The following is a 57,292-nucleotide window of genomic DNA, read 5'->3' as shown; positions in this document are numbered from 1 at the left end:
CAGCTGCGCTGCGCGAACTGCTGCAATCCTTCCGCGGGCGGCCCGTAGTAAGCCAGCCGGCCACCGGGCACCAGGACCAGCAGACGGTCGCAGGAATCGAGGTTCGCCACGCTGTGGGTGACGACGATGACCGTCCGCCCGTCATGGGCGAGTTCGGACAGCATCTCCATGACCGTCTTGTCCAGGCCGGGGTCGAGGCCGGAGGTCGGTTCGTCGAGGAACAGCAGCGACGGTTTGGTCAGCAGTTCCAGTGCGACGCTCACGCGTTTGCGTTGCCCACCGGAGAGTTGGTCGATGCGGGTGTCGGCGTGCCGCGTCAAACCGAGTTCCTCGAGGACCTCGTCGACCCGCTGTTCGCGCTCCTCGGGGCGCGTGTCACCGGGGAAGCGCAGTTCGGCGGCGTAGAGCAGCGCGCGCCGGGTCGGAAGCTGGTTGTGCAGGATGTCTTCCTGCGGCACCAGCCCGATGCGGTGCCGGAGTTCTTCGTAGTCGGTGTAGAGGTCGCGGCCGTCGTAGCGGACGGTGCCCTCCGTGGCGGGCCGCAACCCGGTGACCGCGCCCAGAAGCGTCGACTTACCAGCTCCGCTGGGGCCGATGACCCCGACGAGCGAGCGCTGCGGAATGGGGAATGTCACGTCGTCGAGGAGCACTTTGCCTTCGGGTGTCCGCACGATGAGATCCTGCACGCAGACCGAGATGTCGCCCGTGTCGACGGACTCGCGCAGTTCGTTGCCGACGAGCCGGTAGGTGGTGTGCCCCATGCCGATCAAGTCGTTCTCGGACAGATCGGCGGCGTCGACGCGGGAGCCGTTGAAGTAGGTGCCGTTGTGGCTGCCGAGGTCCACGACCCGATACCTGTCCTCGGCGATCATCCGCAGTTCGGCGTGATGACGCGAGACCATGAGGTCGGGCACGACGATGTCGTTGTCGGCGGCGCGCCCCATCCGCAGCGTGCCCGAGACGATCCGGACCACCGCGCTGGGGCGGGCGGCCGGAGGCGACGATCGCGACACTCGCCGAGGAAGGCCCGATTCGAACTGGGTGATCGTGGCTTCGTCATCGAGGTCGTAGCCGGGATCGGGGACGACCATCGTGTCCCCGCCACGATCGCCATCCGTCTCCGGCTCGGGGCCGGGTGGCGTTTCCAGCGAGCAGGCCAACTGCTCGCCGTCCATGGCATGTCCGAGCTGGAAGGTCTCGTCGTGGTCGATGAGCATTCGATCGACGCGGTGACCGTCGAAGAAGGTGCCATTGAGGCTGTGCGCGTCCTCGATTTCCCAACCGGCCGATCCCCGCTCCAAAACGGCATGCACAGAAGACACCCTCGGATCGGTGACGACGATGTCGGCGTCCGGATCACGGCCTACATGGTAGGAATTTCCGGCACGCAGCCGATAGACGCGTTCGCGCGTCTGCACTACGAGAACCGGCGACTCGGGGAATCCCGTGGAGGACCGCTTATCCGCCATAACGGGAGTATACGACCGCGCCGAACTGTCGCGGCGATAATCGGCCGCAACCATTCTGTTCCGGCGTCCGCTCCGGCCAGTCCGTACCGGTGCGTCATGCGCTTCTGACCAGCAAAAATGTAATCTCTAACTACAGAGTGTGACCGCGTTCGATCGCACCGAATCCGCAGCGAAGTCACTCGGAGACCGGACCCGAGAAAAGAACGGTGGAATTCGTATCACACAACCGGAGCAAGCCTGATACAAGATCGAAGCCGAATATATCCTAATTTGTTTCGTGCACCGAATTTTGTTACATCGATCTGCCCGGAGCCCGGCACGGCTGGTATCGAACGGACCGATCTGGAATGGTTCAGTCGGCCGAGAGTTTCACCACCGGATCGGGGCCCAGATCGGTGATGTAGACGTTGCCCGCCGAGTCGACCGCTACACCTTGGGGGTTCTTCAGGCCGGAAAACGGCAAGGGAGTCGGTGTCGACGCGCCTGCCGCCAACCTCACGACCCATTTGTTACCCCAGTCGACGACGTAAACATCTCCCGCCGTGTCGACCGCCAAGCCCTGGGGATCTTTGAGCCCGGTGAACGGCAACATGGACGGTGCGGACGCGCCTGCCGCCAACACCCTCACCTGCTCCGTACCCAATTCGGTGATGTAGACGTTGCCCGCCGAGTCGACCGCTACGCCATCGGGACCCTGGAGCCCGGTCAACGGCAGAGTCGTCGGCGCCGCCGCGCCCGCCGACAACTTCAGCACCCGGTCATTACCCCGGTCGGCAACGTAGACGTCTCCCGCGCTGTCGACCGCCACACCATGGGGATCCTTCAGGCCGGTGATCGGCAGGGGCGTCGGCGTCGACGCGCCTGCCGCCAATTTCAGCACCCGATCGTTACTCGTGTCGCTGACGTATACGTTGCCTGCAGTGTCGACCGCCATATCCTGGGGATTCTTCAGGCCGGTGATCGGTAGCGGGGTGGGCGTCGACGCGCCTGCCGCCAATTTCAGCACCCGATCGCTACCCATGTCGGTGATGTATACGTTGCCCGCTGGGTCGACCGCCACACCGGTGGGCAGGCTGACGCCGGTGAACGGCAGCGCAGTCTGTGCGGAGTAGCCCGGGGCGAGGGGTGTGGGCGAGGTGCCGCCGCCTGATTCCCGTTGGACACCGAGGACGACGGCTACGGCGGCGACCACCGCGACCGCGACCGCGGCGGCCAGCACCCCGGCGGTCTTGCGCGACAATCCGATTCGCCGCCCATGGCGCGTGGCAACGCCCACGGTGGGGGCGACCGGGGAATCGCCCACCGCGGCGCGGGCCGCCGCGGCCAGTTCGCGCACAGTCTGGTAGCGATCGCGGGGGTTTTTGGCCATTCCCTTGGCGATGACCGCATCGAACGCGGGCGGTACATCGGGTGTGGTGGTGCTGGGGCGCGGCGGCGGGGTGTGCAAATGATGGGCGAGCACACCCTGCATCCCGAATTCGCTCGCGAACGGCGGCCGCCCGGTCAGGCACTCGTACAGCACGCACGTCAACGCGTACACGTCCACCCGGGCGTCGGCCTTGACCTCCGCGCCGATCTCCTCCGGCGCCATGTAGGCGACGGTGCCGATGGTCTCGCCGGTCGCGGTCAGCGTACGGTCGTCGGCGGCGTGCGCGATCCCGAAGTCGATCAGGGAGGCGAACTCGTCCGCCCCCAGCAGGATATTGGTGGGTTTGACATCGCGGTGGACCAGTCCGGCGTCGTGGGCCGCCTGCAGCGCACCGGCCACCTGGGCGATGATCGCCACTGCCCGCCGCGGCGACAAGGCCCCTTCTCGCGTGATCAGCGTGCGCAGGTCGGTGCCCTCGATCAGCCGCATATTCAGATAGAGCCGACCGTCGATGTCGCCGAAGTCGTGGATGGGAATCACATGCGGCTCGGTCAACTGCGCCACCGCCCGGCACTCCCGGCGGAACCGCTCGCGTAACTGCTCGTCATCGGCGAAGCGCTCCGGCAGAACCTTCAGTGCCACCACCCGGTTGGTCAGCGAGTCATGCGCCCGCCACACCTGGCCCATGCCGCCCTGACCCAGCAGTGATAACAGCCGATAGCGTCCGAACACCTCGGCTGACCCCGGCCCCCGGGCGGTGTCCCCGCCACCCACTGTCGCGTCATTCATAGTGCCGTCCCGTGACCACTTGTCTGGCTAACGGCTTACTCGCTGCATCCCAACCCGCGCCCGCGAGCAGGTAGCTCCACCCTAGTCGATTCGGCCAGGCCAGACGCTCGTACTCGGGCGCTACATCGGTGTGCGCGCTTTCGAGATCAACGGCACACGATAGCGAGGGCTGCTCGAGAAATGCCGGGTCATGTGCCGTTGATCTGACCGCCGGCTCCGGAAACATCCCGGCACTGAGATCATCTGCCGTGACCGGGCCTGCGCCTACGCCGCAGCGAAAGGAGCACCACAGGCGATCCAGGTCGCCGACCGCTGGCATCTGTGGAATAACCTCGGCAGCGCCGTCGAACGCACCGTCGCCCGGCACCGTCGCTCGGACGCTTAGGCCGCGGAGCCGATCCGGACCGGGTCAACCTCATCGATTCTCGGGTTTTCTGTTCACCGGCCGGGTACGTGGATCTGGACGGGCAGTAGTTGCGGGCGTTTGGCAGTGCGGCCGTCGCCGGAGGATCGTCCGGTCGGGCGTCTTCCGAGCCAGGGGCCGAGGAAGGTTGCGGCCCAGCGGAGTTCGTTCAGCGCGGCGGCCGTGGTGTCGGGTTGCGGCGGTGGAGGTGAGAGTGGATGGGTCCAACTGTCGTCGGCGCCGGGCAGGCGGAGGGCGTGGGCGACGGCGTCGGCGATGCGTTGATGTCCTATCGGTCCGGCGTGCAGCCGGTCGGGGCTCCACAGTCGGGGGTCGGTGACGACGGCGTGGTCGGCGGTCTCGGCGACGATGACGCCGTAGTGGGCGGCGGATTGCCGGATGCGCTGATTGAGGGCAGTGACGCGGGCGCTGATCGGGCGGGCCAGGGGGGTGATGCGGGTGATGTCGGGCAGCGCGAGGGTGGCTACGGTGGCGCCCGCCGCGGTGAGGGCGGCGAACATCGCGTGCAGACGCGCGCCGATTTCGTCGGCGTCGAATCCGGGTCTCAGCAGGTCGTTGACCCCGACCAGGACGGTCGCGAGGTCGGGTTCCAGCGCGAGGGCCGCGGCGAGTTGTTCGGCGTGGACCTGGTGTGCGAGTTTGCCGCGTACGGCGAGGTTGGCGTAGCGCAGGTCGGGGTTGATCGCCGCGAGCCGCTCGGCGAGGCGGTCTGCCCAGCCCCGCAGCCCGGTCGCGTCGTCGCCGTCGCCTACTCCTTCGGTTTGGCTGTCACCCAGTGCGACATAGCGTGTGTAGGAGGCGGGGGTGGGTGGTTGTTCGCGTCCGGCCCCCACCGCGTTCTCGCTCTCAGAGGGCGGCTTCGCTGAGTGCCATGAGGTCGTTGTCGAGTCGGGACAGCACGACTCGGGTGGCGTCGAGTGTCGGCAGGACGGTGCGGGCGAAGAAGGCGGCGGTGGTGATCTTGCCCTGATAGAACGCTGCTTGCGGGCCGGTGATGCCCGCGGCCAGTGCTGCGGTGGCGACTTCTGCTTGCCGTAGCAGTTGCCAGCCGATGAGCAGGTCCCCAACGGCGAGCAGGAAGCGGACCGAACCGAGACCGATCTTGTAGAGCTCGGTGGGATTCTGCTGTGCCGCCATGAGATATCCGGTCATCGTGGTGGTCATGGTTTGGACGTTGGCCAGCGCGGTGCGCAACAGTTCGTGTTCCGGCGTTTCGGCTGCGTTCTCGATGAACTTTTCGATCTGGTTTGCGAGGTGGGCGAGTGCGGTGCCCTGGTCGCGGATTATTTTGCGGAAGAAGAAGTCCTGGGCCTGGATGGCGGTGGTGCCCTCATATAGGGAGTCGATCTTGGCGTCACGGATGTACTGCTCGATCGGGTAGTCCTGCAGGTAGCCCGATCCGCCCATCACTTGCAGTGATTCGGTCAGGTACTGGTAGGCGCGTTCGGAGCCGACGCCCTTGACGATCGGCAGCAGCAGGTCGTTGACTCGTGCGGCCAGGTCGGGATCGGCACCGGAGACCCGCTCGGCGACCATCGGATCCTGGTGCGCGGCGGTGTAGAGGTAGACCGCGCGCAGCCCTTCGGCGTAGGCCTTCTGCAGCAGCAGCGACCGCCGGATGTCGGGGTGGGCGATGATCGGCACCCGTGGGGCGTCTTTGTCGTCCTTGCGGGTCAGGTCCGGTCCTTGCACCCGTGTTCGTGCGTGGTCGAGCGCGTGCAGGTAGCCGGTGGACAGGGTGGCGATCGCTTTGGTGCCTACCATCATTCGCGCGTTTTCGATGATGCGGAACATCTGGGCGATGCCGGCGTTCTGGTCGCCGACCAGCCAGCCTTTGGCGGGGGTGCCGTGGGCGCCGAAGCTCAGTTCGCAGGTCGCGGAGACTTTCAGCCCCATCTTGTGCTCGACGTTGGTGACGAACACGCCGTTGCGCTCACCCAATTCGCCGGTGTCGGGGTCGAAGTGGATCTTGGGTACGAGGAACAGTGCCAGCCCTCTGGTGCCCGGGCCCGCGCCGTCCGGGCGTGCGAGGACCAGGTGGATGACGTTGTCGAACAGGTCGTCGGAGTCGGCGGAGCTGATGAATCGTTTGACGCCTTCCAGATGCCAGGAGCCGTCGGGCTGTGGGATCGCGCGGGTGCGGGCGGCCCCGACGTCGGAGCCGGCGTCGGGTTCGGTGAGCACCATAGTTCCGCCCCAGCCGTTCTCGACGGCGATCCGAGTGCGGCGGCGCTGGTCGTCGCTGCCCTTGTGGAACAGCGCGGCCGCGCTGGGCCCGAGGGCGTAGATGAACGCGGCCGGTTGCGCGCCGAGGATCATCTCGCCCAGTGCCCAGTACACCGCGCGCGGGACCGGTGTGCCGCCCAATTCGGGAGGTACGCCGATCTTCTCCCAGCCCAGTCCGCGCAGCGCCTTATAGGAACGCTTGAACGACTCCGGCAGGGTGACGGTGTGGGTGTCGGGGTCGAAGATCGGAGGGTGACGGTCGGCGTCGGCGAACGACGCGCCGAGCGGCCCTTCGGCCACCCGTCGCATGTTGTGGAGCATGGTCCGCACGGACTCGGTGTCGTGGTCGCCGAACGCGCCGCTGTCGAGCAGCGCATCGAGACCGAGCATTTCGAACAGGTTGAATTCGAGGTCGCGGACGTTGGCCCGGTAGTGGCCCGAGTTCACAGGTCGAGCTCCACATCGCTGATCGGGTAGGCCACACACGAGTGCGTGTAGCCGAAGCGTGCGTCCGACAGCCGCGGTTTGGCTTCCTCGGCGGTGTGCACCTCGCCCTTGAGAACGCGGATCCGGCACAGGCTGCATTCGCCGGAGCGGCAGGCGGCCTCGGGACGAATGCCGTTGTCCTCCAGCGCGTCCAGCAGTGGCCGGTTGCGGGGAGTGCGGAAGGAGGTGCTGCCGACGGTGACGGTGACTTCGGTTGCAGGGTCGGTTCCGGTCGGCCAGTGCGGTTGCGTGGTCGGGTCGCTGGGTGCGCCGTTGGCTTCGAAGCGGATGCGTTTGCGCGGGTGGCCCAGGGTGGTGAGCTGGTCGAGTGCGTAGGGGTAGAGCGCTTGCGGGCCACACACGTAGACCATGCGGCCGTCGAGCTTGCCGAGCAGTGTCGTGAGGGTGTCGGCGGTGAGGTAGCCGGCGGCCCCGGTCCAGTCGGGGGCGGGTTCGGCGATGACGTGGTCGACGTCGATGCCCGGGTGTGTGCGGGCGATGTCGTCGAGTTCGTCGCGGAAGATGATGTCACCGGCGTCGCGGGAGCCGTAGACGAGGTGGAAGGTGCGGTCCGAGCCCAGGTCGGCGATCTCGCGGATCATGCTCATCGCGGGCGCCACACCGGAGCCGCCGGCCAGGAACACCAAGTCGTCGCCGTGGAAGAGGGGGTTGTGGTGGAAGGTGCCCATCGGGCCGGTGGTGGTGAGCACCTGCCCGATCTCGACGCTGTCGATGAGCAGGTTGCTGAGGCGGCCGCCGGGGACGCGGCGCACGGTGAGGTCGTAGTGGTCGCGGCGGGTGGGAGGCGACGAGATCGCATAGGGGCGGCTGGTGCCGTCGAGGAAGACGTTGACGTACTGACCGGCCAGGAACGGCGGTAGCTCGACCCGGTCGAGCCCCTTCATCCGGAAGGTCTTGGTGGTCGCGGTCTCCTCGATGATCTCGGTGACGACCAGTTTCAGCCGTGTGGGGTGGTAGGTGTCGACGGTGGCGCGTGTCTCGGCGAGGTGGTCGCGAGTGTCGGGGATGCGGGTGTCGATCTCGGCGAGGATCTCAGCCGCGCCATCGAATCGTTCTGCGAGAGGGTGTTTCATCATCATGCTCCGAATTCAGGCGGCTTTGGCGCGCAGTAGGCGGCGGGCGACACGCGCGCCCGCTTCGAGGGTGGGCTGGAAGCCGCCGATCCCGGCCCAGGATCCGGCCAGATGCAGTCCGGGAACGTGGGTTTCGCGTTCGCTGTTGCGGAACAGCCAGCCCTCGGTGGAGTCCTGGTCGTAGCCATAGATCGCGCCGCCGGGGTGCCCGAGATACCGCATCATCGTCAACGGCGTTGCCACATCGACTTCCTCGATGGCGTCACGGATGCCGGGGGTGACGGTCTCGCACAGGTCCAACAGGGTTTGCGCGTAGGCGAACTTGGTGCGCGCGTACTCCGACGGGGAGACCTCGCGCCAGATGTCGGCGTACTGCAGCGTCATCAGGCTGACGTGGGTGGCACCGGCGGGGGCGAAGCCGATGGGCGCGACATCGTAGGAGGTGACGCAGATTCCGCGCGCGGGCGCGAACGATTTCCACGCCCGATAGGTGTGGTCGTCGTCGGTGTCGCGGTTGACGAAGGTGGTGCTGGTCGTGAATCCGAGCTCGGCCGGGGTGGCGTCCAGGCCCATGTGCAGCACGAACCCGGACACGCCGATGCGCCTGGTGGACAGATCGTCTCGCACCGCCGCGGGCACATCGATGCCTTCGAGCATGCCGTAGGTGGTCGGCAGCGACGCATTGGAGATCACGTCGAGCGCGGTGACCTCGGTGCCGTCGTCGAGGCGCACCCCGAACGCGCGCCCGCCCGCGGTGAGGATGGCCTCGACGCCGGTGTTGAACCGCACCTCGCCGCCGGCTTCGAGGAAGGCGTCGAGGATCGCGGTGGACATGGCCTGCGAGCCGCCGCGCACATGCCAGGGCTTGAACTCGAAGTAGGCGAACAGCGTCAACGCCAGATCCTGGAACCGCAGCTTCGACGGCGGCTGTCCGAGATAGGACCAGTAGGTGCCGAGTGCGAGCTTGATGCGAGCATCGTCGAAGTACTCATCGAGCACGTCCTTCAACGGCCGCAGCCCGTAGCGGAACAGCACCGGGTCGATCTGCTCGACCGGCATGCCGCGCATGGCCGCGATCTGCCAGAACGTCACCTGCTTGATCAGCTCGAAGAACCGCAGCACCCGGTCCTTGTTGCCCGGCGCCTGCTCGTCGAGCGCGTCGGCGGCGGCCTCCCAGTCCGCGGGCAGCGTGACGTCGAGCCGGCCGGGGATAACCGCCCGGTAGATGTCGTGCTCCTGCACGAACTCCAGTTTGTCGGCGATCCCGAGCTGGGCGAAAAGCCCTTCCCGCAGAGAGATCGGCTGACCCTGCACCCCGACCCCGGACAGCTGGTGCAAGGCGACCTCGAACTCGAAGCGCCCACGGCGGAACGAAGTTCCGCAGCCGCCGGGAATGTTGTGCCGCTCCAGCAGCAGCGTACGCACACCCGCGCGCTGGAGGGTAGCCGCGGCAGTGAGCCCGGCGTTGCCCGCGCCGATGACGATCGCGTCGTAGTCGCTCACGCCTGTGCCGCCTCTCCCGCGATCGCGGCGGTGGCTTCGGCCTTGATCTGCTCGAACTGCTCACCCATACGCGCGGCCAGTGCCTGGGCGGCCGAGAGCGGGCGCACCATGACCATGAAGTCGTCGATCTTGCCGTCGGCGTCGAAGTGCAGGAAGTCGCAGCCGGTCAGGGCCTTGCCGTCGACGGTCGCCTCGAACACGAAGGCGTGATCGCGCCCGCCTGCGTCGGCGATCTCGCGCACGTAGCGGAAGTCCTCGAAGACCCGGATCACTGCGCGCAGGATGGCCGCGGTGATCGCTTTGCCCGGGTACGGCTTGAACGCCACCGGGCTGGTGAACACCACATTCTCGGCCAGCAGCGCCTCGATCGCGGCCTCGTCACGGGCCTCCACCGCCACGCGGAAGGGATGCATATCCACTCCTCTCATAGACAATTAATTGCTTAGGTTACATTAACGGTATCGAGGTTGAGGCGTCGTGTCCAGTCTCCTTTGGGGTAGAAAGTTGAATAGTCTCTTCGCGTGCTAGATTGTCGGGATGGCGCTACGTAACGCGGTGTTGGCCGCACTGCTCGACGGCGAGGCATCCGGCTACGAGCTGGCCAAAAGCTTCGATGCCTCGGTGGCCAACTTCTGGATGGCGACCCCGCAGCAGCTGTACAAGGAGCTCGAACGCATGGCCGCCGAGGGGCTCATCGAGACCCGGGTGGTCCAGCAGGAGCGCCGCCCCAACAAGCGCCTGCACACCATCACTCCCGCCGGACGCGCCGCCCTGCACGAATTCATTCGCGCATCAGCCAGACCCACCGCCATCCGCGACGAGATGATGGTGAAGGTTCAGGGCATGGACAGCGAGGACGCGCCGGCGGTCCGCGCGTCGGTGGCCGAGAGACTGGAGTGGTCGCGGGCGAAACTGGCCCGGTACGAACGCCTGCGCACCCGGTTGCTCGACGGCCGCAGCGAACAGGCGTACCTTGCCGAGGCCGACCGAATCGGCCCCTATCTGACACTGCTGCGCGGAATCTCCTTCGAACAGGAGAACGTTCGCTGGGCCGAATTCACCCTGGCGGCGATCGACAAGCGCAGCGCCGCCCACACGTAGCGCTCGGCGTATCGCGGACTACGCTGCCGCCGAGACATATCTGGGTCCGGCGGCAGCGCCAGCGGTCAGCGCGTGGTCTCCAGCGATCGCAAGTCCTTGCGCAGGATCTTGCCGGTGATCGACTTCGGGATAGCGTCGACGAACGCGACGCGGCGGATCTTCTTGTGCGCAGCGACCCGTTCGGCGACAAAGTCGATGACCTGCGTGGCGGCGAGTCCGGTGCCGGCGCGCGGGACGACGAACGCCTTCGGAATCTCCTCGCCATCGGTGTCCTTGACGCCGATCACACCCGCGTCGGCGATATCGGGATGGGTCAACAACACCGCCTCGAGTTCGGCGGGAGCCACCTGGTACCCCTTGTATTTGATCAACTCCTTGGCTCGGTCCACCAGGTACACGACACCGTCGGCGTCTACGACCGCGATGTCGCCGGTGCGCAGGAACCCTTCGGCGTCGAACGCGTCGGCGCTCGCACTGTCGTTGCCGAAGTAGCCGCGCATCACATTGGGGCCCTTGCAGCACAGCTCGCCGGGAGCGCTGATACCGGTTGCGGGGATAGCGATCTCGGCGCCGGTGAGCGGGTCGACGAGTTTGCATTCGATGTTGGGCAGGGTGACTCCGATCGATCCCAGCGGCAGATCGAGGCGGTCCTCGGGGATGCCGTGGCTGGCCGGGCTCATCTCGGTCATCCCGTACCCCTGGTGGACCCGGCAGTCCAGCCGCTCCGCGAGCGCGTGGCCGAGATCAGCGTCCAGGGCGGCCGCGGCGGACATGACCACCCGCACACTCGACAGGTCGTAATCGGCCACGCGGGGATCCTTGGCCAGCGCCACGGCGATCGGCGGCGCGATCAACAGGTAGCTGCACCGATGTGTCGCGGTGATCCGCAGAAACTCCGTCAGCTCGAACCGGGGCATCGTGACCAGCGTGGCCCGCCGCCGCAGCGCGGTATTGAGAATCAGAGTCAGACCGTAGATGTGAAAGAACGGCAGCACGGCCGAGACCCGATCTGCGGCACCCAAGCGGGTCAGCGGTTCGACCTGGCAGATGTTGGCCACCAGATTCCGGTGCGTCAGCATCACCCCCTTCGGGTTGCCGGTTGTGCCCGACGAATACGGCAGCACCGCCAGGTGGGTGGCAGGATCGAAACTCACCGCGGGCGGCGCGGCTTTCGTCGCGAGCAGATCCGCCAGCGACGCATGACCTGGTGCGCCGTCGAGCACCACGATCCGTTCGGGCGCGATACCGGCCACCGTGGCCGCCGCCGCAGCCTGGGGCAGGAACAACGAGATCGTGAACAGGAACCGGGCCCCGGCATCGACGAGCTGCTTGGCGATCTCCTCGCTGGTGTAGAGCGCGTGCACCGTGGTCGCGGTACCGCCCGCCCGCAGCACGCCATGCAGCACAGCGGCGAAAGCGGGCACATTCGGCACATGCACCGCGACCACATCACCGATCCGCAACCCGCGCTCGGCCAACGCACCGGCCACCGCGTCGATCTGATCACGCAACACCCGGTAGGTGGTCTCGGCACCAGTCATTCCGTCCAGCAGCGCCGGCCGAGCCAGTTCGGCCTCGCTCAGGCCGTCGAACAGGAACTCATACAGGCTCACGACCGGGATGTCGACATCGGGATACGGGCTGGTAAAGCTCATGAAGCTGTCCTCGCGACTCGTCCGAACCCACGCGCCGGTGGCGCGGGTCACAACCCGACCGACTGTAGGGGCCACACAACCGATATTCAACTATTTGATTAGAAATAATTTTGACCGAATGATAGGCACATGCTTCCTCATGCGAACCCCTTCCACGCCGACGGCGACGACCACGGCGTACTCGTGCTCCACGGCTTCACCGGCTCACCGCTCGGAAAGTGACAGGAGTACGTGCGTGCGAGGTAGCAGGTTCAAGGCATTCGTGCTGACGCTGGTGGCGGTCCCGGCCGTGCTGCTGGCGAGTCCCGGCGGCACGAGTGCTGCCCATGCGGCGCCCAGCGGGTTTCCGAAGGGGGAGTTCCAGATCGTCAACGAGGCCACCGGGCGGTGCCTGGTCTACGTGCCGGGGGAGTACGAGGACTTCGGCGGCGATCGGGCTTACAACGAGCGGCACAACCAGAGCGGTCGCACGAAACCGCCCACCCTCGCCGTCCTCGACGGCTGCACCGGCGAAGAACGGCAACGTTGGTACGGCAAGGACAATCTGCTGATCAACGTCGACAACACCCACCCGGCCGGCCGCTTCGCCCTGACGGCGACAGAGGTCGAGGCCGGGCGCAACCAATACGGCGGCTACTACGACGAGTCTTCGGTGGGACTGACTGGAGCGGGCTCCACGCATGCAACCGAATGGAAGTTCGAGAACGGATACCTCTCTGTCCCCGATAACCCCGATATTCGAAGGCGTGATGACCTACACCACCGATGAGCGGCTGAAGCTGGAAGACCGCACCAACAACCCGCGACAGCGGTGGCGTCTCGAGCCCGTGAACAAGTAGAACCGCGCGGTGGGTGGCAACCCTACGGTCTGTCGCCCACCCGTCGCAGCCGGCCCGCCACCAGGTCGACAGAGACGGTTCGGCGCCATCAGCGGTCAAGGTGTTGGAGAACTGATCGATTCTCGACATCCCTCGGGTTTCACCCGTTGGAGGTGATGCATGTGCCCGGCAGGCGCTCATAGCCTGTTTGTGCATGGAGGAGATATGGGAGCCACCGTGCGGGACTGCCGCAAGCGGTGCCCGTTCGTCCGGCTCAGCCTGACACGGCTCGGGGGGCTCGCGTGATCTGGCCGGGTTCGTGTCGTCGATGGCAAGGCCCAGTACACGATCTTGTTGGAGGGGCAATGACCAGGACCGATCCACAGAACTTCACCACCCTGCTCGACACCATCGCCCAGCGCCGCATCGCCGGCGACGGCACAGCTTCGGCGAAGTCCTCCACTCACATCCCCGAGGTCCGAACGGCGGATGTTCCGCAAGAGGTCAAAGACGCCCTTCAACCCGCCGAAACCGGCATGCTGGACCAGCTCCGCCACACCGGCGCCACCGCGGCCTCAGAGGCTCAGCGCGTCCTCGCCGGTGACATCTCCGTCGATGAGTTCGAGAACCTGATCAGTCAACTGATGGACAGCGCCAGAACCCAGTTCCAACAGCTGCGGGACTCGACCGTGGCAAAGCTCAAAAGCCTCGGCAACCAGCACCCTGACTGGCAACAGAGGATCCTCTCCGTATTCCAAGCGGTCGAGGACCTTCTTATCGAGGTGCTGGGCAAGGAACTCGGCTTCCTCGACTCGCTGACGCCCCAGCAGGCAGGTCAGGTAAACGGATTCTTCAGCGGCCTCATGCGCCACCTCGACGACGCGTGGAGTCAGATCGTGGGGTGATACCAGCAGATCGCTGTTCGAGTTACCGCGCATAGCCTGCGGCTATATGCGGCAACTCCTTCTCGTCAATCTTCCCGGCCCCCTAGAGGTCCGTCACGACGCTGGGGTGTTGAGAAACGTTCGGTCTCGAACACCCCAGCGCCATCTGGCGGTGTGGTCCGGAAGTGTCGATTGTCGGAGTCCTGTTCAGCGCTGACCGGCAGAATCCTCTGCGGCTGAACCGTGGTGGTGCGCGGGTCGGCTCGGCGGGCGAGACCTTCGAGGTAGGTGCGCTGCAGCGGGGTCAGTGCCGGTGTGTTCGCCAGCGCGTCGAGGACCGGTGTCGAGGGTGCCAGGCGGCCCTGTTCGATGCGGTTGTAGTAATCCCGGCTGATCGCGGCATGGGTGGCGACTTCCACTCGCCGCAGCCCAGGCACGCGCCTGGTGCCGTGCTCGGGCGCGGGCAGACCGAGCACGGTCGGGTCGAGCTCCCCGCGCCGCGCCCTCGAGAACTGGCCCAGCTCCTCGAGGTGCGGGTCTTGGTGCTCACCTCAGCCATTGTCGCCCACCGTGGCGCGGTGAACCAATCCCGGAAGGGCCCGGGCGAGTTTCGGGAAAGTGGACACGATGAGCCTGGCCTAGGCCATGTCTCCCAATGATTTTCGCCATTCGACGGTGAGGGCGATGGCTTCCTTGTGCTGTCGGCGTGGGCTCGGCGATCAGGCGAACAACTTCGGCCGCACCTGGCGCGCGGCGCGCGGGGACAACTTCGCGTGGGTGACCCCGCGTACGTTCCGCAAAGGCGCGGCCACCGCGGTCGACCACGCCTACGGCGACCCCGAGCGCGCCGCGCGTCAGCCGGGTAACACCCGCGCGGTGGCCAAGGCGCACTACATCGACGTCCCGGAGACCGTTCCGGACAATCGGGACGTGCTCGAGCGGTGGGCTAGAGGCTCCACAAGCCCGAAAATGTGAGATTTCTGTGAGAACCGCTCGAATCCGGCCCTGCCGCATGAACGAGAAAACCCCTTCCGACACTGGTCGGAGGGGGTTTCCGTTGTCGGGCTGACAGGATTTGAACCTGCGACCACTTGACCCCCAGGAATGGCGATCCATCGTCCGGGCACGTCGCGCACGTTGTGCGTGGGGCTCGAAACCCCTGGGGCTCCGTGGATTCGGCTGGCACGCAGGACGTGTGGTCCCCAATTGGTCCCCACATCGTCAGGCACGAGCGCGGGCAGGGGCAGCGTGGACCGAGCGGTGATCCAGCGGTTGTCTTGCGCCGCAGATGAAAGTGTCAGTGCCGTGGCATAACCTGCTGGCATCGTCGCGATGACTACAGGAGGCGGGGGTGGATACGGCGAGTATCTGCAGGGCTGACGGGTGCGGTTTGAGAGTATCGGTCAAGAAGTGGCAGCTGTGCAGCAAGCATTACCAGGCATTCTGGAGGTATGGAGACGTCAACGGAAGTCCGGATAACGTTCGTGGTCAACGTTGCTGGGCTCCAGGTTGCGATAGAACGCGATCCAGTCGTGAGGGACTGTGCTTCATGCATCGCCAGCGCCTCAAGCGGACCGGTTCGCTTGAGAAACGACCGCCTAGGCCGTGTGACATGTCGTCGTGTGACCAGAACGCAATGGCGAAAGGTCTTTGTCAGCGGCATTATGATCTCGCTCGAGGATCAGCACGACGAAGCTCCGCTGAGTGCTCGGAAGAAGGATGTGGAAGCCCGGTCAAGGCGCGAGCGCTGTGTCGGCTGCACTACTCCAAACGCCAGCGCATGGGCCAACTGTCTACAGCACCACTCTCGACTCGCAATGTGCCTGATGACCTCCCCACGACCATAGAGCGTCGCTGCCGGGGATGTGGTGCTGACCTGGCAGGATTTCCGCCGGGAAGGCGATATTGCACCGATGGCTGCAAACCCCGGTGTAGCGGGCCGCAATGTAACCGCAAGGTATCTGGCCGCGGCTTATGTTCGACACACCTCAAACAGCGCAACAACGGTGAAGAGTTGCGCGAGATTCGATCAACGCGAGTGGAGACGAATAGCGATTGCGGGTGGTGCGGTGAGCCTGTGGGTGTGGGTAGCCGCAGTAGATATTGCTCTTGGAAATGCAGAAATCTCGCGGCACGGCATGTCGAAGTAGATGTAACTGGAACTTGTAGCCAATGCGGGACGGTGATCGACTACCTGGCCCCGGCGAATGGTGGCGGTCGACGGCTGACGCCGATCTCTAAGAAGCTGTGCGATCAGTGCAGACATAGGAGTTCGTCGCTCTATATGTCCGCCGATGATCTAAGGATCAGAGACGGGGACATGTGCAATATCTGCGGTTTAGTAGTTCCCGACGGCGTGCTGGATCCACATCCATTGTCAGGGCAGGTCGACCACGTCACTCCGATTGCTCTCGGCGGCAGTCATGAGCCCGAGAATTTGGCACTTGCCCACAAAACCTGCAACATTGCCAAGCGTGACAAACCCGCAGGTTGGCAACGCGACCCCGCTGAGGTAGAACCGCTCGTAGCGGAGTGGCTGGCAACAGGGAGCCCCGTCGTCAAGCCGCTGTGTTCGGCCCCTGACTGTGGCAGAAAACCTGAAGCGATGGGAATGTGTCAGAAGCATCGACGGCGCTTCCGGGTCCATGGTTCATACGATTTACCAGAAAAGCCGGCATCGTGCTCCGCTGAAGATTGCGCCAAACCTATTCGCGCTCGCGGTTTATGTCGGACCCATTACAGACAATGGCTGCAGAGTAGGACGAAATGCTCCGAGCCCGATTGCAGTAGTAATGCGAATACAAGAGGGCTGTGCAAGAGTCACTACAACCATTGGCTCAAGAATCGTATCGATCAGCCCGTGTGCTCAAAATCTAGCTGCATTGAACGAGCCGAGGTGCGTGGATTATGTGGCAAGCACTACGGCAGGCAGCTTCGTGACCAGCGACGGCAGAAAGACGGCGGTTGACGAACGTTGGACGTATTGAGTGAATTCTGATGTGTGCGGAGCGGTGACCACAGCCAGTGGACCGGTATCGGGTGGTGCGCCTACGTGTTCGGCTGCGGGAGGTAGGTCGGGTACGGCTCTCGTCGTGCCCAGCACTGTTCGGCAATCCGAAAGGTGACCTGCGCCGGCGGGGTGACCCGCGGCAGGCCCTGGGATGGGTGGGCTTGCGCAGGAGGGGGCAGGCTTCCCCTGCCTGCCCCGTAGGGCCTGCCCTTCGCGCGTAGAGGCTCCAGGGTCAAGGGTGGCGTAGCCATCAGCGAAGCTGACGCCGATAGGCGCCCTTGACGCTGGAGGGGCGCGCGGACACACTGCAGGCCCATCCATTCCAGGGCCGCGCGGCCGAAGGACGCGGAAGTACTTGCTACAGACAGGCTCTGGCTGACGGGCTCTTTAATCTAAGTAATAGGCGAATTCGGCAGTCGGTCGTGGTGGCCGGGTTCGGTGACCGGACCTGGTTGTAGCTGGCCCGGTCACCGTGTGCGGATCAGAACGGCGGCTCGGTGGCGTCGACGCTGCTGGTGCCGTTGCGGGTCCAGCGGGTGATCTGTGCGGTCTGGCCTTTCAGGTCGACGGCGACGGTGTCGGCGGTGAGTTCGAGGGCGGCGCGGGGCTTGGCGTCCTTGCCGAGGTAGGGGTCGGCGGTCAGGCGGTGGCCGGTGACGGTGACGCGGCATCCCTTGGTCAGGCTGTCTCCGGCGAGTTGGGCCAGGTCGCCCCAGCAGTTGATCCGGATGACGGTCTTGGCGGCGTCGACCCATTCGTTGCGGTCGCGGTCGTAGCGGCGGTCGTTGGAGATGACGGTGAAGTTGGTGACGAGTTTGCCGGTGGTCGTGACGCGGGGTTCGGGGTTGTCGGCGAGGTGGCCGGTGATGGTGACGGTGACGTTGCTGGCCATGACGGCTTCCTCCTGGCGGGGGTTCGGGGGCTCGGTCGGCTCCCGGTGGTTGGTGGGACGGAGGACGCGGTGGCGGGGCATGCACGGTCACGTCAAGGCTCGCCATGGAGCCGTCTCACTGGAAACATATTGTGCGGCAGCTCAATCGGTGAGGCGGGTTCGTGGTGACTCGTCTTGGCCTTGTCGGGATCGGGTAGGGCCTGCCATGGTGGCATCCGCCCCGCCGGACACCGGGTGTCGTCCGAGCCGCTCCCCGGCGGGAGGGAGTCGTCGTGGTCGGTGACGGTGCTGGCGCCAGCGCCGGACGGCTGGTCGGCATCACCGGATCACGTGACACGGGCGTCGGCGGGCTCGTCGTCGGCTGCACCGACAGCTGCGGCGAATGCTGGTGCGGGCGTGGTCGCGGCGGAGGGGGCGGTGTCGACACGACCGTCAGTAGGAGCGGCTGCCGGGTGGCGTGGTCCGGCTCGCTGGTGGCAGTCGGACCACGGGGTGCCGGGGCGTTGGTGCCGGGCGGCGTCTGACCGTTGGGTCCTGGCGCGGGAAGGGCGTCGGGTGCCGGGACGGTCGCGGGCTCATCGTCGGCGTCGTGGTCGTCGGCGTGGAAGGTCGGAGTGTGCGGGTCGCCGGCTGGGGTCGTGGCGGTGGCAGCGGTGGCGAGGTCGGCGGGTCGGTGTGCTGGTCCGGGCGCGGTGAGCGGGTCTGATGCGGGCGGGTCAGGGTGGCGAGGACGGCTACCGCGGTCGGCTGCCGGATTCGACTAGTACTTCGATCAACTGCGGCCCGCTGGTGGGTGCCGCGCGACGCCGAGCCTCCGGCCGCGCGGAGCTTGCGGAGCGCGGCCGTTGTGGGTCGCTGCGTGGCGCGGCGCGCGCCAGCGCGCCGCCTTGATCCTGTATGGCCAAATTCGGCAACAATCGGCGGATGGCCCGCACCTCCGACGTTGTCGTACCAACTACGTAGGCTGGGCCGGGCATGTGGGATCCGTACTCGGCTGGTGGCCGAGCACGATGAAGAGACAGACGGGGATCGATCCTTGAGAGTTGCTTTGCTCCCGGCGAATCCGAAGAACCTGGCGGTGCGGAAGCGGTTCGAAGCTACCGTCGAATCGAAGGTTCGGTTCGATGAACACGCCGATCTGCTTGACCCTGACACCATGGCCCGTCTTCTGCGCATCTTCCCAGATGGTGCCGCTCGGATGTGGGCTGTAGTGCCTGGCGTCGGCAATGTGAACGTTGGTAAGTGGTCGAAGCTGCGACCGGGTGATCCTGTCACCTTCTACGGGGACAAGAGGTTGTATTCGGCCAGCCACATTGCTCTGTTGTTCCGAAATGCGAATCTTGCTGAACGATTGTGGAAGCGAGAGGAAAAGACTGGTCAGACCTGGGAGTACATGTTCGCACTGGCGGAGCGCCGCACGATCTCGGTGCCGATTGAGGAAGTTCGCGCTGCGCTCCGGTGGGGTCGGAAGGCGACAGTCATGGGCATCACCGTTGTCGATGATGACCGTGCTAATGACCTTGCCGACCTGATCAATCTGGCGCCAGCGCCGACCTTGGTTACCGATTCACCACCAATCGATGCCGCCGGTCGGCGATCATCAGTTGCACCGGAGGGACCCACTGATGGAACACGTGTATCGAGCTGGCGCCGTGAACACCCCGCACTGAAGCGGCGTCTCGTCGAACTGGCGGGCAACGTTTGCGCACTCTGCGGGCGAATACTTCCGCCTGAGTTCCTAGTAGGGGCTCACATCAAGAAGCGCTGGCGCTGCACAGAAGATGAGCGTAAGGATTTCGACAACATCGGCATGCTGGCTTGTGTTCTTGGTTGCGACAGCCTGTTCGAGCGAGGTTATGTCGGCGTTGCGGATGGTGGTGCTTTGGTTGTCAGTAACGCCGTGAATACCTCGGCCGATGTCCGGCAGCACGTTGACACGTATCTGCGGGACCGTCAAAGCCACTGGTGGACTACCTCCAGGGAGCCATATTTCGCGTGGCACCTGGATCATGTCTTCCTGGATCTAGCTGACGATAGCCTTGCGTGATTGCCCTCGAATGGGAGAGGGTACGCGGCTCATTACCGCCGATCCTGCGGTCGAATGACGGCAATTGTCTTGTCGTCGTGGCGTTTCGACCGTGGCAGGGCACGACCGTCAGGATCGGCATCGGATTCCCATGTCGCGCATTGGTTGAGTAACTCGGAAAGTTCGTCCTGACTGTTCCGGGCGATGTGCTCCCACGGAACCTTCAACGCGCATAGTGTGTCGAACGCGCCGTCGGTGGTTGCGATCGCCCACGCCACTGTTTTGAGTGAGCAGGTGTAAGTGATTGCGTGCTGAGCGGCCTCGGGATCGGCCTCCGCAATCCAGAATCCGCCTGGCCGGTTGCGGTAGCGATGCTCCTTGCACTGAAGTCGTCGGAGTAGGTCGCGGTGTTGCTGATCGAATCCGGATCCGGTCGCGAGTCGTCGCTTGTACGTGGCGGACTCTGGTAATCCCAGTCGAGTCAAGCGGTCATCGGTCATCACGGTATGAGAACCGTCGGTGAAGCCAACGACTACGGCGGAGTCTCCGAGCACCAGAACTTCGAGAATGTCATCCCAGATCCGGACGAGCGCGACCGTGCTGGATGGGGATTGACCCGGTCGCAAGTCCAAGGCGGAAGCGGTGCACCGGATCGAGTCGGCGAGGATGGCAGATAGGTGGCGATCAGTGTCGAGCCGGTTTTGGAGTTCCCGACCTAGCGTGTCGACATAGCGTTGGGCGGGGGGAGTGCTGGGGTCATGTGATGTCGCGCCGTCAAGAACGATGATACCGGCTCTGGTGGTGAACACGCGGTCCTCTGCGGACTGCGCCTTGAGCTGGGCGGCAACGGTTTCCATGCTCACCGCCGTACCGAGTAAGGCCCAGCAATCAGTCGGCTGTCGGTGACTGCAAATTCGGTGTCGAAGTCGCAAGCGATGATGCAGCTGGTAAAGCGATCCGCTGGATTGTAGACAGTGGCTAGATTGGATGCCAGCCAATGCGTGACGCCCAGCGACCCCACACTCGTAATGCCCGCGATGTGAACAATAACCCTATCGTCGACTACCCGGCGCGAGAGGTAGCCGACATCTGAACGGTCGGTGCTATTGCGGCGGTACGGAGAGCAGTGTCGTTGGCCTGTATGAGAATCCACGATCCACCACGTTTCATCGGTGCGCTCAAATGCGAGATTTGTATCGTCTCGGAGTAAATGTCGGGCGATCGGGGCTGACTTCGGCCCGCAGACTATCACTGCATCGCCGTCAGGTACCGATTCGGTATCAGGGTTAATCGCAAAACGATTGGAGGACAAGGAAAGTCGTGACAAATTGGCCTCCAATTCGTCACGGACGGCCTGGTCGCTCTGGTCGATGAATGGCCGCTCTCGGCCCTCTTCAAGTCCAAAACGGTGAGGAATACCTATGGCAACTGGACCGACGCCGAAGAACGCGCGTTCCGCTGGCGGTGCCGATGTCCTGATCTGGCTGATTCGGCTCTTGGTGATCCCGATCATCTCGGCGATCTCGGTGTAGCTCAAGCCCGACTTGTGGGCCTCCTCGATGGCCTCCTTGCGGAGTCTCGCCAGCTCGACAGCGCGCTGTTGGTAGACGGTGATCAGGTCGGTTGCTCGTCGACCACGGCGAATCGGGTCCGGATCGACCCGGACCTGCTCGAACTCCTCAGCGTTACCCACAGGACGAGTTTAGAACCCCTTGACGGCCCAAGTCGCCTGGACGTATCGTCGAAGTTGATACCCCCTCAACTGCCCAGATCAGAAGCTCGCTCGCCGAGTTGAGGGGTATCAACTGAATCGACTGAGGAGATGAAGCGATGGCTTTGAAGGATGTGTGGTTTAACCCGGCGTTCCGTGAGGCGTTCCCGATGGGCGTGTTCTTGCTGGGAGAGATCCAGGCCGTGACGGAGTACAGCACCGATCGCAACGCGCCGAAGCGGCAGAAGGTCGATCTGGACAACGACGGCAACGGCACCGGTAAGCGGTTGTGGAAGGGGACGATCACCGATCCGGCGGGTTCGGGGGCGAAGAATTCCAGCTACGACGTGATCTTCGTATCCGATGTCCAGCCGGTTCCGGCGGCGCCGGAGATCGTCCCGGGTATGACTCCGATCGAGTTGGAGGGCTTGCAGATCAAGCCGAAGATCGCCGGGTCGGGTGAGTTCAAGTCGATCGGCTGGTCGATCCGCGCGACCGGGATCAAGGGGGACAACTCGGGTGCGAAGCAGCCTCCGGCTGATCCGGGCGCGGCTCGTCCGGCCGGTAAGGCGGCGTGATCATGTCGTTCTTCCACACCACCGTTTCCGGTCATGACGGGATCACCGCCGAGTATCGCCCCGAGCGTGAATCGACATACGACGGCGGTGTGATCCCGGCGGCGGTGTTCATCGAACTGTCGGGCGCGAAAGCGTATCTGTGCTTGAGCATCGAGGACGCCCGCACGCTGGCCGAAGCCTTGCCCGGCATCCTGGCTGAGCACGATGCCGCGGTGTCCGTGTCGGTGGATAAGGCGGCCTGAGATGGGTGCGGCGGATCGGTCGGCGGGGATGCGTCTTGCGCGCTGGTCCGCCGTGGTCATCATCATCGCGGTCGGCGCAGCGGCGTTCCGGCTGTCGTTCGCCACGCTGAAGGACCTCGCGGTCCTGGCGCACATCCCGGCATCGGATGCGTGGCTGTTCCCACTGATCGTGGACGGCACGATCCTTCTCGCGACGTTCGGGGTGCTGGTCCTCGCGCACGCTCCGGAACGCCGGTTCTTCGTCACCGTCCTGGTCGTCGGCTCGGTGGTGTCGGTGGCGGGCAACTCGCTGCACGCGGTCGCCGCGGGGCGTGAACTGCCGTGGTGGGCCTCGGCGCTGGTGGCTGCGATCGCCCCGATTTCCCTGCTGGCCGATACGCACGGGTTGGCGCTGCTGATCCGTGCGGCACAACGAGATTCGGCACCCGAACCGGCTCCCGCTCCGGTGGTCGAGCCTGCCGTCGAGCAGGCAACACCTAAGCCTGAGCGTGAGCCGGAACCGGCGTCGGTCCCCGAGCCCGAGCCGGTGCCGGTGCCGGTGCCGGTGCCTGAGCCGGTGCGGGTGGCTGAGCTTCGCCCGGCGCCTGTCGCGTCGGTTCGTCCTGTTCGTTCTTCGCGACCGCAGCAAACCATGCTGCCGATCGCTGTTCCTGTTGGGGGTTTGTGATGACTGCTGTTGTTCCTGCTGTGGCGACGGGTGTTTCCGCGCTAGTGACCCTGCTGGCCGGGGTCGGGGTGCTGGTGGACCGGCCTTCGGATGCTCCGGCCGCGATTGTCCCAGCCGCTGCGTCCTCTGCGGTGGCCACCACGACCGCGAGCCCGGCCCCGGATCGGTGCGTGATGTTCTGCGAGGACGCCGGGCCGGGTCGGTCGCAGGTCGAGATGGTTCCGGCCTCCCCGGCGCCGGAGGGGTGCCGCTTGTTCTGCGAGTTGGAGCGCGGCCGGGAAGGTGGCGGGTTCTGATGAGCATCGCGGGAACGGTCATGCTCGCGGGCGGGATGTGCACCAGCGCGTCGGCGCTGTGGTGGCTGCGGTCACTGGCTGCGCGCGGCGGGGATATGCAATCGGCTGGTGCTGCTCGTGAGGTCGCTGCGGCTGCTCCGGAACTTCAGACGGCGGTGTTCGTGGTGACCGACTCGGCGCAACTGGCCCTGATGTGGCCCGCGCTCAAGCTGGCTTCGCCAGAGACCGGCTACCCGAATGTCCTGTCGGCGGCCTACACCGAGTTCGGCATGTCGGTAGAGGTGCAGATGCTCGGCGGTCAGTCGGTCAAGGACTGGAACAACGACAACACCCGTGCCGCGCTGGCTGCCTACTTCGGCGTCCCGTCCGTCACGGTTACGGCCACCGATCCGGGGTTCGTCCGCTTGGACCTGCGGGTCTACGACACCTTGGCCGACACCGCCGCCCTGCCGGGCACGGCGTCAACGGTGGGTGTGGACCTGGAAGCGGTTCCGGTCGGCGTGACCGAGGACTTCGACACGTGGCGGGTGCGGGTGCTCTACGGGCACATCCTGCTCGCCGGTGCGACCGGGTCGGGTAAGGGCTCGGTGCTGTGGTCGATCATCGTCGCACTCGGCCCCGCGATCAAAGCCGGGCTGGTGGACCTGTATCTGGCTGACCCGAAGGGCGGCGCGGAGTTCGGCAAGGGCGAGAACCGGTTGTTCGTGCGCTTCGCCACCGACAACACCACCATCCTCGCCATGCTGGACGAAGCCGTCGAGTTGATGCGTGAGCGGCTGGCGCGGATGCGGGCGGCGGGTCTGCGCAAGCTCGTCCCGAGCAGCGATGAGCCGCTGATTCTGATCATCATCGATGAGGCGGCGTCGCTGTCGTCGTACGCGACTCGGGAGGAGCAGCAGGAGTTCCGGCGCCTGACCGGGTTGTTGTTGTCGCAGGGGCGGGCGGCGGCGGTGTCGGTGATCGCCGCGTTGCAGGACCCGTCGAAGGAGACGATGCCCAACCGGCAACTGTTCCCCGTCCGCATCGGCCTGCGCTTGGACGAACCGACCCAGAGCGCGATGGTCCACGGGCAAGGCGCACGCGACCGCGGCGCACGCTGCGACGAGATCTCCGATCAGACACCGGGTGTCGGCTACGTCGGCGAAGACGGCACCAGCGAGTTCGTGCGGGTGCGCGCGTACTTCGTCTCCGATGACGACATCGACGCCCTCGTGGACGCCTACTCGCCCGCTCGCGAAATTACTGCTCCTGTCGAGGATTACAGCGGCTTCGATCCTGATGACCTCGGTGATGAGCCTGAAGACGGGCCGGTGGCGGCATGAAACGGGGACTCGTGACCGAGACACATGTGGTCGTCTACTGCGATACCTGCGGCGACCACTACACCGAGGGCGAGAACGAAGCGATTTGCTTTGACTCCATCACCCAAGCCATCGCCTATCTGACCGTCCACTCCGCAGGCGGGGTCGGCTGGGTCTACGACGGCGACAAGGTCGTCTGCGACGGCTGCCGGGCCACCAACTGGTGTGTCGAGCACGGCCATTCCTTTCCTGAGTCCTGGCGTACCACGGTGTGGCCGCTGGGCAGTTCCACCCGTTCCCGCACCTGCGAGGTGTGCGGCGTCCCCGAAATCGAGGCCCAGTAATGAAGAAGCCCATCGTCCGCGACAGTCACGGTCGTTTCGACCGGGAGGACATCGACGCGGTCGTGCACATCCGGTCCCGGCGCCGCTGCCAGCTCGAACGCCGCGGCGCGGACCCGGTCGCGGTGGCGCTGCACCTGCTGGCCGAAACCGGGGACGTGCCGGGGTGGGACGCCGGCATGGACAGCTACGGACCGGAGGCGGCGTGATGCTGACGGTGACCGACTTGTTCTGCGGCGCGGGCGGTTCCAGCTCCGGCGCCGCCGAAGTGCCCGGTGTGGTGGTGCGGATGGCCGCCAACCACTGGCGGCTGGCGGTGGAAACCCACAACACCAACCACCCGACCACCGACCACGCCTGCGCGGACCTGTCCCAGGTCGACCCGCGGTTGTTCCCCCGCACGGATGTGTTGTGGGCCTCGCCCAGCTGCACCAACCACAGCGTGGCCCGTGGGCGTCGCCGCAACATCGACTCCACCCCGGACCTGTTCGGGGAGATCCTGCCTGACGAAGCCGCCGAACGCTCCCGGGCGACGATGTGGGATGTGGTGCGTTTCGCCGAGCATCACCAGTACCGGGCGATCATCGTGGAGAACGTCGTCGACGCCGCGAAGTGGGTGATGTGGCCCGCGTGGCTGCAAGCCCTCGACCTCCTCGGCTACCGGCACGAGGTCGTCTACCTCAACTCCATGCACGCCCAAGCCGCCGGTGCTCCGGCGCCGCAGTCACGCGACCGGTTGTATGTGGTGTGCTGGCGCGCCGGGGATCGCGCCCCGGACCTGAACCGGTGGACTCGCCCGAAAGCTTGGTGCGGCGCGTGTGATCGGGAAGTGTCGGCGGTGCAGGGCTGGAAGAACCCGCGGCGCCGGTGGGGTCGCTACCGCGCCCAGTACGTGTGGCGCTGCCCGTCGGTGTCGTGCCGCAACGCGATCGTCGAGCCCGCGTGGCTGCCTGCTGCGTCGGCGATCGATTGGAGCTTGCGGGGTGAGCGGATCGGGGATCGGCGCAAGCCGTTGGCGGACAAGACGATGCAGCGGATCTCTGCTGGGTTGGCGAAGTTCGCCGGTGACCCGTTCGTGGTCCGCCACTACACCCCGCGCGGCAGCTACGCGCAGATGAGCACCGCGGTCACCGCTCCGGCGCCGACGCTGACTGCCTCGCAGGTGCCTGCGTTCCTGGTGCCTGCCGGCGGGACCTGGCGCCAGGATGCGACGAGCGTCGTCGACCCGATGCCCACCCGCACCACTCGGGAGGCGGACGGGTTGCTGATCCCGGTGGAGGGACGTGTCGGGGTGCACGCCCGCTCCACCGCTGATCCGATGCGCACGATGACCACCCGCAGCGAGACCGCGCTGCTCGTGCCCTACTACGGCAACGGCACCGCCCGCCCGGCCTCCGAGCCGCACGGCACGGCCACCACCCGCGACCGATACGCGCTGATCGTGCCGCTGCGCAACCACAACACCGCCAAACCGGTCACCGAACCCCTCGACACCGTCGCCGCTGCCGGGACGCATCACGGGTTGACGATCCCGGCACCCGCGGTGGAGGACTGCGAATTCCGGATGCTCGAACCCACCGAGATCGCCCGAGCGATGGCGTTCGACCGCTCCTACGTCATCCTCGGCAACCGCCGCGAACAAGTCCGCCAAGCCGGAAACGCCGTCACTCCTCCTGCTGCCCGCGACCTGGTCTCCGCCGTCGCCGAAGCACTCGGACACGAGGTCGCGGCATGACCGAACCCACCAAACCCGCTGCGTCGCAGGTGAATCCGATCGTGCAAGCCGCTGCCGACCAGGTCGCCGACGACAAGCGACGCGCTCGCAAAAACCTGCACGCCCCGTGCTCGGGGCAGTTGTCCTTGTTCGATTCCTCCCCGGGGAAGGCTGACCAATGACCACCACCCGCAACGTCCACATCCGGAAGAACCAGCACCTGGACGTGTTCGACCGGCTCGCCCTCGTCCTGCTCAACATCCTGTGGGGAACCGGCATCAGCTTGTGGTGGCTGCTGCTGTTCCCCATGATCTCCGCGCCACTCGCACTGGCCGTCACGGTGGGGGTGTTGTGGGGTTGGCCGGTGGGGCTCGCGACCGCCGGGGTGTTCGTCACTGGGCTGGTGCTGTGGCGGCGCCTGCGTCCGGAGATGTTCGACCGGTGGGTGACCCGGCGGGCACGCACCCGCGCCCTGACGTGGTGGCGCTACCGCCGTTGCTGGGTCCGGCTGATGACCGCCTGCCACCTGAGCATCGACCGCGGTGACCGCACCCTCATCCCGCGCCTGCTCGGTGTCCAGATCGGCGCCGCCACGGATCGGGTGCGGGTGCGGATGCTCGACGGGCACTGCCCGGCCGACTTCGAAAACCGCGTCGACCATCTGGCGCACGCCTTCGGCGCCCTGGACTGCCGCGCCACCATCACCGGACCCGGCACCATCGAACTCGCCTTCCGGCACTCGGACGCGCTGGCCGCCACCGTGATCCTGCCGCGCGTGGACCACTGGACCAACCCGAAGAAGGCGGCCTGATGGACACCACAACGACCGGTGAGGTGGTCCCGGTCCGGCAGACCGCGGCCGAGCGTCGTGCGCTGCCGGATTTCCGGGATGTCGCCGAAGCCCTCGCTGACGAGGAGAAGGTGTGCCGCCGGCCGGTGCCGATGCGGGTGGAGAACCCGCGCACCTTCGAGGTGTCCTACGTCGGCGCGCCGTGTAAGTCCACCGTGGCGTCGGTGTGCCCGGCCTGCGCGGCCCAAGCCCGGTACCTGCGGATGACCCAATGCCGCGAAGGCTGGCATCTGGACCACGAACCGGTCCAGGACACCAACGACCCGACCGAACAGCAGAAAGCGCTGCTGGCCGCGCGGGCGGACCTGTTCAACGCCTACCAGCAGGCGAAGGACGACGGCGACCAGGACACCATGTCCGGCATCCGCGAAGTCGTCGGGGACCTGGATCGGGAGATGCGCGAGGGCGGGTTTCGTGGTCGGCTGCCGGACCTGGATGTCAAACCGCAGGATCGGCGTTCGCGTTCCACCCGGCGGCGGCAGGATGTGCCGGATCTGCCGCGTAAGAAGGTCGCCAAGCACACCATCGGGCAGGCGTACGCGGGCAAACACCGTCCGGGCATGTTCATCACCCTGACCATGCCCTCCTACGGCGGCATCAACCGCGACGGCGCCACCGACCAGGACGGTAAAACCTGTTCCGACGGCTCCCCACGCAACCCGGACTCCTACGACTACGTCCGTGCGGCGCGCGACATCGTGCACTTCTCGGCACTGTTCGACCGGTGGATCCAGAACCTGCGGCGGGCGGTCGGCTACGACGTGCAGTACTTCGCCACCGTCGAACCCCAACGGCGGGGTGCCCCGCACCTGCATGTGCTGCTGCGCACCGACATTCCACGCGAGCTGATCCGCCGGGTCACCGCCGCGACCTACCACCAGGTGTGGTGGCCGCACTTCGACCAACCTGTCTACGACGACGACCGGATGCCGGTCTGGGACCACACCGCGGTCACGTTCGTCGACCCACGGTCGCGTCGGCCGCTGCCGGACTGGGACGGCGCGCTGGATGTGCTCGACACCGTCGACGACCTGGAGCCCGCGCACACGCTGCGGTTCGGTGAGCAGGTCGACCCACGCCACATCCGGGGCGTGGTGCCCGGCACTGAGGCGGACAAGACCATCGGCTACGTCACGAAGTACCTGACCAAGTCCATCGCCGAAGTTCTGCACACCGACTCCGCGCGCACCGAGGCCCACTACGACCGGTTACATGCGGAGTTGCAGCGCATCCCGTGCTCGCCGCGCTGCCCGGTCTGGCTGCGCTACGGCATCGTCCCGAAGGGCGCCAGCGACAAGACAATTCCCGGCCGCTGCAAGGGCAAGGCACACCGCCGCGACACTCTCGGTCTGCCCGGACGGCGGATCTTGGTCTCGCGCCGCTGGTCGGGCAAGACGCTGCCCGATCACAAGGCCGACCGCGCGGAGTTCGTTCGGCAACTGCTCGCCGATGTCGGCATCGTCAAACCCGACACCTCGCACCTGGTGGTCACCCCGGTCGAGCCCGGCGACCAGTCGGTCCCGCCACGCGATCACCTGATCTTGGCCGCCATCGCCCAGCGCACCCGATGGCGCGCGGAATACACCAATGCCCTGCTGGCCGCGGGGCCGCCAGCGCAACAAGAACTTTCGGCAATTCGGCAAGCAGCATAGGAGGAGACTGCGATGGAGCTTAATGAGCTACTGGGGACCACGTGGTACACGACCGAGGAGGTCGCGCGGCTGCTGCAGGTGGATGCGTCGAGCCTTCGGCGGTGGCGGACTGCTCGCCCGCCGCAGGGTCCGCCGTTCGTGCAGGTCTCGGATCGGGTGGTCCGCTATAGCCGCACCGATGTGGAGGAGTACATGCGGGCCAAGCGTGTCGACCCGACGGCGGCGTGATGGCCAACCAGGTGCATGTGCTCCCGCTCGGTGTGGAGCTGCGGGCCGACGTGGAAGTTCGGCAACGTGCCAAGCCGTACCGCGCCCGGGTCCGCTGGGTCGATCCGGCCACCAAGAAACGCCCCTCGGTGTCTGAAGCGTTCGAGACCCGGGAGGAAGCCGACGAGTGGATCGAGCGTATTCGGCAGGCTGCGGCTCGCGGTGTCGACCCGAAGATGGCCACGGCGACGCTGGCCGAGTACGGGAAGGTCAGCTTGGAGTTGGCGTTGCGTGGCATCGAGCCGAAGACCCGCGACCCGTACCTGGCGGGCTGGCGCCGGCGGGTGCTGCCTACAGTCGGGCATCTGCCCGTCACGATGATCACGGCGGGTGTGGCCGACCGTGCGGTGGGCGCCTGGATCGCGGACGGGTGCAGCAAATCGACGGTGAAGAACACCCTGGCGGTGTGGGGCCGCGTGATGGATCAGGCGGTGCGTGACGAGTTGATCGACCGTAATCCGGTGCAGGTGACCGGTTGGCAACGGCAGTTCGCCCAGGTCGAGGACGAGTTGGAAGACCCGCGTGCGCTTGCCCTGCCTGATTGGCAGACGCTCACCGCGTTGGCGGATGCGCTGGTCGCCGCGTCGGCGGACAACTACCGCGGTTGGGGTGAAGTGGTGATCTTCGCGGCGTGCACTGCCACCCGGATCGGTGAGGTCTCCGGCTGTCGGGTCACCGATATCGACGTGGATGACTGGGTCTGGACGCTGCGACGGCAGACCACTCCCGGACCGGGCGGAATGCAGGACAAAGGCACGAAAGGTAAACGGGCACGAAAGATTCCGATCATCGCGGAGCTTCGCCCGCTCGTGTCTCGCCGGATCGCCGCGATAGGGGACAAGCCGGAGGCGCGGTTGTTCGTCGGTCCCCGCGGCGGACGCATCTCGACCGGTGTCCTGCGGCGGGCGACGCACTGGGATGACGTGGTCGCAGCACTGGGCTACGAGCATCTGCGTCGGCACGGCCTTCGGCACACCGGCCTGACGTGGTTTGCAGACGCCGGCGTGCCGGTTCATCGGCTCCAGAAGATCGCCGGGCACCGTGATCCCCGGATCACCGAGCGCTACCTCCATCCGGACCTCAAGTCCTTGCAGGATGACGGCAACCTGCTCTCGCAGCACCTACGGTCCCCACGTGGTCCCCAACTCCGCGTGGTCTGACCATGAGAAAAGCCCCTCCGACGCTGGTCAGAGGGGCTTTCTCGTCTGTCGGGCTGACAGGATTTGAACCTGCGACCACTTGACCCCCAGTCAAGTGCGCTACCAAACTGCGCCACAGCCCGTTGCGCCCGCTGTGCGGGCGCTCGAAGAGATTACCGCACGAGGCCGGAGCGTTGCTAATCGCCTGGTCAGAGGGGGTGTGGGGTAGAGGGGGATGGATGTGTTTCAGCGGTAGTCGTTCACGTGGTCGACTGCCCATTGGGCGAAGGTGCGGGCGGGTGTGCCGGTGATCGACTGCGAAGTGGGGCCGACCGGGCTCGGCTGCGTTCCGGCTTCTGCCCACATATCGAGGACCGGGCGGTAGTAGAGGTCGGCCGCTTCCTCGTAACTCAGCTCGATCAGTTCGATCGGCTCGCCCAGGGCGGCGGAGATGGCGGCGACCTGCTGGCGGTGCGACAGGGACTCGGGGCCGTTGAGCGGGTAGATCTTGCCCGCGTGGGAGGGGTCGTCGAGGGCGGTGACGGCTGCGGCGGCGATATCGTCTTCGTGGATCGGCGTCAGTTGCAGGCCCGGGAAGGGGACGCGGACGACGCGGTCGGCTCTGATGGTGGGAAACCAGGTGCGGGCGTTGGCGGCGAAGGCGCCCGGACGCAGGACGGTCAACGGCAGGCCGGATGCGCGCAGCGGGTTCTCCACCGCGAGATGGCGCGCGCCGATGGGATTGTGCCCGTCGGCCGCCGCGATGGAGGACAGCAGCACGATGTGGGCGACTGCGGCGGTCTTCGCGGCGTCGATGAAGTTGTCGATGCCCTCGGCGGCGGCGTAGCAGAAGACTTTCTCGATACCCGCGAGGGCGGTGGCTACCGATCCGGGGTCGGTCGGGTCGAGCCCGACGAGTTCGACACCGTCCGGCACGGTGGTGTCCGCGGGGCGAGAACTGGCTGCCCGCACCGGTTTTCCGGCCGCGCGCAGTTGATCGACGACAGCTCGGCCGACGATGCCGCGAACGCCGGTGACGAGGTAGGTCATGGGGTCTCTCCTTCGGAACGGGAGTCGGTGAGATGGGTCAGGATGCGGCGCAACTGTTCGCCGTAGCGTCGCTCGAATTCGGTGGTCTGGGCTTCCATGCCGAACAGCTCGCGCACCTGGACCGGTAGCAGCAGAGGGGCGATGACCATGCCCATCACCGCGAGCTGGAAGGCGGCCGGGTCGAGGTCGGCGGCGATCTCACCGCGCTGCTGACGGCGTCTGGTCTCGGCGAGATCCTGCTCCGAGATCGGCTGCTCACCCGACGGAGCGGCCTCGGATAATCCTTGCCACATGAGCAGCCGGATGCCGCGCGGATCGCGCAGCCCGTCGCGCAGATAGTTCGTGACCACCTCCGCCAGCGGCAGCGCCGGATCGCTGAAGGTGGCCTCGCGCTCCAGCCAGCTCTGCTGGAGCGCTCGGTACAACCCTTCCTTCCCGCCGAAGTAGTAGGTGATCAACTGCTTGTTGACGCCGGCCCGCTCGGCGATGTCGCCGACCCGGGCCCCCGCATAACCTTTCGCGGCGAACTCGTCCAAGGCCGCCTCGAGCAGGCAGCGTTTGGTGCGTCCGGCGTCGCGAACGCGATGGGCGGGATCCGGGGTGCGATGAGTCGGCACCTGTCCCAGAGTAGTCCCGATTTTACAGATGGCTAATTGTTTTAGACAGATGAAAAGTAGTGCGGTGGTCCGCAGTGCGACGGACCACCCTCACGTCCGACTCAGAGAAGACTCAGGGGCGGGGACTCCGGAAAGGTGACCGGGACCGTAGCCGGTGCGCGGTGGAAGGAGCTCGGGAGCCACTTCATTTCCGCAGCGGGGATCGCCAGCCGGAGCTCCGGCAGCGCATCGAGCAGTTGGTCGAGCGCCTCTTGGACGATGACCATGCCGACCGACTGTGCGGGACAGGTGTGTGGGCCGGCGCCCCAAGCCAAGTGGGAACGGTTGCCCTGGCGGTCACCGGCCACCGCTGCGGGGTCGTTGTTGCACGCCGCCAAGCCGATCAGCACCGGTTGATGCTGCGGCAGCCACACATTCCCGACGATTTGCGGCTGAATCGGATATCGGACACAGGAATTGGTCGCGGGAGGATCGCTGAACAGCACCTCGTCGATCGCGTCGCGAGTGGACAGTGCTCCGCCGAGCAGTTCACCGCCGAACCGCTCATCGGTCACCAGCAGTAGCACGGTGACCGCGATGAGATTCCATGTCGGTTCGGCGCCCGTCGTGTACAGCATGGCCATCTGATGGACGAGTTCGGTCTCGCTCAGCCGCGCCGGATGCTGGACCAGCCAGGAGGCCACATCTCCTGCCGGTGCTGCCCGTTTGGCCGAGATCACCTCGAGCATCGCCGCGCTGAGCGTTCGATGCGCCGCTTCCGCCGACGCGGCGTCGACGGCGTCGCGCAGGCTCGTCATCGCGATGTACGCGTCCTCTCGGACCTCGGGCGGGAACCCCAGCACCTGCTCCAGTACCCGGACGGTGAGCGGGATCGCGTACTCGTTGAGCAGATCGGCCGATCCGGCCGCGCAGAAATCGTTGATCAGCGAAACCGCCGTGCGTTCCACCGTGTCGCGCAGCGTGTGCAGATCGATCCGATCGAGGGCGGCGGTGACGGCGTTGCGGTAGCGGGCATGCTCGTCTCCCGCCGTCCGCGACGCGTCCGGCCGCCACCGCATCGCCCACGGCACCGGACACTGCGCAGGCACGCGTTGTTCCCACTCGCTCGGATCGGCCGAGAAATGCGCGGAGTCGGTGAGAACCTCCAACGCCGTGCGGTAATCGATGATCAATGTCGCGGACACTTCCGGCGCTACCTCCACCGGGACGAGCGGGCCGTGATCGCCGCGCATCCGCCGGTATGCCGCGTGGGGGTCGGCTGCGAACTCGTCGGAATACAGTTTCACCCGCGCGCACCGTAGCGATCGAAGGGCAAGACGGGACATGGGGAGATAGTCAAAACAGGCTCCTGGAAAAGAGATCCGAAATCGACGCCAGATCCACACGGCAGCTCTGGCGTAGGCGGATCGGCTCTGGGCGAATAGCCGGGTGGGTTACCGAAGGAATGTGAGGGGGAGCGGTCGGTGACACGCGGGGGTCGAAAATAGTCGCGGGCCCGCCGGCCAGGCTGTGAATCCTGGCGATCCGTGTGCCCGATGCCACCTCGACACGTTCGATCTCCCCTGCGTACGTCGCCGCCAATTGGCGCCACGATCCGACTCGGCCGTCGAACCGACCGGTCCGCCAAAATTGTTTGATCGCAGCGTAATTCGACTGACGTTGGGAAAGCATACTCAGCTCCGTCGGCGTTCGCAGCGCGAACTTTCCGAGACACGAGGACCCGGTGACCGTCCGGCAGAGGCAGCCGCACAACTGATCTCGCACCGCCGGGCGCGGCGGTAGGGAGCATGTTCTCCTGCCCCGCTACCGCACAGGCGCCGGTCGGTCAGAGCCCGGTGATCTGCGTCCAGTCCTGGGCGAAACTGCCTTCGGGTATGACTCGCACGTCCTTGATCTTGTTGGCGGCGTTGATGCCGCCGACGACGCCGCGGCCGGTGCTCGCGCTGTAGAAGAGGATGCGATCGTCGCTGAGCCCGGTGATTTGTGTCCAGTCCTGGGCGAAGCTTCCGTGTGGGATGACGCGGACGTCTTCGAGGTTGTTGTCGTCGTCGATCGAGCCGATGACGCCGCGGCCGGTGGATGCGCTGTAGTACAGGATGCGGTCGCTGCTGAGTCCGGTGATCTGTGTCCAGTCCTGAGCGAAACTGCCTTCGGGGATCACGCGCACATCTTTCAACTTGTTGGCGGAGTTGACAGCGCCGATGACGCCGCGGCCGGTGGACGCGCTGTAGTACAGGATGCGGTTGTCACTGAGTGCGGTGATTTGTGTCCAGTCCTGGGCGAAGCTTCCGTGTGGGATGACGCGGACGTCTTCGAGGTTGTTGTCGTCGTCGATCGAGCCGATGACGCCGCGGCCGGTGGATGCGCTGTAGTACAGGATGCGGTCGCCGCTGAGTCCGGTGATCTGTGTCCAGTCCTGAGCGAAACCGCCCTCGGGGATGACCCGGACATCCTGAATGTTGTTGTCGTCGTCGATCGAGTCGACGACCCCGCGCCCGGTGGACGCGCCGTAGAACAGAATGCGATCCGACATGACATTGCCTTTCCGTGCTGTTGAAATACGCGTCGACTGATCGCCGGTCGAATACGCGCGGATCGGCGCGTTCGAATATTCGATCCCGGTGGTCACCGGCGTGACTTTCTCGCCGAGCGATCAGCGGGCGTCACCGCGCTCTCGACGCGACATACCGGTTACCGGTGAGGCGCGGCGAAAGTCGATGCGCCTTCTCGAGTCGACCATTTCCGCGATAGAAGGGCGTGCGTAGTGAACTACTCGCTTCAGGTGCCGCGCTTGGTGAATGGGGCAATCATGGACCAGGCGAGCTGCGACGTAGCATCAGCCGCCGCGCATCATGGCAGGCGACGCACAGGCGGTGCCTGCACGACCGTCAAGGTCGAACGTTTGCGCAGCGTGAACCCGAGCTTCTCGTACAAACCGATCGCCGTCGTGTTGCGGGCGAGCGCATGCAGGAACGGTGTCTCGCCACGCGCGCGGATGCCCGCGCCGACCGCGCGGACCAGGCGTGTGGCGAAGCCGCGGCCACGGAATTCCGCGTCGGTGCACACGGCGCTGATCTCGGTCCAGCCGGGCGGATGCAAGCGCTCTCCGGCCATCGCCACCAGTCGGCCGTCGACCCGCAGGCCCAGGTAGTCACCCAGCTCGATGGTTCGTGGCGCGTAGGGACCGGGTTCGGTGCGGGCGATCAGCGCCAGGATCTCGGGCACGTCCGCCGCGGTGAGGACTTCCAGTTCCGGGTCGTGCGCGACGCGCAGGGCGGTGCCATCCATTTGCACCGAGTCCATTTCGTCGAGCACCGTCCAGCCGTCCGGGGGCACGTGGCCGTGGCCGCGCAACGCGGTGCTGCCGCCCGGTCCGAGGAGGGTGGCCAGGTCGGCCCAGTCCTGTTCGTCCAGCACCGGCGGGTGGCCGACGAACCGGGCGACCTCCGGGTCGTAGCGACCGATCCGTCCCACCCAGCCGGCGAACCGGCGGTGCTCGCCGCGCAACGACGTCCGCACCGGGTCGTCCAGCGGGTGCAGCGAGGTAGCGACGTCGATGGTCGACTCAGTGGTCACCGCACACTCCTCCACAAACAGCATCCGACCCGAGAACGTTAGCGAGACGCACGACCGACGAGCACGGGTTGCGCTCAACGCGATTCCGGCACCGTGGCCTGCCGGGGTGCCGGAGTACGGCTCGCGGTCGCGGGCCTTCTTGACCTGTCGGTCTAAAACGATTACGGTTCGAGTCATGGGCAGGCCGCGCAACTTCGATCCGGACACGGTGGTGGACCGGGCCATGGAGACGTTCTGGACCCACGGATACGCCAACACCTCGCCCGCGCAGCTGGCCGAGGCCACCGGCATCGGAAAAGGCAGTCTGTACAACGCTTTCGGCAGTAAGCGTGCGTTGTTCGACCTGGCTCTCGACCGTTACGACCGGCTGGGCGTCGAGTTGGCCGCGGATATCCTGAACCGACCGGGCGCCACCCGCGATTGCCTGGCCGCCTTCCTGTGCGGCCTGGCGGACGCCGATCTCGCGCAGCCCGTTCGGCGCGGCTGCCTGGCAGTGAACACCGCCATGGAAATGGCGGGGCACGACGCGGAGATCGCCAGGGCGGTCCGCGCGACGCAGGATCATATGATCGCGGCGTTGGAGGCCCGGATCGATCAGGGGAAACGCGATGGTGACGTGCGCGCCGATACCGACCCGCGATCGATGGCCGAATTCTTGATGAACACCGTCGTCGGCCTACGGGTGATGGCCAAGACCTACGATGCGCCCACTCTGCATCGCATCATCGATACCGCTCTGGCCACCCTCTGAATCGAACTGCCCGCCGTGGGCTCGTTCGCTGCCCATATTTTTGACCTGTAGTTCAAGAAAGAAAGGTTCCATCATGGATCTAGAACTGTCCGGCAAGACCGCCGTCGTCACCGGTGCCAGCCGAGGCATCGGCTTGGCCGTCGCCGAAGCATTGACCGCCGAGGGCGTCCGGGTGGTCGGGGCCGCGCGCACCGTTACGCCCGAGCTCGAAAAGGCGAGCGTCGCAGCGGTTCCCGTCGACCTCTCCACCTCGGAGGGAGCGGCCCGGCTGATCGGCGCCGCACTCGACGAACTGGGCGGCATCGACATCCTGGTCAACAACGTCGGCGCCGTGAATGCCGCGCGTCTGGAACTGGGCGGCTTCCTCGACGTCGAGGACGAGCAATGGCGAGAGCTGTTCGACCTGAATCTGTTCAGCGCGATCTGGGTCACCCGCGCGGCACTGCCCAGCCTGCTGGAGCGGCGCGGCGCGGTGGTCACCATCTCGTCGATCAACAAACATCTTCCGGCGGCGGGGCCGGTCGGTTACAGCGAGGCCAAGGCCGCGCTGACCGCGCTGACCAAGCGGCTCAGCGAGGAGTTCGGGCCACGCGGGGTGCGGGTCAACACCGTCTCACCCGGCGTGGTCGGCACGCCGATGTGGCGCGGCCCGCACGGCGTGGGTGCCAAGTTCGCCGCCGCTCAGGGTCTTTCGCAGGAGGAACTGCTCGCGGCCGTGCCGGAGCAGTTCGGCATCGCCTCCGGCCGGATCAGCGAACCGGAGGAGGTAGCCGCCCTCGTCGCCTTCCTCGCGTCACCCAAAGCCGCCAATATCGTCGGTGCGGACTACGTCATCGACGGTGGCACATTGAAGATCGCCTGAATTCGGCTGCCGGGGGAGTCTTCGCGTTCCGGCTGCGACGCCATGGAATATGTTCGCGCCCTTAGCGTTCGAGTAGCGAACGTGGTAGGAGTGAGTCGCGGCCGGAAGAGTAGACGGTAGGGTGGCCGGACGGCACGGATAGGAGCGGACTGGTGCGTGTCCATCATCTGGATGCCGGGGGGATCCGTCCTTTCGGAGGCCGTTTGTTCGACGGCAGGCCGGGGCTTCGGCGCAAAGCGGCCGGGGCGTGTCATTGCTTGTTGATCGAGCACTCCGCCGGATTGGTTCTGGTCGACACCGGTTACGGCGAGCAGGCGCTGGTCCGGCCGGATGTGTGGGTGGGGCGGCAACTCATCCGACAATCGCACCCGGTTCTCGACCTGCCGATCGCCCGGCAGGTCGAGGCGCTGGGCTTCTCCCGCGATGACGTCCGGGACATCGTCGTGACGCACCTCGATCTGGATCACGCGGGTGGTCTCGCCGACTTCCCCCGGGCCACCGTGCATGTGCACCGAGCGGAGCTGGACGCCGTCGAAGGGCCCTTCGGTCGTCGCGAGAAGTTCCGGTATCGACCGGTGCAGTTCGAACACGGACCCAAGTGGTCGGCCTACGAGGAGTCCGACAGTCGCGCGGAGCGCTGGTTCGACTTCCAGGCGGTGCGCGAATTGCGGGGCCTGCCCCCGCAGATACTCATGGTCCCGCTGGCGGGGCACACGCGCGGTCACGTCGGCGTCGCCGTCGACACGGGGGACGGCTGGCTGTTGCACGCGGGGGACGCCTACACCTACCACGGCCAAATGCGTGCGAAACCGTCGATGCCCTTGGGGACGAAGGTTTTCCAGTGGTATGTCGACACTGGGCGGCGGGCCCGCATCGAGAACCAGCAGCGGCTCCGGGAACTCGTCGGCGACCACGGTGACGCGGTGACGGTGTTCTCCGCGCATTGCGCGACGGAATTCGAGCGCCTGAGCAGCTGACCGCTGTGGTTGCCGGGGCCGGTCGCTGCCGTAGAGCCCGTGCCCGGGTTCGGCGAACGCGAGCAGCGTCGGCAGCGCCCCGTCGATGCCGACTTCTTCGGCTACCTTTGTCCGCGGTCGTATTCGTGCCGAACGCCTGCCGGGTGGTCGCGCGCGCACGCCGGGACGACGTTGTCGCGGTGGCGTGCCGAACTCCGCGCCGAGTGCTGACCTACCCGTCCGAGGCCGGGTGACAGGCGCTGCGGACTTCGTGTTGTACGGCCAAATCTAGCTATTTGTGGGCATCGTGACCCGAGTAGTGCGCTACCCGACCTGGGCGGTCATCGGTCAGGCGTGGGTGTGCCCGGTCGCGCATACTCGCGCAGGTCTTGCCGCTGGTCGCCGCTCGGCCGGACAGGGTAGGGCTCGGCGTCCGCTCAGCGGGGCATCGATCTGCTGCTGTCCTCACGTTTGCTGGATGGCCGGTTCGCGAGGTCTGCGCAGAGTGAGCGAGGTAACGTGAAGGTGTCGGCCGGGGTCGGCTACGTGATCGACGGCGTGGCGGCCGCGGCGGCAGCGCGTAGTCGGTGCGTCCGCGGATTTCGTGGTCGTATCCGGCCGGAAGCCGTCAGGGCCCGGAGGCTTCCGCTGAACAGCAGTGCTGGTTCGCGAGAAAGATCCGCCGTCATGAGTGTGTACGCCCCCCTGTACCGCGAGGTCCTGTCGCGGGAGGAACTGCCGGACGAGTTCTTCGGACTCTTCCTCGATCCGACCCGCACCTACAGCTGCGCGTTGTGGACCCACCCCGACGACACCCTGGAAAAAGCCCAGACGGCGAAGATCGATCTCGCCTTGGCCAAATGTGACCTCCAACCGGGGATGACCCTGCTGGACGTGGGTTGCGGCTGGGGATCGACCATGCTGCGCGCCATGGACACCTACGGGGTGAACACGATCGGGTTGACCCGCAGCCGCAACCAGTACCGGTACGTGCGGGACATGCTCGTCGACCGGCTGATCCGTGGCCGCCCCTACGGTGGGGTGCGAGTGCAGGGCTGGGAGGATTTCGACCGGCGTGCCGACCGGATCGTGTGCGTCGGGGCGATGGAACACCTGCCGGTGGACCGCTATGGGGAGTTCTTCGAGTTCGCCTACCGGATCATGCCATCGGACGGAGTGCTGCTGTTGCAGACGGTGGTCAGCCACAGCCGCGATCATCTGCGGGCGCACGGCACCAGGATCACCAGCGACGACTTCGCCTTCTTGCGATTCCTGCGCGGGACGATCTTCCCCGGCGGCCAGCTTCCCCTGTCGTTCGGCCACTACCCGAAAGGGATCACCGAATACGCGCAGGAGGCCGGGTTCACCGTCGCCGACGTCCAGTCGCTGGGACCGCATTACACCACCACATTGGACTGCTGGGCCGACGCTTTGCACGAACACCGAGACCGCGCGATCGAACTCGCCGGGCGCGATACCTACAACGCCTACATCCGGTATCTCACCGGCTCGGCCGAGTACTTCCGTCGTGGGCATATCGACGTCATGCAGTTCACCTGCCTCAAACCCGACGCTCGGTACCGGTCTCCGCTGCTGCGCTGAGTCCGCCCGCTCCGCGGTGGCGCACGGCCACGGCATCTGCCCGCACGCCGAGTACAAACTGCGCAGCGTGCGGTGCCCCGCGAGTTGCCTCAGCGATCCGCTCTATCAGAACCGGACTTCCGTCGCGCCGGTCGACGGGCTCATGCTGTGGGTGCGGTGCTGCGCGGCCCGCCGTACATTCGCGCGCGGGCGTGGATTGCGGATCGGCAGGGTGATCCTGCGCTTACGGGGCTTGGTGTTGATGAGCGTCATGTCGCCGTTGTAGTGGGCCAAGACCCGGGGATCCATGACCGCGCGCCACAGCGGCGGGACGATGGCCAGCAGGACCATGGTGGCGTAACCGGCGGGGAGCTGGGGCGCCACATCGCAGCTGCGCAGGGTCTGATAGCGGCGGCCCGGATTGGCGTGGTGATCGCTGTGGCGCTGGAGGTGGAACAGGAAGATGTTGGTGACCAGGTGGTCGCTGTTCCAGCTGTCGCGCGGCGAGCAGCGGGCATAACGGCCGTCCGGGCGGCGGGCACGCAGCAATCCGTAGTGTTCGACGTAGTTGACGGTCTCCAGCAGGCCCGCGCCGATGAGCGCTTGGAGGGCGAGGTAGGGGATGACGGCGGGACCGAACACCACGATCAAGGTGATGAACAACGCCGCGCTCATCGCCCAGGCTTGCAGGAGATGGTTGCCGGGGCTCAGCCAACGTTTGCCGTTGCGGGCAAGACGCTGGCGCTCCAACGTGAGGGCGGAGCGGAACCCGCCCGTCATGGTGCGGGGGAGGAACTGCCACAGCGATTCGCCGTAACGTGCGCTGGCCGGGTCCTCGGGGGTGGCGACGCGAACGTGGTGACCGCGGTTGTGTTCGACGAAGAAGTGCCCGTAACCGGACTGAGCGAGCGCGATCTTGGCCAGCCAGCGTTCGAGACGTTCGGCGCGGTGGCCGAGCTCGTGCGCGGCGTTGATGCCGATCCCGGAGACGAAGCCGAGCGTGACGGCCAAGCCGAGCTTGTCGACCAGGCGCAGCTCGTCGCTTGCCCACAGGTAGCTGGCGATCAGCAGCCCGATGAACTGCATCGGCAGGAAGAGGAAAGTGCACCAGCGGTAATAGCGATCGTTGGACAGCGCCTCGTAGTCCTCGTCGCGGGGATTGCTTCCATCGTCGCCGATGGCGAAATCCAGCAGCGGGATCACCCCGAGGATGATGATCGGGCCGATCCACCAGAACAGCTCCAGTCCGGTGTACAACACCAGCTGTGAAGGCAGTAGCGCGCAACCCGGGGCGATCAGGCCCAGAATCCAGAGGTAGCGCTTGGGGTCGCGGGCTCGCGTGTGCTCGAAGATCGTCATAGTCATCTCGCCGATCCGTCAGGACGACACTCAGCCGACAATTCCGACTGCGGACAACACCTACAACGTGCACGCCTATCCAGAATAGCTAGAAGTTCGCTGTGTAGGGACGAACCGTCGAAACCGCTGCCTGATCTGGCGACCTCCGCCCGGCGGTGGCGCACCGCTGACCGGATCGGCCCGCGCCTTCGGGGCGGGCGCCGCCGCATCGGGTACGAAATGATCCGTGCCGGATCTGCGAGTATCACCGCTGCGCGCACCTGAGCGGCTCGGGCAGGCGGGGATGAGCCAACTCCGACATTCGAACCTTTCTGTACCGAAATCGACCTGGCTGACGAACGGTGAGACAGCAAATTCGGTGCAAGTAGGCTCGCCGGCCCTGGTCCGGGAGCCACGGGACGATCGTGGGGTGGAACTCGCCCGCCGCACGGGAACATCTGTGCTGTGCCGGGCAGGCAGGTCGGCCGCGGTTCGGTCGTGGGACCGAACCGCGGCCGACGATCGTGCATGGAAATCATGGCACTACGAACCGAATCGCTGCGCGAGGCGCCGTGCCGAGTGTCCGATCGAGATACCGACGGTATCCGAGCGGATCGCGCTTTCGCAAATCAGGGCAGCGCCCCGCAGTTGGTCGGCGCGGGCTGGTCCGCGAGCCGCTCGGTCATCCACTGCTGGGAGGCCACCAGTGACGGGAAGAATGCCAGCACGTGGGTGGCCCGCAATCCGCTGATGACGCTGGGCAGCTCGCCGTTCGCGTTCAGCTGGACAGGAGCGCCACCGCCGCACCACCCGGCCGCCAGCTCACGAACGGGCACGTACGGCGCGCCCTCGTCGATCGGGCTGGAGGCGATGAGCACGGGCACTCCCGGAGTGAGCGTCCCGACGCGCTGATCGTTGAACGCCGCCTTCAGTACCGGGGACTGATCGATCACCGCGGTGAGCGGTTGCCCGCTGGTGGTCCACTGCGAGGTGTTCGGGAACTGCTGGGCCAGTCCGAGGGGTACGGCGCACTTTTCCAGCGACTCGCGCAGGATCGCCTTGCCGGTGTCGTTGAGTTCGGCGTCGAGCACCGGGCGGGTTTCGGGATAGTTGGCGGCGATGCCGTTGAGAATCCACGCGAAGGCGGGTCCGAGCGCGGGACGGCCGTCGTTGAAGCCGATGAAATATTCGTCGTCCACGACCGGGCCGCCTGCGTAGGCGCCCCGCACGTTCAACTCGGGGGCGTAGCCCGGTTGCAGTTCGGCCGCGCCGGCGGAGGCCATGCCGCCCTGGGAGTATCCGTACAGAATGACCGGCGAGCCGGGATGCACGCTGGTGCCCGGCAATTGCAGTGCCGCTCGCGCCGAGTCGAGCAGCGCGTAGGCCTGAGATTTCCGGTTCAGATAGTCGTGCACAGCCGGCGTACCCAGGCCGTGGTAATCGGTCACCATGACCGCCATGCCGCGGGCCAGCAGTGTGTACAACGCCAGCACGTCGTATTCGACGATCACGTCGAACGGAGGCTGGTATTGGATGAATTGCGCCAGCAGTTTCGAAGGCGCGCACTGATCGCCCTGTCCCTTCGTGCCGACCGCGTAGGCGATCAGCGGACGCTCTCCCGGGCCCGTCCACGGCTGGGCGGGTTCGAGGTACGTCCCCACCACGGCCGTGCGGTCGCCGTGGGTATCGCTGCTGGTGTACATGATGCGCGTGGACGTGGCGGGGACCTGTCCCGGCTGTCCGGGGACCGAAAGCGCCAGTCGCGACGATTCGGTGCGGATGATGGAGCCCGGCGCGCCATCCGTCGACGCGGGTGGAATGTAGAAATCGTCACCGGCCACGGCTTCCGCGGCCGGTTCCGTCCATGCGTGGGGGGCGGCGACCGCCCCGGCTCCGACGACGATGAGGGTTCCCGTCAAAGCTGTGGCCAATCTGAGTATTCGGCTCCTCACGATGCGATCCTTCCTGCGATTTGGGATACCCATGGCATCTAGAATCGGATACTGAGAGTATCTGTAAGGGGTAGAGATTGTCCGGGAATAGCGATGAGTGTCGGCGGCTTCGGGACGAAGGGCGTTCGCGGCCGACCCGAGCGCAGAGCCAAGCGCGGACGCGCACTGTATTGATCACGACCGCCAAACGGCTTTTTCTGAAGGACGGCTATCAGGCGACAACTCTGGACAAGGTCGCGAAAGCCGCGGGTTTCACCAAAGGGGCGGTGTATTCGAACTTCCGCACCAAAGACGACTTGTGTCTGGCCGTGCTCGATGAAATCCACGCCGAGCGGGCGGCGGAGGTCGCCGAGATCATCGCCGCGCCCACGGCTGCCGCGCGCCTGAAGCGGATGACGGAGTGGGCCGAGCGGGTGGTCGGCGATCCCGACTGGACGCAACTCGAACTCGAGTTCAGCGTTCACGCGCGACGCGACGAGCACCTCCGCGCCGAATTGGCGAGCAGGCTCGCCGACATCGCGGGCATGGTCGGCGCGGCCTTGCGGGCGACGGAGGATCTCGACACCCCGATGCCGCGGGCCGAAGCCGCTGTCGCGGTGCTGGCGCTCGGCGTGGGGCTGGGTTTGTTCCGCTCGATCGATCCCGGCATCCCCGTCGCGGGGATGATCTCCGCACTGCGTGCCATCGCGGGCTTGTCCCCGAACGGCTGATCGGACGGCGGCCGGCCGCGTCTCGTCCGGGGAGTGGGTGGAAATGCCGGAGTGGTGTTGCGGTCACCCCGAGGGCCGCTAATATAAGTCAAAACTTATTAAGGAGGTTGCCATGCCACTGCTGACCGATCCCGCGGCCATCGCCGGGCTCGTCACCCGCGAGGTCCGCACCGGATCCCGCGACGGCGCGCCGACGAGGATCGCCGTCGCCCGCCGCCGATACCCGACGGATCAGGCGGATCTGTGGGACGCGCTCACCGATATCGAGCGGATCCCGCGCTGGTTCCTGCCCGTCAGTGGAGACCTGCGCGTCGGTGGGCGCTACCAGCTGGAGGGCAACGCCAACGGTGTCGTCGAAGAGTGTGATGCGCCGGAACGGTTCGCCGTGACCTGGGAGATGGGACCGCAGATCTCCTGGCTGACCGTCCGTCTCACTCCCGCCGGGGACGGCACCGAACTGGAGTTGGCGCACGAGGCGCCGGTCGATCCGGAGTTCTGGACGCAATTCGGACCCGGGGCGGTGGGCGTCGGCTGGGATCTCGCCTTGATGGGCCTCGGGCTGCACTTGGCGAGCGGAGATCCGGTCGATCCCGCCGAGGGCATGGCCTTCCCGACGACGCCCGAGGGCGTGACGTTCGTGCGGACGGCGGCGCTCGACTGGGCGGCGGCTGCGGCGGGCGACGGTGACGACCCGGCCGCCGCGAACGCGGCGGCGCTGCGGACCGTCGACTTCTACACCGTCGACCCCGCACACGGCGCCGAGGCCTGATGGACCGTTCTCCGGCGAAGATCTTCGAGGCGCTCGGCGACCCGGTCCGCCGGTTCATCCTCGAAACGGTGGCGGCCGACGAACAGCCCGCGGGCGCGCTGGTCGCCGCCGTCCGGCAGCGCACACCGATCTCTCAGCCCGGCGTCTCCCAGCATCTCAAGGTGCTTCGCGACGCCGGGCTGGTGCGGGTCCGCGCCGACGGCACGCGACGGCTGTACGCCCTCGATTCGGAGGGTGTCGATGCCGCCAGGGCTTGGCTCACCGAACTGGTCGACCCGCTGCACCAGTTCGCTCAACCGCTGGACGCGCTCGCGACGGAGATCGCCCGCGGGAAACGCGCTCGCCGAGGTGCCGGGACGGGTCGGCCCGGCGAAGAGGATTCCGGTAGTCGCGCTCGCCATGCGTGACCCGCACGGGTAGCGGGCCACGCATCGCTGCGGTCAGCAGCGGCCGAAGACGACGGCCGCGTTGTGGCCGCCGAAACCGTAGGAGTTGTTCAACGCGTATTCGATGTTCTGGGTACGCGCGCTGCCGTGCACGATGTCGAGATCGATCTCGGGGTCCTGATTGTCGAGGTTCAGCGTGGGCGGCACCACCCCGTCCCTGACGCTGAGCACGGTCAGGGCGGCTTCCACCGCGCCTACCGCGCCTACCGAGTGCCCCAACGCGGATTTCGGCGCGTAGACCGAGGCGTGGTCGCCTACCGCCGCCCGGATCCCCCTCGCTTCCGCCAGGTCCCCGAACGGAGTGGCCGTGGCGTGCGCGTTGACGTGGTCGATATCGGTTGGGCTCACGCCGGCCGTTTCGATCGCGCGGCGCATCGCTCGAATGTTCCCCGCGCCGTCCGGGTGGGGCAACACCATGTGGTAGCCGTCAGCGGTCAGGCCCGCGCCCATCAGGCGAGCCAGGGGCTTCGCCCCGCGTGCCCGCGCGTGGTCCTCCGACTCCAGCACGAACAACGCGGCGGCTTCGCCGAACACGAAACCGTCGCGGTCCCGGTCGAACGGGCGCGACGCGGCTTCGGGTTCGTCGATTCGTGTGCTCAACGCCCGCATCATCGAGAATCCGGCCACCGCCAGCGGATTGATGCGGCCCTCCACGCCGCCCGCGACGACGATGTCGGCCTCGCCGAGGATGATCGAACGCCACGCGTGCACCAGCGCCTCGCAGCCCGAAGCGCAGGCCGAGACGGGCGTGATCACGCTGGCACGCGCGCCGAGTTCCAACCCGACCACCGCGGCGGCGCCGTTCGGCATGGCCATGGGCACCGCGAAGGGAGAGACCTTGCGGTAGCCCGCCTCGCGCATCAGGTCGTTGGACTCGATGATCGTGTCGGCGCCGCCGAGACCGGTGCCGATACAGACGCCGAGACGATCAAGATCGACTTCCGGCCTGCCCGCGGTGTCCCAGATCCGATTCCCCATGACATAGGCGACCTGCTGGACGTAGGACATGCGGCGCTTCTGGACGCGGCTGAGTTCGTCGGTCGGATCCAGTTTGAACTGGCCGCCGATGTCGACGGGAACCTGGAAGCGCTCGAAGTCGGGGTCTTGCACCTTCGCGATGCCGGTTTCCCCGGCGAGCAGTCCTTTCCAAGTCGCATCGGTGTCGGCGCCGACAGCGGTCGACATCTCGATAGCAGTGACGACCACACTCCGGAACCCTCCGTTGGTGGTGGAGAAGTCCGTGATATCGGACATCAAACCCCTTCTTTCGGCTTGTCGGCTCGGACGCTCAAGCGAGGCTATGTGCGCGCCGGAAGGCTGGGGTAGTAGCCCGAGTGCCGATCACCGCTACGATCGGGCCATGGAAGCGAATGGGGGATCGCGTCGGGTCACCGTCGTCATTCCCGACGAAGTGGTTGTCCTGGATGCCGCGATTCCGATCGACGTGTTCGGCTCCGACCCCAACTACCGGCTCGAGGTGTGCGCGGTCTCGCCGATGGCGACGACCTCGGTGCCGGGGTTGTCCTGCGTGGCGACGGCGGGGCTGGAGGCTCTGCGGCACGCGGGCACGGTGGTGGTGCCCGGTTACGCGTCGTACGGGGAGCCGCCGCCGGAACCGGTGCTGCGCGCGCTGCGCGACGCCCACGCGCGAGGCGCGCGAATGCTGTCGATCTGTACCGGTGCTTTCGCGCTGGCCGCCGCGGGACTGCTGGACGGCCGTCCCGCTACCACGCATTGGCGGGCCGCGTCGCTGTTGCAGAGCCGGTATCCGGCCGTCGAGGTTCATGCGGATCGCCTGTTCGTGGACGACGGTGACGTGCTGACCTCCGCGGGCGTGACCAGCGGGATCGACCTCTGCCTGCACGTGGTGCGCAAGGACATCGGCGCCGCGGCCGCCAACGAACGCGCCCGTGATCTGGTGGCGCCCCCGGTGCGCGAGGGCGGTCAAGCCCAGTACACCCGGCAGTTCCTGGAGCAGACGTCCACCGGCCTGCTCTCCGACACCCGGGCGTGGATTCTCGCCAACCTCGACCACCGGCATTCGCTCGAAGATCTCGCCAAGCGATCGAATCTCTCGCGCCGCAGCTTCATCCGGCGATTCCGGGAGGAGACCGGTACCTCAACGCACGTCTGGATCACCAGCGCGCGCCTGAACCAAGCGCGGGAACTGCTCGAGACGACCGAACTTCCCGTCGACCAGATCGGCTATCGCGTCGGCCTCGGAAATCCGGCCAACACCCGCGCGGTGTTCAAGCGTCACCTCGGTGTCAGTCCGGCGCAGTACCGGCGCACGTTCACGATCGGAAACCGGCGGGTGCCGGGGACCTAACCGGGCAGCCGCTCCGCGCGATAGCCGTGCAGTCGCGGATCGGAGTCGCCGACGACGACCGGATGGCCGACCAGCTCGAACATCGCGGTGTCGGAGTGGTGATCGCCGAACGCCGTGCAGGACGACAGGTCGATGGCCGCCCGCTCGGCATAGCGCAGCAGTGCCGCGGACTTGTCGGCACCGACCATCGTCGCCAGGACCTCGCCGGTGTAATTCCCGGCAGCCGTCTCCATCGTCGTGCACAGCACCGAGGTGGCGCCGATGGCTTCGGCGATCGGGCGCAGCGCCGGGGTGAACGAGCCCGACACCAGGATGATGCGAGTCCCGGTGCGAGACAGTTCCTCCAGCCGACGCCGGACCGCGAGATTGAAGAACGCCGGGTCCGCGACGCAGCTCGCGAACCAGTCGTCGCCGACGCGTCGCACGTCTGCGAGGTCGCGGCCGGCCCATTGCCGGTAGAACCACCGATGGGATTCGGCACGGCTCATCCCCGCCGCCCGCAGCGCCCGGAACTCCTCGACCACGCCGTCGGCCTGCGCGCCGCGCCCACGGCGCCGCGCGTCGAAGACGAACAGGGACAGGAAAGTGACGCAACGGACCAATGTTTCGTCGACATCCACGAAAGCCGCTGGGACAGTGCATTCCTCGCCGCCACGTGGCCTCGCCGGCGGATCCGTGTGGGTGCGGCCCGTGGTTTCTCCGCGTTGCCTCATGGGGCCGTGGCCTCGGCCTCGACGGCGGAATCGCTGCGCCGCTGTTCCTTCGTCGTCCCCGGCGGCCGGTCATCGCGAGGGGCGGTGATACCGAAGAGTTTCAGCAACGGCGCTGTCATCGCGGTGGTGATCAACGCCATCATGACCAGCAACGAGTAGAGCCGCTCGTCGATGACGCCGATCGTCAGCCCGATGTTGAGTATCACCAGTTCCGTCAGGCCGCGGGTGTTCATCAGCGCCGCGAGGGCCGCTGCTTCCGCCCTGTCGCTGCGGCCGAGCCGGGCGGCCAGATAGGTTCCGCCGAGTTTGCCCACGAGGGCGGCGAACATGATCGCGGCGAATTCGGCGATACCGGCGCGATCGATGGCACCGAGATCGACCTGCAGGCCGGCCACCACGAAGAAGGCGGGCAGGAAGATGCTGCTCAGCAGTTGCGCGCCGCTGTCGACGGCCGCGCGCAGCCGCCGGGGGAACACGACCCCGAACAGGAACGCGCCGAAGATCAGATGCAGTCCGAGCCATTCGGTGGCGGCTCCCAGCAACAGTGCGCCCGCGACGCCGAGGAAGACCATGTTGCTCGTGTTCTTCTCGGAACCGGCGCCCGCGAGCCGGTCGAGAGCCGGACGCACCGCCCACCACAACACCACGACCAGCGGGACGAACAGCAGCAGCCGCCAGTGGTGATCGAGACCGGGCCGGGCGATGCCGATGACCACCGCCAGGACACACCAGGCGAGCACGTCGTCCAGCGCGGCGCAGGTCATGGCCGACTGGCCGAGGCGGGTGCCGAGCAGCTTGCGGTCGTGCAGGATCCGGGCCAGCACCGGAAAGGCCGTGACGGCCAACGCGCAACCGATGAACAGCGCGAAGTTCAGCCGGTTGCCTCCGTCGTGCCGGGCCAGCGCCCACAACGCGATGACGGAACCGAGCGCGAAGGGTACGAGGTAGGCCGAGAGCGCGATCCCCGCGACCGACCGCCGCCGTCCGGCGACCGATCGCAGATCCATCTCGAGACCCGCCGAGAACATGAAGATCATCACGCCGACGTTCGCGAATGCCGTGAGATACGAACGAGTGTCGTGCGGAAAGACCGTCTCGGACAAGTGTGCCCCGAGAACTGTCGGGCCCGCGAGTATGCCCGCCACGATCTCGCCGATCACCGCGGGCTGCCCCACCTTCTCGGCCAGCCAGCCCAGCAGGCGTGCCGCGCCCACGATCAATACGAGGTCCAGTAACAAGAAGATCATTTGGTCGCTCGGCAACGCCTCGACTCCGTTCGACATTGAGGACATCGCGGGACCGGATCCGATGCTCACACTGGACATTGCCGTCACGCATCGACCGCAGCGCGGAACCCCCGAAACATGGACTGCCTGCACTGAGACGATATCGCATCCGCCCGGCGGCCGAGCCTGCAGAGTGATCTACGCCACATCGGTCATGGCGCCGAGCCGACTGGCGCAAAGTTGTGCATCTCTGTCGCGAATGGTACTGGCTGGTCGCTCTTTTCGTTCGGAATACTTCGAGCCGTGGCGTGCGCCGGTCGAGGGCGCGGCCGAGGGGAGTCGACGTTGTTCGAAGATAAGACGGTACTCGTAACCGGTGCGGCAACCATCATCGGCGCTGAAGTCGCTCGGGTCTTCGCCGAATATTCCGCGAATGTCGTACTGGGTGACATCGATACGGACGGGGGGAAGGGGGCGGCCGCCGAGATCGGCGACCGAGCTGTCTTCGTGCCCGTCGACCTGCGCAGCGATTCGTCGGTCGAGTCGTTCGTCGCGGAAGCGGTCGACCGGCACGGTCGGATCGACGCGCTGGTCAACATCGCCTGCGTCTACGGTGACGACGGACCGGGCGGGGATGCGCGGGCAGCGTGGCTCGAGGTGCTGAACACGAATGTGGTCGGTACGGCGATGCTGTGTGAAGCGGCGCGACCCGCGTTGCGGGACACGTCGGGGTCCATCGTGAATTTCACCTCTCCCAGTGGACGTGTCGCGCAAGCCGGGCGACTTCGATACCCCGTCAGCAAGGCCGGGTTGTTGCAGCTGACCCGCAGTCTCGCCCTGGAGTACGCGCCCGACGGAATCCGGGTGAACAGCGTTTCGCCGGGCTGGACCTGGTCGCGGGTGATGGACGAGATCACCGAGGGCGACCGCGCACGCACCGACGCGGTCGCATCAAGGTTCCACATGCTGGGCAGGGCGGGTGACGCGCGCGAAATCGGCGAGGTGGCGGCGTTTCTCGCATCGTCCAAGGCGAGCTTCGTCACCGGCGCCGAGTGGACCGTGGACGGCGGCTACTCGGCGCTGGGGCCCGAGCAGACCACTTCGGCGATCGAGCTCCTCCTGCGCGAGTCGCAGGCAAATTCTCTGGCTTAGGAATCAGGACATGACTGCAGCAACAATCTCGGCCCCCTCCCTGCTGTCGGCGGTACGTTCGCTGGCGCCCGACCTGGCGGCACGTCGCAGTGAGATCGATGCCGAGCGCAGGCTTCCGATGGACATCGTCGAGCGGCTTCGTGAGATCGGCGTCTACCGAATGTGTTTCAGCGCGGAGATCGGCGGCCCGGGTCTGACCTCGCTCGAGCAGTTCGAGATCGTCGAGGCGCTGTCCTACGGGGACACGGCCACCGGCTGGTGCGCCATGATCGGCGCGGCGACCGGCATCTACGCCGGCTATCTCGACGAGCGGGCCATCGCGGAGCTGATGCCGACGCAGGATCTGATCACCGCGGGACTGATCTTCCCGGCCGGTCGCGCCGAGCGGGTGGCCGATGGCTACCGATTGACGGGCCGGTGGAAGTTCGGCAGCGCGATCACGCACGCGGACCTGGTCATGGGCGGCGCTTTCGTGACCTCGGGCGGCCGGATGGAGGAGACCGCGGAAGGCGGCCCGCTGGTGCGGCTGTTCTACATGCGCCGCGATCAGGTCGCGGTCTTCGACACCTGGGACACCACGGGTCTGCGCGGCAGCGGGAGCAATGATTACGCGGTCGAGGATCTCTTCGTGCCCGAGCATCACTCCTTCGCGTTCGGCGAAAGGAAGAGCGGTCGCGGAAAGCTGTCCGAGCCGGAGGCTCTGGCCCGGATCATGCCGGGTGTACCCCTGGGAACGGCTCGTGCGGCCCTGGACTACGTCCGTGGCATCGCGGACGGGAAGACGGTGACCGCCACCGGTCAGAAGTGGGCCGACAACTACCGTGCCCAGTACCTGCTCGGTGAGTGCGAGATGGAGTACATCGTCGCGCGTGGCGCGGTTGTCAACACCCTGACGGAACTGTGGGACGCGCTGGACGGCAAGCGTTTCGCGGAGCTGCCCGCCGACCTCAGGATCGCGAGCGCGCTGGCGAGGACCAACGCGTTCCGCGCAGCGCAGCGCATCGTCACCCGTCTATGCGAACTCGTCGGCACCGAATCGATCTACCGGCCGAATCCGCTCGACATCTGGTTGCGTGACACGAACACGATGGCCCGGCACATCATCGCGCACGACCAGGTGATCCAGTCCACGGGCGCCTTCGTGCTGGGCGGCAGACCGGAATTCCCCTTCGTCGTCGGACTGGGCTGATCGCGATGGATCTCGACAAGCGCAAACGGCTGCCGTCGTTGACCGGACTGCGGTTCTTCGCGGCATTCTCGGTCTTCGTCTTCCATGTGATGCTGCCCAACTCACCGATACCTCCGTACAAACCGGTGAACCTCTTCTCCGATCCGGATACCGCGTACGACGCGGCGTGGGTGGTCGGCAAAGCCGGATTCCTCGGGGTGTCGTTCTTCTTCATCCTGAGCGGCTTCGTGCTGACCTGGTCGTGGAAACCGGGAGCGAGCAAGCTGCAGTTCATCCGTCGGCGAGTGGTCAAGATTTTTCCCAATCATCTGACGCTCTGGGTGGCGTCGATGGTGTTGTTCGCGGCGGCGATAACACCGTGGAAGGCGTGGCTGCCGAATCTTTTTCTGCTGCATGCCTGGTTTCCGCAGAATTATATCAATGCGGGCGTCAACACACCGTCGTGGACATTGTCCTGTGAGCTCCTCTTCTACGTGCTCTTTCCATTTCTGATTCCGGCGGTCCTGCGCATCGACGCGAAATATCTGTGGTACGGCGCTGCGGCCATGGTGGCCGGCATGGGCGTGATCGTCCTGCTGACCGCGTTCGTCATACCGAGTTCCGAGAAATCCGAACTCACGCCGATACCGGTGCTGCAACTGTGGTTCGGATACCTCTTTCCGCCGACGCGTCTGTTCGAATTCTTCCTCGGCGTGTTCATCGCCCGGATAGTGGCGGAGGGGCGCTGGCCGCGCATTCCGCTCTGGACGGCGGTGGCGGCGGTCGGCGCGGGATATGTGGTGGCGATGTACACGCCGTTCTACGTCGGCTTCGTCCTGGCGACCGCGGTTCCGCTCGCGCTGCTGATCGGGGCCGCGGCCCAGTCCGACATCGAGGGTTCGTCGAAGTTCCTGTCGAGCAGGCTCGCGATCCGGCTCGGCGAGATCTCGTTCGCCTTCTACATCTGTCAAGGCGTGACGGTGTTCTACGTCCGTCGATTGATGAACGCCGCTACGTTCAGTGCTCCGGTCGCGGTGCTGCTGATCGTCCTGTTGTTCTGCCTGAATCTCTTCGCCGCATGGTTGTTGTTCACTTTCGTGGAATCTCCGGCGATGCGCCGCTTTGCTCGGCCGAAACGATCGACGGTGGTCGGAGAAAGGGTGGCCGGCTAGGCGATCCAGCTGCGCGACCGACAAATTCAGAAATGCCTGTTCGGAGGCTCGTGGCGTTGCCACGGGCCTCCGGATTCTTTTTTGTCGCGGTGTGCCGGAATGTGGTTGCCCGGCAGTCTGTTCGGAGGTATCCTGGGAGTGTTATAAACCACAGAATCGGTTGTGAACGTGGGGGGTGTTCGATCGAATGGACTACGTGATTCAGATCTGGCTGTGAGCATCGGGGCTCGCCGATACCGGATATCGTATGGAATCCGACGCCTGAATCCGTGTCCTACTACGACGTTCTGATCGCAGGCAACCATCGACGGCTCGATCCGCGCTGATAGCGGAACTTTTGCCGTGCGGTCCGGTTGCGTGCGCTCGTTTGGTGTGCCCGGAAGGTAGTGATGAGTACGACTGTCGATAATGGCTCCGAGCATGTTCAGGAGCTCGGACAACCACAGCTGAACCCGAATCCCGCCGATGATGTCGGATCGGTTGCCACTCGGATACTTCGCATGGTCTTCGCGCGCCGGCGCAGTGCCGACCCGGAGTCGCTGTGCGACTCGGCCCCGTGCGCGGACTGCTTCGCACCGCACCTGAGCAAGGTGAGCCGGTACATCGAAGCCGGTGTGCCGGTCCATTTCATCATCCCCGCGTTCCCGGCGAAGTCGCGCAACCGCCGCAAGACGCTGGGGCGCCTGCCCGATATGGCGGAGACCCTGGCGATCGAGTCCCTGCAGGGATTCTGCGACCAGATCTCGGCCGTCTACCGGCCGGGCGCCATCGTCACGATCTGTTCGGACGGGCATGTCTTCAGTGACACGCTGGGCATCCCGGACCTGCACGTCGACCATTACGGTGACGAGCTGCGCCGCATCATCCGGTCGACCGGCGGCGGTTCCATCGGGCTGTACGGGCTGCGCGACGCCATGCCCGAAATGACTTGGGACGAACGCAGACTGCGCCTGCTGAAGGAGTACTCCGACGGCATCGACGTGCTGCGCGAGGCGGTCCGGACCGAGGCGGCGGCCCGGCGGATGTTCAACGGAATCCATCGGTTCATGGTCGAGGACAATGCCGTGCTGCTGCCCGGGCTGTCGGCCACACAGCGGCGGAACCGATCGAAGGAGACGGCTTACGAAGTGGTGCAGCGCAGTCAGGCGTGGAGCCGTCTGATGGCGGAGATCTTCCCGGACGCGGTGCGGCTGTCGATCCATCCGCAGACGAATCACTCCGAGAAGATCGGATTCCATCTCTTGCGGACCCAGGACAGCTGGCTGACTCCGTGGCATGGCGTGGTGCTCGACGACGGAACGAATTACACGCTGGTCAAGCGGATGCATGCCGAGGAACTGGGCGCTCGCCTGGTGTGGCGCAACAGTCGCCCCAGTCATTTCGTCCTCGGGCGAACAGCAGAGACCGAATCACGGCAAGACCTAGGAAACTCATGACGAAAAGCTTGAACGAGGTACTGCTCGAAGGCGAGCCGCTGCGGCCGTTCGGCCGGCTGGTGGCCTCCGATGTACCGGGGCGCACACTCGCCGATGTGCCGATCGAGGAACTGCTCGCGCTGACGCTCGGCGCGAAAGTGTCGGTACTGCGCGGATTCGGCCTCCTCGGCAAGGAGGAACTCGAAAACTATTGCCGCGCAGCCGGAGAGATCCTGCAATGGAACTTCGGGTCGATCCTCGATCTGGTGGTTCGCGACACCGCCGAGAACTACCTCTTCGACAAAGGCGATGTCCCGTTCCACTGGGATGGCGCGTTCGCCGAGCACGTACCGCGGTTCTTCCTGTTCCAATGCGTGCAGGGCGAGGGCGCGGGCGGCGAGACCGTGTTCTGTGACAGCGTCCAGGTCTATCGGGACGCGCCGGAAGACCTGAAAGAGCTGTGGGCCCGCACCACGATCACCTACCGGACCGACAAACTCGCGCACTACGGCGGCCTGGCCGAATGGCCACTGCTGGGCACTCATCCCGCCACCGGCGAGACGACGATCAGATATGCCGAACCCTTGGATCCCGCGCGTTACGCCAATCCGCTGTTCTTGACGGTCGACGGCATATCGGCCGAGGACGGCGTCCGAGTGATGGAGGACCTGCGCGAGCGGCTGCACGACCCGCGCTACTGCTACGCCCACGAGTGGCGGACCGGCGACATCGTCGTGGCCGAGAACCACGCTTTGCTGCACGGCCGGAATGCGTTCACCGAATCGGTTTCCCGACACCTCCAGCGCATTCAGATCATCTGAGCAATGGGCCATCAGAGAGGAATATCAATGGCTTCATCCATCTCTCGACCAGCAACCGAGTACGACGTCGTCATCATGGGCGGTGGTCCCGCGGGATCCACGCTCGCCGCGATGCTCTGCCGCGAAACAGATTTGCGCGTGGCGATCTTCGATCGCGAGGTGTTCCCGCGTGAGCACATCGGCGAATCGGGTGCGCATCCCCTCGTCCCCGTGCTGCAAGCGAGCGGGGCGCTGGAGAAGGTGCTCGCGAGCGAGTGCTGGATCCAGAAGTACGGCGGCATCTACCAGTGGGACACCGACCGGCCGTTCGTCGGCTTCTTCGAGCACGCGGACTACCTGGCCGACGGCGTGTACCGCTGGTCCGTCCACGTCAATCGCGCGGAATTCGACACCGTGCTGCTCGAGCACGCCGAGTCCTGCGGCGCCCACGTCTTCCAGGGCGTGCGGGTGACGCGCTTCCTCCTCGACGGGGGTGCGGCCACGGTGGTCCTGGAAGACGGAACCGAGGTCAAGGCAGGATATTTCGTCGATGCGTCCGGGCGGGCGAATCAGGTAGCCGCCCGCGGGTCGCAGCGCGACAAGCAATGGCTCTCGGACTACCGCAACGTGGCCGTCTGGTCGCATTACCGCAACTGCGTGCCCGCACAACGCGCGGCCGGTGACTGGAACGTCTTCCGGGCCGATAACTTGTCGCCGATCTACGCGGTGGCCTTCGAGCACGGCTGGGTGTGGTACATCCCGACGCCCCGGCTGGTCGACGGCACTCGGGAAACCGTGTGGTCGATCGGCATCGTGACCAACCCGGAGTCGATCGCTCGCGTGGATCTGCGAGATCCGGACATCTTCCTGAAGACGATCAAGTCGATCCCGGTGCTGCAGGACCTGGTGGCGAACGCGGAACCGATTCGCCGGGAAATGCTGACCGCCACCAACTATTCCCGGGTCAGCGATTGTTTCGGTTCGTACGCGGATCGCTGGATGGCGGTCGGGGACGCGTCGTACTTCGTCGATCCGCTGTTCTCCTCCGGAATGTCCTTCGCCGTCACGCAGGCGTGGGCGGCCGCGTTGGTGCTGCGCAAGACCTTCGACAAGGACTTGGACGAGCAATCGAAGGAAGACCTCTGGCGTGACTACGACGTCGAGTGGCGCGGGATGGCGGAAACATGGGCGCTGAGCATCGACCAGTGGTACCACGAGATCTCGCGCTCGCATCCGGACAGCCCGTACTGGAGCGCGGAAGGCCGGCGGGTGGAGGTCGACAACGCCACCGAGGGCACCTTCCAGGCGCTGCTGAACACCGCCCTGGTGCCCGACCTGCTGAACATCATGACGAAGGGCACCCGCGACCCGCGTGACCTGGCCACCGAGGGGCCCTACCTGCGGGCCTACACCGCCGCCGACGCGGTCGAGCTGGCACCGGAGGACATCGTGACGCTGTCTCCGGACGCACGCATCCGCACCGGTGTGGCGGCCGACATCCCTGGCTTCAAAGGGATGTCGCCGCCGTTCGAGATTCCGCAGGCAGCTCGTGAAGGACTGGCCGCGTACTGGCGAGACCCCATCGCCAACAGCGAGGCGGCGCCGTCGCCGCTCGCCGATACCGTGGACTGCCACCGGATCTACTCCGCGTCCGATCCGGGCAACGAGGTGCGGTGCCTGGATCGAGACGGGGGCAAGGAGCTGTGGGAGACGCTGAACCGCGGTCCGGCACGGTGGTCGGAGCTGGCGCCACGGTTGACGGTGCTGCAGGGACGCGCCTTGAAGCGCTTGCTCCGCGCCGGGTTGGTGATGGCCGGGCCGGAAGCGTCACAGCAGGCCGACTAGGTCGAAGGCATGAGATCATTGGCTGTTCTGGCGGTGGACGACGTGATTCCGTTCGATCTCGCGGTGCCGCTGGAAATCTTCGGGCGGGCCCAGCAGGAGGACGGAACTCCGGCGTACGAGGTCCATGTCTGCGGGGTGAACTCCGACGTCCCGTCGAAGTTTTTCGAAATCTCGTGTCTCGGTGACATCGAATATCTCGAGGAGGAGGCCGGAACCATCATCGTTCCGGGAGCGATGAGCTACCGGTCTCGGCCATCGGAGCGGTTGCGAAAGGCATTGGTGCGGGCGCACGAGCGGGGGGCGCGGGTGGCATCGATCTGTCTCGGCGCGTTCACCCTCGCCTCGGTCGGGTTGCTCGAC

General features: G+C 66.1%; 55 protein-coding genes and 1 tRNA gene (2 of these 56 running past the window's edge). 33 read left to right on the top strand and 23 right to left on the bottom strand.

The annotated features are described in order from the left end of the window. The 7 genes from ABZ803_RS19395 to ABZ803_RS19365 form a co-directional block, all read right to left on the bottom strand. A protein-coding gene (locus ABZ803_RS19395; protein WP_357039715.1) for an FHA domain-containing protein crosses the window boundary here: on the bottom strand, positions 1-1,469 show its 5' portion. 994 nt of this gene lie to the left of the window's left edge; only the first 1,469 of its 2,463 coding nucleotides appear in the window; it begins with the start codon at positions 1,467-1,469; the stop codon falls past the left edge of the window. 352 nt (positions 1,470-1,821) lie between these two features. Next, positions 1,822-3,627, bottom strand: coding sequence for a serine/threonine-protein kinase PknD (locus ABZ803_RS19390; protein ID WP_357039712.1), 1,806 nt, complete (start codon positions 3,625-3,627; stop codon positions 1,822-1,824). Positions 3,628-4,065: 438 nt separating this feature from the next. Then, positions 4,066-4,884, bottom strand: coding sequence for an SGNH/GDSL hydrolase family protein (locus ABZ803_RS19385; RefSeq protein WP_357039709.1), 819 nt, complete (start codon positions 4,882-4,884; stop codon positions 4,066-4,068). 13 nt (positions 4,885-4,897) lie between these two features. Next, positions 4,898-6,724 carry an acyl-CoA dehydrogenase gene (locus tag ABZ803_RS19380; protein WP_357039706.1) on the bottom strand — a complete coding sequence of 609 codons (1,827 nt, stop codon included), beginning with the start codon at positions 6,722-6,724 and terminating at the stop codon, positions 4,898-4,900. Then, on the bottom strand, positions 6,721-7,857 hold the full coding sequence (locus ABZ803_RS19375; RefSeq protein WP_357039704.1) for an FAD-binding oxidoreductase: 1,137 nt from the start codon (positions 7,855-7,857) through the stop codon (positions 6,721-6,723). Before ABZ803_RS19375 ends, ABZ803_RS19380 begins: the two co-directional genes overlap by 4 nt. A gap of 15 nt (positions 7,858-7,872) precedes the next feature. Continuing rightward, on the bottom strand, positions 7,873-9,360 hold the full coding sequence (locus ABZ803_RS19370) for an NAD(P)/FAD-dependent oxidoreductase (protein WP_357039701.1): 1,488 nt from the start codon (positions 9,358-9,360) through the stop codon (positions 7,873-7,875). Further along, a complete protein-coding gene (locus tag ABZ803_RS19365; protein WP_357039698.1) occupies positions 9,357-9,773 on the bottom strand; it encodes a nuclear transport factor 2 family protein in 417 nt (138 codons plus the stop codon). The genes ABZ803_RS19370 and ABZ803_RS19365 overlap by 4 nt, the downstream gene beginning before the upstream one ends. Before the next feature lie 124 nt (positions 9,774-9,897). Here ABZ803_RS19365 and ABZ803_RS19360 point away from each other — a divergent pair, with 124 nt between their 5' ends. Next, entirely contained in the window at positions 9,898-10,461 is a 564-nt protein-coding gene (locus tag ABZ803_RS19360) for a PadR family transcriptional regulator (RefSeq protein ID WP_357039695.1), read from the top strand. A gap of 65 nt (positions 10,462-10,526) precedes the next feature. Here the strand turns inward: ABZ803_RS19360 and ABZ803_RS19355 are convergent, their stop codons facing one another. Continuing rightward, positions 10,527-12,116 (bottom strand): AMP-binding protein, encoded by a 1,590-nt coding sequence (locus ABZ803_RS19355; protein ID WP_357039692.1) that lies wholly within the window; start codon positions 12,114-12,116, stop codon positions 10,527-10,529. Positions 12,117-12,378: 262 nt separating this feature from the next. Between ABZ803_RS19355 and ABZ803_RS19350 the strand changes: the two genes are divergently transcribed. Together ABZ803_RS19350 and ABZ803_RS19345 are read left to right on the top strand one after the other, a co-directional pair. Beyond that, positions 12,379-12,885, top strand: coding sequence for a hypothetical protein (locus tag ABZ803_RS19350; RefSeq protein ID WP_357039690.1), 507 nt, complete (start codon positions 12,379-12,381; stop codon positions 12,883-12,885). Between the two features lie 414 nt (positions 12,886-13,299). Then, the gene (locus ABZ803_RS19345; RefSeq protein WP_357039687.1) at positions 13,300-13,839 is read left to right on the top strand and encodes a hypothetical protein; all 540 of its coding nucleotides are present in this window, start codon (positions 13,300-13,302) and stop codon (positions 13,837-13,839) included. Positions 13,840-13,904: 65 nt separating this feature from the next. Here the strand turns inward: ABZ803_RS19345 and ABZ803_RS19340 are convergent, their stop codons facing one another. Next, complete coding sequence (locus ABZ803_RS19340; RefSeq protein WP_357039944.1) at positions 13,905-14,339, bottom strand: helix-turn-helix transcriptional regulator; 435 nt, start codon at positions 14,337-14,339, stop codon at positions 13,905-13,907. A gap of 163 nt (positions 14,340-14,502) precedes the next feature. Between ABZ803_RS19340 and ABZ803_RS19335 the strand changes: the two genes are divergently transcribed. After that, complete coding sequence (locus ABZ803_RS19335; RefSeq protein WP_357039684.1) at positions 14,503-14,793, top strand: hypothetical protein; 291 nt, start codon at positions 14,503-14,505, stop codon at positions 14,791-14,793. A gap of 574 nt (positions 14,794-15,367) precedes the next feature. Next, positions 15,368-16,786, top strand: coding sequence for an HNH endonuclease (locus ABZ803_RS19330; protein WP_357039681.1), 1,419 nt, complete (start codon positions 15,368-15,370; stop codon positions 16,784-16,786). Positions 16,787-17,309: 523 nt separating this feature from the next. Here ABZ803_RS19330 and ssb read toward each other — a convergent pair. Then, on the bottom strand, positions 17,310-17,720 hold the full coding sequence (gene ssb / locus ABZ803_RS19325; RefSeq protein WP_357039678.1) for a single-stranded DNA-binding protein: 411 nt from the start codon (positions 17,718-17,720) through the stop codon (positions 17,310-17,312). Between the two features lie 997 nt (positions 17,721-18,717). On the opposite strand from ssb, the gene ABZ803_RS19320 reads away from it, so the two are divergent. Further along, a complete protein-coding gene (locus tag ABZ803_RS19320) occupies positions 18,718-19,767 on the top strand; it encodes a hypothetical protein (protein WP_357039675.1) in 1,050 nt (349 codons plus the stop codon). Positions 19,768-19,799: 32 nt separating this feature from the next. Here the strand turns inward: ABZ803_RS19320 and ABZ803_RS19315 are convergent, their stop codons facing one another. Next, on the bottom strand, positions 19,800-20,603 hold the full coding sequence (locus tag ABZ803_RS19315; RefSeq protein ID WP_357039672.1) for a PP2C family serine/threonine-protein phosphatase: 804 nt from the start codon (positions 20,601-20,603) through the stop codon (positions 19,800-19,802). A 2-nt stretch (positions 20,604-20,605) separates the two neighbouring features. After that, positions 20,606-21,439: a sigma-70 family RNA polymerase sigma factor gene (locus ABZ803_RS19310; RefSeq protein ID WP_357039670.1), complete on the bottom strand. Its 834-nt coding sequence runs from the start codon at positions 21,437-21,439 to the stop codon at positions 20,606-20,608. Between the two features lie 137 nt (positions 21,440-21,576). Between ABZ803_RS19310 and ABZ803_RS19305 the strand changes: the two genes are divergently transcribed. From ABZ803_RS19305 to ABZ803_RS19250, 12 genes are all read left to right on the top strand, one after another. Then, positions 21,577-22,035, top strand: coding sequence for a hypothetical protein (locus ABZ803_RS19305; protein WP_357039668.1), 459 nt, complete (start codon positions 21,577-21,579; stop codon positions 22,033-22,035). A gap of 2 nt (positions 22,036-22,037) precedes the next feature. After that, positions 22,038-22,277, top strand: a complete 240-nt coding sequence (locus ABZ803_RS19300) for a hypothetical protein (RefSeq protein WP_357039665.1) — start codon at positions 22,038-22,040, stop codon at positions 22,275-22,277. 1 nt (position 22,278) lies between these two features. Further along, positions 22,279-22,944, top strand: a complete 666-nt coding sequence (locus ABZ803_RS19295; RefSeq protein WP_357039663.1) for a DUF2637 domain-containing protein — start codon at positions 22,279-22,281, stop codon at positions 22,942-22,944. Between the two features lie 295 nt (positions 22,945-23,239). Continuing rightward, a complete protein-coding gene (locus ABZ803_RS19290) occupies positions 23,240-24,562 on the top strand; it encodes an FtsK/SpoIIIE domain-containing protein (RefSeq protein ID WP_357039660.1) in 1,323 nt (440 codons plus the stop codon). A gap of 11 nt (positions 24,563-24,573) precedes the next feature. Continuing rightward, positions 24,574-24,885: a hypothetical protein gene (locus ABZ803_RS19285; protein WP_357039657.1), complete on the top strand. Its 312-nt coding sequence runs from the start codon at positions 24,574-24,576 to the stop codon at positions 24,883-24,885. Beyond that, positions 24,885-25,091 (top strand): hypothetical protein, encoded by a 207-nt coding sequence (locus ABZ803_RS19280; protein WP_357039654.1) that lies wholly within the window; start codon positions 24,885-24,887, stop codon positions 25,089-25,091. Before ABZ803_RS19285 ends, ABZ803_RS19280 begins: the two co-directional genes overlap by 1 nt. Beyond that, positions 25,091-26,617, top strand: a complete 1,527-nt coding sequence (locus ABZ803_RS19275) for a DNA cytosine methyltransferase (RefSeq protein WP_357039651.1) — start codon at positions 25,091-25,093, stop codon at positions 26,615-26,617. The genes ABZ803_RS19280 and ABZ803_RS19275 overlap by 1 nt, the downstream gene beginning before the upstream one ends. Beyond that, positions 26,614-26,778 (top strand): hypothetical protein, encoded by a 165-nt coding sequence (locus tag ABZ803_RS19270; protein ID WP_357039648.1) that lies wholly within the window; start codon positions 26,614-26,616, stop codon positions 26,776-26,778. The genes ABZ803_RS19275 and ABZ803_RS19270 overlap by 4 nt, the downstream gene beginning before the upstream one ends. Then, positions 26,775-27,407, top strand: coding sequence for a hypothetical protein (locus tag ABZ803_RS19265; RefSeq protein WP_357039645.1), 633 nt, complete (start codon positions 26,775-26,777; stop codon positions 27,405-27,407). Before ABZ803_RS19270 ends, ABZ803_RS19265 begins: the two co-directional genes overlap by 4 nt. Further along, positions 27,407-29,098: a replication initiator gene (locus ABZ803_RS19260; RefSeq protein WP_357039642.1), complete on the top strand. Its 1,692-nt coding sequence runs from the start codon at positions 27,407-27,409 to the stop codon at positions 29,096-29,098. Before ABZ803_RS19265 ends, ABZ803_RS19260 begins: the two co-directional genes overlap by 1 nt. A gap of 12 nt (positions 29,099-29,110) precedes the next feature. Then, positions 29,111-29,326 (top strand): helix-turn-helix domain-containing protein, encoded by a 216-nt coding sequence (locus ABZ803_RS19255; RefSeq protein WP_357039640.1) that lies wholly within the window; start codon positions 29,111-29,113, stop codon positions 29,324-29,326. Beyond that, complete coding sequence (locus ABZ803_RS19250; protein WP_357039637.1) at positions 29,326-30,525, top strand: site-specific integrase; 1,200 nt, start codon at positions 29,326-29,328, stop codon at positions 30,523-30,525. The genes ABZ803_RS19255 and ABZ803_RS19250 overlap by 1 nt, the downstream gene beginning before the upstream one ends. A gap of 48 nt (positions 30,526-30,573) precedes the next feature. Here ABZ803_RS19250 and ABZ803_RS19245 read toward each other — a convergent pair. From ABZ803_RS19245 to ABZ803_RS19220, 6 genes are all read right to left on the bottom strand, one after another. Then, a tRNA-Pro gene (locus ABZ803_RS19245) sits at positions 30,574-30,647 on the bottom strand. A 103-nt stretch (positions 30,648-30,750) separates the two neighbouring features. Beyond that, on the bottom strand, positions 30,751-31,554 hold the full coding sequence (locus ABZ803_RS19240; RefSeq protein WP_357039634.1) for an NAD(P)H-binding protein: 804 nt from the start codon (positions 31,552-31,554) through the stop codon (positions 30,751-30,753). Continuing rightward, the gene (locus ABZ803_RS19235) at positions 31,551-32,171 is read right to left on the bottom strand and encodes a TetR family transcriptional regulator (RefSeq protein WP_357039631.1); all 621 of its coding nucleotides are present in this window, start codon (positions 32,169-32,171) and stop codon (positions 31,551-31,553) included. The genes ABZ803_RS19240 and ABZ803_RS19235 overlap by 4 nt, the downstream gene beginning before the upstream one ends. A 101-nt stretch (positions 32,172-32,272) precedes the next feature. Beyond that, the gene (locus ABZ803_RS19230) at positions 32,273-33,457 is read right to left on the bottom strand and encodes a cytochrome P450 (protein WP_357039628.1); all 1,185 of its coding nucleotides are present in this window, start codon (positions 33,455-33,457) and stop codon (positions 32,273-32,275) included. Between the two features lie 539 nt (positions 33,458-33,996). Continuing rightward, a complete protein-coding gene (locus ABZ803_RS19225; protein WP_357039625.1) occupies positions 33,997-34,800 on the bottom strand; it encodes a hypothetical protein in 804 nt (267 codons plus the stop codon). Positions 34,801-35,021: 221 nt separating this feature from the next. Beyond that, positions 35,022-35,747 (bottom strand): GNAT family N-acetyltransferase, encoded by a 726-nt coding sequence (locus ABZ803_RS19220; RefSeq protein WP_357039622.1) that lies wholly within the window; start codon positions 35,745-35,747, stop codon positions 35,022-35,024. On the opposite strand from ABZ803_RS19220, the gene ABZ803_RS19215 reads away from it, so the two are divergent. The 4 genes from ABZ803_RS19215 to ABZ803_RS19200 all read left to right on the top strand — a co-directional run bounded on the left by ABZ803_RS19215 (position 35,740) and on the right by ABZ803_RS19200 (position 39,918). Next, positions 35,740-36,498 carry a TetR/AcrR family transcriptional regulator gene (locus ABZ803_RS19215; protein WP_357039619.1) on the top strand — a complete coding sequence of 253 codons (759 nt, stop codon included), beginning with the start codon at positions 35,740-35,742 and terminating at the stop codon, positions 36,496-36,498. The two genes, ABZ803_RS19220 and ABZ803_RS19215, sit on opposite strands and share 8 nt — an antisense overlap. A 73-nt stretch (positions 36,499-36,571) precedes the next feature. Further along, entirely contained in the window at positions 36,572-37,360 is a 789-nt protein-coding gene (locus ABZ803_RS19210; RefSeq protein ID WP_357039615.1) for an oxidoreductase, read from the top strand. A 152-nt stretch (positions 37,361-37,512) separates the two neighbouring features. Further along, positions 37,513-38,337 (top strand): MBL fold metallo-hydrolase, encoded by an 825-nt coding sequence (locus tag ABZ803_RS19205; protein WP_357039612.1) that lies wholly within the window; start codon positions 37,513-37,515, stop codon positions 38,335-38,337. 666 nt (positions 38,338-39,003) lie between these two features. After that, positions 39,004-39,918 carry a class I SAM-dependent methyltransferase gene (locus tag ABZ803_RS19200; RefSeq protein WP_357039609.1) on the top strand — a complete coding sequence of 305 codons (915 nt, stop codon included), beginning with the start codon at positions 39,004-39,006 and terminating at the stop codon, positions 39,916-39,918. A 105-nt stretch (positions 39,919-40,023) separates the two neighbouring features. Here ABZ803_RS19200 and ABZ803_RS19195 read toward each other — a convergent pair whose 3' ends face one another. After that, positions 40,024-41,262 (bottom strand): alkane 1-monooxygenase, encoded by a 1,239-nt coding sequence (locus ABZ803_RS19195; protein WP_357039606.1) that lies wholly within the window; start codon positions 41,260-41,262, stop codon positions 40,024-40,026. Positions 41,263-41,864: 602 nt separating this feature from the next. After that, positions 41,865-43,166 (bottom strand): lipase family protein, encoded by a 1,302-nt coding sequence (locus ABZ803_RS19190; RefSeq protein WP_357039603.1) that lies wholly within the window; start codon positions 43,164-43,166, stop codon positions 41,865-41,867. Positions 43,167-43,357: 191 nt separating this feature from the next. Between ABZ803_RS19190 and ABZ803_RS19185 the strand changes: the two genes are divergently transcribed. From ABZ803_RS19185 to ABZ803_RS19175, 3 genes are all read left to right on the top strand, one after another. After that, positions 43,358-43,897 (top strand): TetR/AcrR family transcriptional regulator, encoded by a 540-nt coding sequence (locus tag ABZ803_RS19185; protein ID WP_357039600.1) that lies wholly within the window; start codon positions 43,358-43,360, stop codon positions 43,895-43,897. Positions 43,898-44,009: 112 nt separating this feature from the next. Continuing rightward, positions 44,010-44,666 (top strand): SRPBCC family protein, encoded by a 657-nt coding sequence (locus ABZ803_RS19180; RefSeq protein ID WP_357039597.1) that lies wholly within the window; start codon positions 44,010-44,012, stop codon positions 44,664-44,666. Then, positions 44,666-45,073, top strand: a complete 408-nt coding sequence (locus ABZ803_RS19175) for a metalloregulator ArsR/SmtB family transcription factor (protein ID WP_357039594.1) — start codon at positions 44,666-44,668, stop codon at positions 45,071-45,073. Before ABZ803_RS19180 ends, ABZ803_RS19175 begins: the two co-directional genes overlap by 1 nt. 33 nt (positions 45,074-45,106) lie before the next feature. Here the strand turns inward: ABZ803_RS19175 and ABZ803_RS19170 are convergent, their stop codons facing one another. Beyond that, positions 45,107-46,366, bottom strand: coding sequence for a KasA/KasB family beta-ketoacyl-ACP synthase (locus ABZ803_RS19170; RefSeq protein ID WP_357039591.1), 1,260 nt, complete (start codon positions 46,364-46,366; stop codon positions 45,107-45,109). A 106-nt stretch (positions 46,367-46,472) separates the two neighbouring features. Between ABZ803_RS19170 and ABZ803_RS19165 the strand changes: the two genes are divergently transcribed. After that, the gene (locus ABZ803_RS19165; RefSeq protein WP_357039588.1) at positions 46,473-47,441 is read left to right on the top strand and encodes a helix-turn-helix domain-containing protein; all 969 of its coding nucleotides are present in this window, start codon (positions 46,473-46,475) and stop codon (positions 47,439-47,441) included. On the opposite strand, the gene ABZ803_RS19160 is transcribed toward ABZ803_RS19165, so the two are convergent. Next, positions 47,438-48,061: an HAD-IB family hydrolase gene (locus ABZ803_RS19160; RefSeq protein WP_357039585.1), complete on the bottom strand. Its 624-nt coding sequence runs from the start codon at positions 48,059-48,061 to the stop codon at positions 47,438-47,440. The genes ABZ803_RS19165 and ABZ803_RS19160 overlap by 4 nt on opposite strands. An 89-nt stretch (positions 48,062-48,150) precedes the next feature. After that, positions 48,151-49,437 carry a cation:proton antiporter gene (locus ABZ803_RS19155; protein ID WP_357039582.1) on the bottom strand — a complete coding sequence of 429 codons (1,287 nt, stop codon included), beginning with the start codon at positions 49,435-49,437 and terminating at the stop codon, positions 48,151-48,153. Between the two features lie 288 nt (positions 49,438-49,725). On the opposite strand from ABZ803_RS19155, the gene ABZ803_RS19150 reads away from it, so the two are divergent. The 7 genes from ABZ803_RS19150 to ABZ803_RS19120 form a co-directional block, all read left to right on the top strand. Then, entirely contained in the window at positions 49,726-50,532 is an 807-nt protein-coding gene (locus ABZ803_RS19150; RefSeq protein WP_357039580.1) for an SDR family oxidoreductase, read from the top strand. Positions 50,533-50,542: 10 nt separating this feature from the next. Beyond that, the gene (locus tag ABZ803_RS19145; RefSeq protein ID WP_357039577.1) at positions 50,543-51,721 is read left to right on the top strand and encodes an acyl-CoA dehydrogenase family protein; all 1,179 of its coding nucleotides are present in this window, start codon (positions 50,543-50,545) and stop codon (positions 51,719-51,721) included. A 5-nt stretch (positions 51,722-51,726) separates the two neighbouring features. Next, on the top strand, positions 51,727-52,872 hold the full coding sequence (locus ABZ803_RS19140; RefSeq protein ID WP_357039574.1) for an acyltransferase: 1,146 nt from the start codon (positions 51,727-51,729) through the stop codon (positions 52,870-52,872). 500 nt (positions 52,873-53,372) lie between these two features. After that, a complete protein-coding gene (locus ABZ803_RS19135) occupies positions 53,373-54,308 on the top strand; it encodes an isocyanide synthase family protein (protein ID WP_357039571.1) in 936 nt (311 codons plus the stop codon). Then, positions 54,305-55,108, top strand: a complete 804-nt coding sequence (locus tag ABZ803_RS19130) for a TauD/TfdA family dioxygenase (protein ID WP_357039568.1) — start codon at positions 54,305-54,307, stop codon at positions 55,106-55,108. Before ABZ803_RS19135 ends, ABZ803_RS19130 begins: the two co-directional genes overlap by 4 nt. Before the next feature lie 27 nt (positions 55,109-55,135). Continuing rightward, positions 55,136-56,932 (top strand): NAD(P)/FAD-dependent oxidoreductase, encoded by a 1,797-nt coding sequence (locus ABZ803_RS19125; protein WP_357039565.1) that lies wholly within the window; start codon positions 55,136-55,138, stop codon positions 56,930-56,932. A 9-nt stretch (positions 56,933-56,941) separates the two neighbouring features. Beyond that, positions 56,942-57,292: the 5' portion of a helix-turn-helix domain-containing protein gene (locus tag ABZ803_RS19120; protein WP_357039562.1), read on the top strand. Its footprint extends 591 nt past the window's final position; the window shows 351 of its 942 coding nt (coding positions 1-351); it begins with the start codon at positions 56,942-56,944; the stop codon falls past the right edge of the window.

Source organism: Nocardia sp. NPDC047648 (assembly GCF_040642815.1).
GTDB lineage: Bacteria > Actinomycetota > Actinomycetes > Mycobacteriales > Mycobacteriaceae > Nocardia > Nocardia gamkensis.
The sequence above is the reverse complement of the archived record's forward strand: the minus strand, read 5'-3'. Positions and strand labels throughout refer to the sequence as shown.

Bases quoted from the DNA above. Each gene is read 5' to 3' on its own strand.
- ABZ803_RS19315 (WP_357039672.1), bottom strand. From the start codon at position 20,603: ATGGAAACCGTTGCCGCCCAGCTCAAGGCGCAGTCCGCAGAGGACCGC.
- ABZ803_RS19375 (WP_357039704.1), bottom strand. From the start codon at position 7,857: ATGAAACACCCTCTCGCAGAACGATTCGATGGCGCGGCTGAGATCCTC.
- ABZ803_RS19305 (WP_357039668.1), top strand. From the start codon at position 21,577: ATGGCTTTGAAGGATGTGTGGTTTAACCCGGCGTTCCGTGAGGCGTTC.
- ABZ803_RS19180 (WP_357039597.1), top strand. From the start codon at position 44,010: ATGCCACTGCTGACCGATCCCGCGGCCATCGCCGGGCTCGTCACCCGC.
- ABZ803_RS19300 (WP_357039665.1), top strand. From the start codon at position 22,038: ATGTCGTTCTTCCACACCACCGTTTCCGGTCATGACGGGATCACCGCC.
- ABZ803_RS19275 (WP_357039651.1), top strand. From the start codon at position 25,091: ATGCTGACGGTGACCGACTTGTTCTGCGGCGCGGGCGGTTCCAGCTCC.
- ABZ803_RS19170 (WP_357039591.1), bottom strand. From the start codon at position 46,366: ATGTCCGATATCACGGACTTCTCCACCACCAACGGAGGGTTCCGGAGT.
- ABZ803_RS19365 (WP_357039698.1), bottom strand. From the start codon at position 9,773: ATGCATCCCTTCCGCGTGGCGGTGGAGGCCCGTGACGAGGCCGCGATC.
- ABZ803_RS19175 (WP_357039594.1), top strand. From the start codon at position 44,666: ATGGACCGTTCTCCGGCGAAGATCTTCGAGGCGCTCGGCGACCCGGTC.
- ABZ803_RS19240 (WP_357039634.1), bottom strand. From the start codon at position 31,554: ATGACCTACCTCGTCACCGGCGTTCGCGGCATCGTCGGCCGAGCTGTC.
- ABZ803_RS19135 (WP_357039571.1), top strand. From the start codon at position 53,373: ATGGTCTTCGCGCGCCGGCGCAGTGCCGACCCGGAGTCGCTGTGCGAC.
- ABZ803_RS19165 (WP_357039588.1), top strand. From the start codon at position 46,473: ATGGAAGCGAATGGGGGATCGCGTCGGGTCACCGTCGTCATTCCCGAC.
- ABZ803_RS19260 (WP_357039642.1), top strand. From the start codon at position 27,407: ATGGACACCACAACGACCGGTGAGGTGGTCCCGGTCCGGCAGACCGCG.
- ABZ803_RS19145 (WP_357039577.1), top strand. From the start codon at position 50,543: ATGACTGCAGCAACAATCTCGGCCCCCTCCCTGCTGTCGGCGGTACGT.
- ABZ803_RS19355 (WP_357039692.1), bottom strand. From the start codon at position 12,116: ATGAGCTTTACCAGCCCGTATCCCGATGTCGACATCCCGGTCGTGAGC.
- ABZ803_RS19270 (WP_357039648.1), top strand. From the start codon at position 26,614: ATGACCGAACCCACCAAACCCGCTGCGTCGCAGGTGAATCCGATCGTG.
- ABZ803_RS19195 (WP_357039606.1), bottom strand. From the start codon at position 41,262: ATGACTATGACGATCTTCGAGCACACGCGAGCCCGCGACCCCAAGCGC.
- ssb (WP_357039678.1), bottom strand. From the start codon at position 17,720: ATGGCCAGCAACGTCACCGTCACCATCACCGGCCACCTCGCCGACAAC.
- ABZ803_RS19125 (WP_357039565.1), top strand. From the start codon at position 55,136: ATGGCTTCATCCATCTCTCGACCAGCAACCGAGTACGACGTCGTCATC.
- ABZ803_RS19140 (WP_357039574.1), top strand. From the start codon at position 51,727: ATGGATCTCGACAAGCGCAAACGGCTGCCGTCGTTGACCGGACTGCGG.
- ABZ803_RS19280 (WP_357039654.1), top strand. From the start codon at position 24,885: ATGAAGAAGCCCATCGTCCGCGACAGTCACGGTCGTTTCGACCGGGAG.
- ABZ803_RS19200 (WP_357039609.1), top strand. From the start codon at position 39,004: ATGAGTGTGTACGCCCCCCTGTACCGCGAGGTCCTGTCGCGGGAGGAA.
- ABZ803_RS19360 (WP_357039695.1), top strand. From the start codon at position 9,898: ATGGCGCTACGTAACGCGGTGTTGGCCGCACTGCTCGACGGCGAGGCA.
- ABZ803_RS19390 (WP_357039712.1), bottom strand. From the start codon at position 3,627: ATGAATGACGCGACAGTGGGTGGCGGGGACACCGCCCGGGGGCCGGGG.
- ABZ803_RS19255 (WP_357039640.1), top strand. From the start codon at position 29,111: ATGGAGCTTAATGAGCTACTGGGGACCACGTGGTACACGACCGAGGAG.
- ABZ803_RS19130 (WP_357039568.1), top strand. From the start codon at position 54,305: ATGACGAAAAGCTTGAACGAGGTACTGCTCGAAGGCGAGCCGCTGCGG.
- ABZ803_RS19250 (WP_357039637.1), top strand. From the start codon at position 29,326: ATGGCCAACCAGGTGCATGTGCTCCCGCTCGGTGTGGAGCTGCGGGCC.
- ABZ803_RS19155 (WP_357039582.1), bottom strand. From the start codon at position 49,437: ATGTCGAACGGAGTCGAGGCGTTGCCGAGCGACCAAATGATCTTCTTG.
- ABZ803_RS19290 (WP_357039660.1), top strand. From the start codon at position 23,240: ATGAGCATCGCGGGAACGGTCATGCTCGCGGGCGGGATGTGCACCAGC.
- ABZ803_RS19335 (WP_357039684.1), top strand. From the start codon at position 14,503: ATGGCTTCCTTGTGCTGTCGGCGTGGGCTCGGCGATCAGGCGAACAAC.
- ABZ803_RS19295 (WP_357039663.1), top strand. From the start codon at position 22,279: ATGGGTGCGGCGGATCGGTCGGCGGGGATGCGTCTTGCGCGCTGGTCC.
- ABZ803_RS19330 (WP_357039681.1), top strand. From the start codon at position 15,368: ATGCATCGCCAGCGCCTCAAGCGGACCGGTTCGCTTGAGAAACGACCG.
- ABZ803_RS19265 (WP_357039645.1), top strand. From the start codon at position 26,775: ATGACCACCACCCGCAACGTCCACATCCGGAAGAACCAGCACCTGGAC.
- ABZ803_RS19210 (WP_357039615.1), top strand. From the start codon at position 36,572: ATGGATCTAGAACTGTCCGGCAAGACCGCCGTCGTCACCGGTGCCAGC.
- ABZ803_RS19345 (WP_357039687.1), top strand. From the start codon at position 13,300: ATGACCAGGACCGATCCACAGAACTTCACCACCCTGCTCGACACCATC.